This window comes from Cohnella zeiphila, assembly GCF_014212055.1.
GTDB classification, from domain to species: domain Bacteria; phylum Bacillota; class Bacilli; order Paenibacillales; family Paenibacillaceae; genus Cohnella; species Cohnella zeiphila.
The window spans coordinates 1-57,671 of record NZ_JACJVO010000036.1 but is presented as its reverse complement, the minus strand read 5'-3'; the positions used below and the strand labels follow the sequence as shown (position 1 = coordinate 57,671).

The following is a 57,671-nucleotide window of genomic DNA, read 5'->3' as shown; positions in this document are numbered from 1 at the left end:
TGATCATGACGATGCCTTCGTAATCTCCGCCGGAAGAATAGAACTTTCTCGCGAAGCTGACAACGGACTCCTCCCCCGTGTACGAGACGGTTCGGTGCTCGCCGATCCATGCGAAATCCGATTGATCGATCTGCGGATACCAGGGTTCATCTTGAATAGCCTTCAGCTCCATGAATCGCACAGGGTCGTTGATGCCGCTGAGGGGGGCATGGTTCACGAAGACATCGATGTTCAGGATCGCGGGTGTGCTGAAGGTCAGCGTCTGCAGCGAAGACACGACATTCTGCACCGCGACCAGGTTCTCGTAGGGCTCCCTCGGCGTACTGAACAGATTCATCAGCTCATTGTTGCGAACGGCGGAGAGCGAGACGGATTCGATCAGGGAGAGCCTTGCACGCAATTTCTCGTTTAACTGGGCGAGAATCCGCTCCTGATGGGAGGAAGTCGTTCGTATGATTCCCTGAACGGAGAAGTAGTAGCTCGTCCAGATCGCAACAGCAAACAGAAGCACGACGAAAATCGTCATGCTCCAGAAGTAAAGATGGCGGATATGAAATTTTTTGAACAAATTGTCGATCATAGCGAGTCATCCCTTGAGGCCGGTAGTCGCAATCCCTTCGACCAGATATCTTTGGGTGAAAAAGAAAAGCACGGCGCCCGGAACGATCGACAGCAGCGACATGGCGAACAATTGGCCCCAGGGCGCGGCGGACTGGGAATCGACGAACATCTTCAGCGCCAATCCGACCGTAAACTTCCCGATCGATTGAATATAGATCATCTGTCCGAAGAAATCGTCCCAATTCCACAGGAAACAGAAAATGGAAACCGTCACGATCGCGGGCACGAGCAGCGGGACAATGATCCGGCTATAGATCTTGAACGAACCGCATCCGTCCATCTTCGCCGCTTCGTCCAACTCCTTCGGAATGCTCCGGATGAACTGTACGAACAAGAAGATGAAGAACGATCCGCCGATCCCGCCGGCAAGCGCGTGCGGAATAATGAACGGCAAATACGTGTCGATCCAGCCGAACGAGTCGAACAGAATGTATTGCGGAACGATCGTCACCTGGTTCGGAAGCATTAACGTCAGCAAGACGATCGAGAACCAGAAATTTTTGAGCGGAAAATTCATCCTCGCAAAGCCGAATGCGACCAGACTGCAGGACACGACGGCAACCGCCACGACCGAAACCGCCAGCCCGATCGTATTCCCGAAAAAGATGCTGAAAGAATAATGCGTAATCGCGTTCCAGCCTTCGGAGAAGTTCTTGAGCGTCGGGTGATGGGGAATCAGGCTTGCGGAGGACAGCTCGTCCGACGGCTTGAATACCGCTCCGAACCACCACAGCACAGGATACATCATTACCGCACTGATGACAATCAGCAACAGATGCGAGGCGAAGCTCCGTTTCATGTTCTTCATGCGGTCAACTTCCTTCCGTCTCATAATGGACCCATGCTCTGGATGTCGCGAAGATGAGCGCGGTTACGGCAGCGATGATCACAAGCAAGATCCAGGCCAAAGCCGAGGCGTATCCCATCTGGAAATGAGCGAACGCCTTGTCGAACAACAGGAGCGCATACATATACGTGCTTTCGACCGGACCGCCCTTCGTGACGATGAACGCTTGCGTGAACATTTGAAAGGAACCGATCGTCTGGAGCACGAGATTAAACAAAAGGATCGGGGACAGGAGCGGAAGCGTAACCTGGAAGAACGTTCGCAACTTGCCGGCGCCGTCCACGGCCGCAGCCTCGTAATATTCTCCGGGAATTTGTTTGAGCCCTGCCAGGAAGATCACCATCGACGAGCCGAATTGCCATACCGCCAGAACGATCAAGGTTCCGAGCGCCGTCTCCGGCATGCCGATCCAGTTCTTGCCTTCGATGTGGAAGACGGATAGCAGCTGGTTGACCAGCCCTTGGACGCCGAATACATTGTTCCACAGAATCGCCACCGCCACGCTCGCTCCGATCAAAGAAGGGAAGTAAATGACGGTGCGGTAAAAGTGCATCCCCTTCAGCTTCCGATTCATCATGATGGCGATCAGAAGCGCTGCGGCCAGCTTGAGCGGCACGGACAGAAAGACGAACAGGACGGTCGCTTTCAACGAATGAACGAACGAGGTGTCATCGGTAAAAATATTCCGGTAATTGCTCATTCCGACCCACCGAGCCGGCTCCAGCAGCGAGTAGTCCGTGAAGGAAAAGTAAATCGATTGAATCATCGGCCATACGGTCAGGATGAGAAAACCTGCCAGCCACGGAGCGATATACAAATATCCCGTCATCGAAAGGTCGCGGTTCCTCCTTCGTTTCACGGATGTCCCTCCTTTCGCATTAAGTGATCGTTCTGGACTGAATCAACGGCGCCGGACACTCGGGTTCCCACGGCGTTTCATAGGAAGGCCGGTTGACGTAGCGTTCCATCGTCAATACCAGCTTCGCTCCGGCCTCCCGGCCGAGCTGAATCTGCAGCCATTTGCCTCTCACCGGTACGGATTGAACCGTCTCTCCCCGCTCGTCACGCACCTCGGCGCTCGTGAAGCGATGTTCTCCGAAGCCGCCGGCTTGGATCACGACTTCTTTCTCTTCGGTCTCGTCCAGGTTCACCAGGGTTAACGTGACGGAATCGTCCTCGATCCGCTCCACCAGCGCGCTGACCCGGGGAGGCAGACCCGGTCTGCGGGCCGCCGCATCGTAATATCGGACTCTCGCGTGCTGGAGTCCTCCGTGGGAAATGTGCATCGGCGCCCCCAACGTCAGCTGCAGCAAGCCTTCCGGATAGACCGGACACATCTCCTGCCACTTGTGAATGCTGGACAAGTCCTTCAGATTATAGCCGTCTGTGATCCAGCCGGCGGGCTCGCCCTCCGGAGACCTCATCTTGTCCAGCTGTCTCTCGACAAGAGTCAGGTTGGCCTTCAGAATTTTCTCCGGGTAGGAAGGATCGTTGCCGCGAATGTATTCGAACCACGGAACGGTATTCGCGATATAGTGCTTCGTCTCTTTGCCCGTATGGGGATTGCGGCCGGATACGATCGGGATCTCGACCTCTTTGTAGAATTCGGCGATGTCCAGCCGTTCGTACCGCCGAATATCCTGCGGATCCATGGATATGGTCCAAAGATAAATCGGATACGCGGGATTCGCCGGTTTATAGTCCGTCCAGCCGCTATCCAGATGCTTGTGCGGAACGAGCCATTTGCCGTCCAGCTGCCGGCGCAATTCCCAATTCAAGTCCAGTTGACGCCTGACGACATCCAGCCAATTCCGGTCGCCGGTCAGCAGGACGGCGTTCATGGCCGCGTTGGTCAGCGGTTCGACGATCGTAAACAAGCCGTGCGACCAGCGCCAGCCGTAATAGCCGCCCCACCATTTGCCCTCGTTGTATTCGCCGATGACGCCCGACAGTCCGACATTGTCCGGCATGATGCCGCCGTTGGCTTCCGCCCGTTCTCTCCACGCGCCCACATATTCGATCACCCACTGCCGCAGCTTCTCTTCTCCGCTGTGCATAAAAGCGTGAGCGATCAGGCTGGTGGCGTTGAGATTCAGGGGAACGTCCCCTTTCGCCATTCGCTCATTCATCTTTTGGATAATTTCTTTATATACGCGATCGTCCGACCACGGGCACTTGCCGCTCTTGATATCGACGCCTGTCAAATCTTCGAAGGGAGCCAGATAGTCGTCCAGAATGCCCCGATGCGTCATCCAGTCCTCTTCCGTCATGACGAAGCGCGGACCGCGGCTGCCGTTGATCGGCGAACGGATCAGCTTTCGCTCGGAGTCGTAATTGGGAGCTTCCGGATCTTCCCCCGTATACATTTGCGCGAAGCGTCGCGCCCTTTGCCGGTCTTTCAGGCTGTCCGGATCGGCCAAGCCGAGGAAATAGAAAAACAAGCTGCCTTCCCCGTGATGCATCCAATCGTAATAGCCGTCGAATTCGCGATGGATTTGCCCGTACTCCGTCCATTGCCAGGTAATTCCGTCGAACACCTTGCGGGCATGCTCGTACAGGGAACGATGGCCGCCCAATACGTACAGCAGCGCCAGGTTCATAAAGCCCTCATAAGGATCGTCGGATCCGTCCATGCCCGGCCAGACGCTCCTCCAGAGCAACGTTCCGTCGGGTTGGACGTATTTCCCGACGAATTCTTCCGCCGCGCGATTGAGCTTATCCATTAACTGCTGCTGCAGCGCCGCCCACTCCGGCGGTCGGAACGGACGATCGATCCGAAGCTTGACAGCCGTTTCCTTATACGCTTGCACGGGATCCCTCCTCCGCATGGCCGGCGCAATCCAGCAGGATCTTCATGACGCCCGCTCCGGACTCCATCTGCCGGAAGCCGTCTTGCAGACGCTCCAACGGATAAACATCGCTGATCAAGCCCTCGAGCGGCAAATCTCCGGAGGCCGCCAGGACAATCGCCCGTTCGAAATCTTCCTTCTCGTACACGCGCGCGCCCAGAAGCTTCAATTCCCGCCAGAAGAAACGATGAAGGTCCACCGGGGGCGGATCGCTGAAAATACCGACGACGACGATTCTTCCTCTCGTCCGGGGAAGCTGCGTCATCAGCCGCGCCCCGGCGGAAGAGGAAGTCACCTCGAATACGACATCGCAGCCCGCTCCGCCGGTGAGCTCCTCCACATATTCGGCGACGTCCCGTTCTTTCGGATTCACCGTGGCGATGCCGAGCTTCGAGAGCAGTTCGATGCGGTAAGGATTGATCTCGGAGACGAGCACGTTCGCTCCGTTCGCCTTGGCGACCAAGGCGATCAGCGTGCCGATCGGGCCTCCGCCCAGAATAACCGCGTTCTCGCCCTTCTTGACGTCTCCGATCCGAACGTCGTGACAAGCGACCGCGAGCGGCTCGATAAGCGCGCCGAGCTTCAGCGACAGCGAATCGGGGATTTTCAGCACGGTCTTGGCGGGGACGGTCCAGCAAGACTGGAAGGCGCCCGGCGTCTCGATGCCGATGAATTTCAGGCGTTGGCAAATATGCTCATGCCCCGCCCGGCATGCCGGACATTCGCCGCACGAGATCAGGGGCATGACGACCACCCGATCCCCCGCGGCCACATGGCTCACTTCCGCCCCTGCCGCCCGGACGATCCCCGACATCTCGTGGCCCATCACATGCGGGAACGTGACCCGATGATCCATGCGACCGTGATACAAGTGCAGGTCCGTTCCGCAAATGCCCGCGTAGGAGACGGCTATTTGCACTTCATCCTTCGCCGGTTGCACGCAGGTGCCTTCCGTAATCCGGATGACATGGTTTCCTTCGTAAATCGCTGCTTTCATCAGGACTTTCACTCCTTCAAAGCTTGATAAATCAAGTGTAGAGAATCGAGGCGGAAATACGTAGTAGAGAGATCAATAAATCGTTTCAATTTTTAAGAAAGTGAAAGGAACGACCCCTATAGGTCGTTCCAGCGAATCGGTAGATAATCAATTGATCGGAACCAATTGCCATTTTTGATTGGTTCCGCCGTTGTTCGTCCACTGAATAACGGATGCATTATCGGAGACGGAGGCGTTGTTGACGTCCAACAGCTTGCCGCTGTTGCGATTCTCAAGCTGGTAGTAGCCTCCGCCCGCATCGACCGGCTTCCATTGTTGATTGGCTCCTCCGTTATCGGTCCATTGGACGACATTGGATCCGTCCGCGGCGGAAGCTTGATAGACATCGAGGTTTTTCCCGCTATGAACATTGACAATTTTGTAATACCCGCCGTCCGTCGCCGACAATGTCCATTTCTGGTTGTCTCCCCCGTTGTCCGTCCATTGAATGACGGAAGCGCCGTCTTGCGTGGACGCCCCGCTGACATCCAGATTTTTTCCGCTGTTCGCATTCACGATTTTGTACACCGCGTTCGGAGAGATCGATGACGCGAACGCGTAGAAATCCCGCACGTCCCACCAGGCATTCTTCGCCTGAGTAATGACAATCTTGAGGTACCGTCCGATTTTGGCGGGAAACGACGTATCGATGGTGACATTGCTGTTCCCGGTAACCGACGCAACCGCCGTTCCCCAATTGACGCCGTCGGCAGAAACGAAGATGTCGCAAGCGACCGGGTAGTCGCCATTGGTATTCTGATCGCCGGCGAACTGCACCCTGCTCACCGCAGTCGACTGCCCCATATCCACTTGATACCAGTCGCCTACAGCTTGATTCTTGCCGGAGACCCAGCGTGAATTCGGATCGCCGTCAATGCCGTTCATGGCGCCGAAACCGGAATTGGTGCTGGAGGCGGTCGCCGTCCACCCGCTTCTGTCGATCGTGCCGGAATCGGCATTGGAAGACGAACTCTTGATATCCGCATACGCCGACTCGATGCCGGAACCGTTGATGATAGACGAATCCGTCCCGTCATTGTTATATTGCGTGTTATAGCTTTGCGTCCCGTTGAAGGCTAGACCGGGCGCGTTCACATGCACATTGTCGTGAATCGCGTAGCCGCTGCTCCCTTCATCGAAATACAGGCCCAATACCCAATAATCGGCCCATGAAGAAGTGCTGATGTCATGCAAATAGTTGTAGGCAACCGTGGAGTCGGGCTGTTTGGACAGTGTATAGACCGCCCCGCCGTCGGCCATCAGCTGAACGACATGGTGAATATGGTTATATTCGATATGATTGTTGCTCATGGCATTATCGCTCAAGGTCCATCCGTACCCTACCGAAATAGCCGTATACGGCATATTGAACAATTCATTGTGAGAAATGGTAAGACCTTTGGGATAGCCGGCCCCGATCCCCACAGCCCCCTGAAATTCAGTTCCGATATCGTGAATGTAGTTGTCCGTAATCGTGTCGTTCGTGCAAATTTCCCGCGAATCCGAAGGGTTGTAGGGAACATGATATTCCGTATTCTCGTCCTGGGTAAATTTCCCGATCGAAATCCCGTTGCCCGCGATGTCGCTGAATACATTCCCGATGATCATATCGTCATGAGTGCCATACTCAAAATCGAGGCCGGTTGCCCCCATCTGCGTAAAGGTGTTTCTCTCGAACCTTATATGGTGGGCGGCCGCAACCGATACGCCCGCAGGCGGTCTGCCGACATACTGCTTGTTGTCGGTAGTCGCGGACAGATTGTATTGGAACGCCTGCGCATCCACAAAGCCATATTGAGAAGGTCTCATGAACGTGGAATGCTGGAACGTGATGCCTGAAAACCAGATGTTGTGCGCCGGAGCGTCCAGAGTCCCCCCCACATGGACCACCGTCTGGATATTCGGCGCAACGAATTGCGCCGAAGCCATATTTTCGCCGGACCGCGGTTTGTAGTACAAGGTATGGGTGGAGTTGTTCAAATACCATTCGCCGCCCGTATCGATAAATTCATAGGCGTTCTCGAAATAATAGATGTGATCCCCTCTGCTGACTTGAACGCCGATCGTGGGGAAAGGACGGGGAAAGACGATGTTGCTCTCCGGCGTCTGGAATTTTAGAATGGCTTGGGAACCCGATACCGTATAGGAGGACAAGCGCAAGGTCGCATCGCCCCATCCCAGCATGGTATGCATCTCGACTTTGTTGAAATTTCCCCAATTGGATATTTCCGAGCTGTTGATCGTTACCGTTTGATTTGTTTTGTCGGCGGAGATCATCCGGTTGTAGCTGCCGGCGTTGGGGGTTCGAGCGCGAATCGCCTTCTGACCGTTTACGTACAATTGCCTGAAGTCGGAATTCACTCCGCCGAGCGCATAAATATTTTTGGAGGCATCGGATAAGGTCCAACTCCCGCTTAACGTTTGTCCTCCGTCTATAACCGGCTTCTCGCCGGGATAAGACAACCACTTCACGTTATAGCCGTTCGTGCCCGAATCGGAAGCCCCGAAATTGATCGTGTCGCTTGCGGCGTACGTCCCTCCGCGAAGATAAACGACAATATCTCCCGACATGCTGCCGTTTATCGCTCTGACTGCGCTTTGCGCTTTTCCGATCGTTCTGAACGGCGTCTGCGGAGACGTTCCGTTGTTGTTGTCGTTTCCTGTCGGCGATACGTAATAGGTTGCCTGCGTTGCGGCGAAGGCCGGCTGCGCGAAAAATGGGAAGGAACAAAACGAGACCATGAGCAACAGCGCAACGACACTTGCGGCATACCTGCTTATCGCTTTGCTTTTCAAAAATGCTCTCCTCCTTCAAGGCTAAAGTACGAGTCCTGTCTCGGCCCGTCATTTTGGAAAAGCGTGCGGCTTACTTCAAAATAGCGCCAGCCGTAAGCGCATCTTCGATCTTTTCATTCCCAACCATATATACGATAATCGTGGGAAGACTCGAGAGGAGCATGGATGCTCCGATAAGTCCCCAGTCCGAAACGCCGACACTTACAAAAAAGTTCAACAAGCCGACGGTCAATGGACGAAAATGATCTCTGGAAGCAATGATAAAAGCAAGCGGAAATTCGTTCCAGATGCGCATAAAGAGCAAGACGCATTGCGTCACCAGCGCCGGCATAATAATCGGGAAAATAATTCGGAAGAACGTCTGGTAGACGTTCGCTCCATCCATGCAAGCAGCCTCTTCCAGCTCTTTGGGCAGCGAACGAAGAAAGGCATACAGCATGAGTACGCAGGAGGCAATGGAGAATCCCGAGTACGGCAAGATGAGTCCCAGATAGCTATCCTTGAGATGCAACAGCTTCAGCAATTGAAAGAGTGGAATGAGAACGACCTCAATGGGTACGATCAATCCCAGGGACACGTAAAATAACGCCAGTGCGCTGAATTTCCATTGCATTCGGCTCAGACAGTAGGCGAGCATGCTGCCGGCCATCAACGTAATGACGATCGTACCGGCGGTATAAATGGTGCTGTTCTCCAAATAGACAAAGAAATGATATTGCGACAGCGCATTCTTGAAATTCGGCCAATCCCAGGAGCGTGGAATGCCGAACGGATTATTGTAAGCTTCATCTTTGGATTTTAAAGAAATCGAGATCATCCAGTACAGGGGAAACAGAAAGGTGCCGCTTACGAGCAGCCAAAAGCTGCGACTTAATATTCTCAAAACTCTGCCCCCTTAGAACTCTAGTTTTTCCCGTGCAACGAATCGCTGAATGAGAAAGGAGATCAAGAGGCATTCGAGGATGAAAATAACCGCAATCGCCGTTCCTTTTCCGAATTCAGACGTTTCAAAAGCGGTGTAATACATCTGGTATACGACGGTTCTGGATACGTCGCCGGGACCGCCGGATGTCATGACGCGGACTTGCGAATAGAACGCCATGGATCCCAGAGTGGACAGGATGAGGACGTATTTGATAATGTCCTGGAGCAACGGAATCGTGATTTTAACAGAGACTTTAAAGAAGTTGGCGCCGTCGATCAGCGCCGCTTCAAAGTAATTTTTAGGAATGGTCTTGATTCCCGCATAGAAGAGCATGGCATTCAGTCCGATATACTGCCAGAGAAAGGACAACCCGATGCTGGGCATCACCGTTCTCCGTTCTGTCAGCCAGGAATGGGTCCAGGACCCCAGACCGATGGATTTCAACAAGGAATTGAACAGCCCCCAATTCGGGTCGTAGAAGGACACCCACATCTCCGAGACGACCGTCACCGACAAAATGGCGGGGAACATGGCCGATGTCTTGAAGATTCGCCGAAACCACGGGGTCTGAGCATCCATAAATAGAGCAAGCATCATGGAAAGCGGCAACCCGATCAGAACCGAGATCCCGACGATAAGATAAGTATTTCGATGAGCAAGCCAGAAAGAGGAAGACGAGAACGCATCCTTGAAATTGTCCAGCCCGACGAATCCCAAATTCCGAAATCCGTCATTCCGGTGCAGGCTCATCCATATTTCCGGCAATAGCGGATAAACGCAGAAAACGGTAAACAGCAGCAATGCTGGCACTGCAAACACCAATAAGGACCACTTGGTGCTGTAATACTTGTTCATGGCTCTCCCACCGTTGTTTTATTTTTAAGCCGCCCCTCCCGGAATCAAGCTCCGAGAGGGAGTCGGAATTTCATCTATCGATCGATTTCAGTTCCTTATTGCTTAAACCACGTATTTTCGCTCCATGTCTTTTGCATGTCGGCATTGAATTGATCGGCAGAGTATTCGCCGGTCAACAGGTTCGCTCCGTTGGATCCCAGCTCCGCCGAAGTTTTCGAATCCAACGCGTTCAGCGCAAGAGAAGGGATTTTCGTAGGAATCGGATTGTACCAATCGATGAACTTCTTCATCAGCGGGCCTGGTTCCGGCGCTGTATCCCCCGTCTTCAACGACACCTGTCCGCCTGTGGATTCAAAATATTTGGCATCCATCATAGCCAGAAACTCAGCCAGCTTGACGGCCTCGTCTGGATGCTTGGTCTTCGTGCTGACCGCGTATCCGTTCAGAGGAGAACCCCAGTACTGCACGAATTTGCTGGAATCATATTTGTCGCTTGCGCCTGGGAAAGGGAAGAAATCGACGGTGTCGTCCTTCGCCAGATTCGGCAGCTCCCAGGTAAACATCAGCAGCATGGCCGCTTTCTTCGAGGTGAACATCTCCATGGCCGGCCCGTAGTCAAGATTGGCGATGCCATCCGGGAAGAAGCCCGCTTTAACCAACTGCGCAATGCGCGCAGCTCCTTCCTTGACTGCCGGATTGTTAAAGTCCGTCTTGTTGGCTACAAGGTCCTGCATCGCTTGAGGGTCCCCGATCTGGATCATCTGCTGAAGCAGATAAAGCTGCGGCCCCCACCCTCCCTTGCCTTGAGTCGTCGCCGGTACCATGCCCTTGCTTTTGAGCTGATCCGCCGCTTTCAGCAATTCGTCGAACGTCTTCGGAACCTGCACGCCCGCTTGCTCGAACATATCCTTATGATAGAAGATAACCGGAGTAAAATACGTGTCGGAACCCGAAGACAGGCTGTAGATCTTTCCGTCCACATGCTTCAACGCGTCAGGCACGTCGTATTTGTCCAGAAATCCATCCTTGGTAATGTAAGGCGTCAAATCCATGATGCTGTCCGCGCTTTTCAAGGGAGTGAAGTAGCCTGCATCATCCCAGAAAACATCGGGCATATCCCCTGAAGAGTTGAAGGTTTTCATCTTGTTCGCCATATCGTCGCCGCCGCCGCCGGGCTCGAATTCGACGTCCACATTCGGAAACTCCTTGGTAACGTTCGGTTTGATATACTGTTCCATAATGTGATTGCGGTTCTCGTCTGTCGTAATCGTGACGACTCTAAGCTTGATCTTCTCGCCGCTCCCGGAGCTGTTCGAGCTCTGCTCCGACGCGCTTGCGGAATTGCCGGGCGATGACGGATTGTTGTCGTTCTTCGACCCGCAAGCCGATAAACTCATAACCGTAAGCGCTGCCAAAATCGCCATGCCGACTGCCTTTTCTTTTTTTCTCATCGTGATTCCCTTTCCCTTCTCCTCGCTCAAGGCACGAAACGCAATGACTTCTGCCGGCCTTTCGCTTTTGATTTGATCTTGTTCAAGCTCGGTCCGATAACCGGAAGCTTCGTTCTTGCTTAGGGGAACACTCATCCCTCCCTGCTTGCGTCGACTTGCAATTTCAGACTTGACCTCCTTGATCATGCAGCCGTGACACCGGTTGATTCGGATGTTGTAAGCGAAACCAACCTGGGATTTATTTTATTGGCTTTCTTCATCCGATTACAGAGAATATTCTCGGTGCGTAAGGAAATTTATCGGGGAAAAAAAGAAGACGCAAGAGACAGAAGGCTGAAAGGTCTCATGGCGCCCGGTATCGGAATCGTGCTATTGGATATTATGGATATACTTGCTCGGAGAGATCCCCAAATACTTTCGAAAGCACTTGCTGAAATAATTCGAATCTGCGTAACCGACCTGACTCGCGACATATTGAACGACTTGGATGCCTTGGTCGAATAAGTCTTTCGCTTTTTTGATGCGCAGTTCGGTCAAGTAGTCGTTAATCGTGACGGAAGTCTCCTTCTTGAACACATAACAAAGATGATTGTAATTCATGTTCACATACTTGGCGATATCTTCGATTCGCAGGTCCTCGTTACGGTAATGATCTTGGATATACGCCTTAACCTCTTCCACCACTTTGACCGTTCTGCTTTGCTTCCTGTCCTGAACATGCTTCATCACCTTCAGAATGAAGGTGCGAGTCCAGCTTTCCAGTCGGCCGATAGAGTCCAGACTCCCGATTTGTTGGAAAAGATCCCGATGGCCCATTTCCGGAAAAATCCGCTCAAAGCTTTGCGACGTTTCATCCAGAAATTCCAGACAGGTGGATACAATTTCAAGACCGGACAGCAGAAACATTTCCATACTGGCATTCCTGTCGAGCGCATCCCGGAAAAACGCCGTGATCCAAGCCTCCGTCTCGGACAGATCTCCGATGCGCAAGCACATCAATAAATTGCTTCTCCTCTCCAAAGTAAATAAGCTGGCTTTCATTCCCGACTCTGAAATCATCGAATGAAGAATGACCTGATTGCCTCCAAGCACAAACCGATGTTTAAGGGCATACAACGCTTCTTGGTAGGAGACGCTGATCGACTCCAGACCGCGATGTCCATTGCCGACACCGATGGTTACCGTGCAAGGCAGGCGCGCCTGGACGGATTGTCGAATCATCTCGCAGAGCGACTCCATTCTGTCGCCGGAGTCCTCTTCCATGCCGATAATGATGACAAACCGATCATTCATATCGTAACAGGTCGTATTCACACAATTCTCCGGTATCCGTTCTTGCGCGATATCCTGAACAGCCAGCTTGTAAATTTGCTTGTTTTCTTCGGAAACGATATTTTCATTCGAATCGATCTCAAGTACGATTACTGCATAGCAAGGGGCATCCAGATTAATACCTAAATATTTCAACCGCTCTATGTTTTTAGAGGGATTCATTATATCCTGACCTTGCAGCCACTTGTTTAGAAACCGTTCCTTCAAGACGGGCAAATTCTCTTTTGCTTGTTTTTTCAATTCCTCCAGTTCAAGGCCTGCAGATCTTTCCTTCTGAATGAGGTTCTTCAAGTCAAGCAAGGAGTCTCGGAGTTCCTCCTCGTTAATCGGCTTCAGCACATAATTAAAAACGCCAAGCTGTACTGCTTGTTTGGCATATGCAAATTCATTGTGACCGGTCAGCACAATAAATTTCGGGTCCCGTTCGCTCCCTCTGACATTCTGTATAAAATCGATACCGTCCATGATGGGCATATTGATATCGACCAGCACAATATCCGGCTCCCATTCAGCCATTCGAGCAAGCGCCTCTTCCCCGTTTTTTGCCTCGCCTGCAATCCGAAAGCCCAGTTCCTCCCATGGAAGCGTAACTTTCAGCGCTTGCCTGAAGTAATATTCATCGTCGACAATCAATACTTTGTACATGTCATTCCTCCTGCGATGGTATGAACGGCAGACGGATCTTGACTTCGGTATAAGAGCCTGGCATGCTTGCGATCTCCAAACCGTATTTGTCGCCGTAGAGCATTCGAATTCGATTATGAACGCTTCTGACTCCAAAGCTTGCGCTATCCCCCGAGCTTCCGGATTCCTCCAATATTCTCCTGACTTGCGAGTTTTCCATCCCCGCCCCGTTATCGAAGATCGCAACGATCACGTCATTCCCGCAGCGGCTTCCGGCAATGCGCAGTAAACCCTTTTCCGTTTTTTGCTTCAATCCATGGTAAATCGCGTTTTCTACGATCGGTTGAAGCGTCAGTTTGGGAATGGAGCCTCCCAATATCTCCTCATCGATCGACATCGTATATTCCATGTACTCCACATAGCGCAATCGTTGAATCTCCAAATAGCTTTCCGTTAACTGAATCTCTTTGCTGATGGGAATGATATCGTTGCCCTTGCTCAGCGATATCTTGTAGAAATCGGCCATATATTTCGCCGCGGCAATCGCTTCCGTACTCATATTCAACTTGATCAGCGATATGATCGTTTCAACCGTATTATACAAAAAATGGGGTTTGACCTGGGATTGCAGCAGCTTGAACTCGATCTCCGATTTTGTCCTTTGCTCCTCGACGTTCTCCGCCATAAGCGCCTGGATTCGGTCCATTAAATTATTGAACCCGTCGCTTAAATATCCGACCTCGTCTTTTGACGGGGAAGAGCTTCTGACGTCCAGCATGCCGCTCCGAACGAATCTCATGGTCTTGGAAAGCCGGAAGATGGGCCTCGTGATCGAGCGTGACAGCAGATAAGAGATAACAAGCGCGAACAGTAAGCATACAAAGCCGGTAAGCATGATAATTTTATTGATTTCCTTGCGCTCCACCGTAATTTCATCCAGCGGCACCACATTGACGATCGACCACTGCAACGGCTCGAAATGATCAATGGACACCAGCATTTTTCGGTTTCCGACTTCTCTTATGTAACTGGCATCGCCGCTTTGCGAATCCGGAATCGAGATAGAGGCGGCTTGATTGAATTTCCGATACAAATTGGCTTTGTTTTGACTGGAGATGATGTTCCCGTTGCGATCGAGTATGTAATACTCTCCCCCGTTGTTATTCGGTTTCTTCTCGTAGATCGAGGATATCGCCGATTCACTTACATATAAAACAACCATGCCAATGACTTTGCCGGTATCCTTATGGACCACCGTCTTGGTCACTGCAAAAACATTATCATCCCCTTCGTAGCGGAATTTAAATTTGATCAAACCCGTCCAGAACGGCCTATTGGAATGCTCGTTGCTGGTGGGGCTGTTCCCAAAAATTTGAGATGCGAAAGCATTATCGGCGTAACCTACATCGACCCATTGATGATTGGCGGCAAGCACGCTGGCCGCTTTGATCATCGTATTGGGCTCCACGATGTTGCTGGTCACTTCGGAGATCGTCTTCTTCATGGATAGGTTGTCAAGTCCTGCAACGGACTCTTCTGTCGAGGGGGTTGGGTGTGCCAAAAGATCGTTGTAAATCTCGCTCTGCAGTCTGTAATCGGTCGCTAAAATTTTGGAATAGTCCTCAGCCGTCGAAATGACCGTTTGCAGATTATTATCAATCAGAACAAGTTCTCTTGACGAATCGTTCATCGCTTTCTTGATTATGACATTCTGAGAAACGATATTGGCAAAAAAAGCAAGCGTGGAGACGCAAATCAGAATGATCAAAATATTGGTGGTGAAGATTTTATTTTTGATCGAGATCCCGCTGTAAATAAGTGAAAGCCTTTTCAAATATGATCCCGCCTGTCCGTTTTCTATCTATCAATTGGCAAATACAAGGGTCCTTCGAGTTGAAAGGATCAGAGCTATTATAGCACAAAGACATCAGGAATATTGCAATGCCAACCATAAATGGAAATAAGCCGGTTTCATAAGCAAAAAGAACGACCGAGTAGAAAGCTTCTACTGCAGGCCGTTCCCCTTTTTTCATTTATGTTCCGATACGGGCCGATCCTTTATTCATTTTCCGTCACAACGCCCTTTTTCAGGATTACGTTCGCAAAACGCGCTCTTTCCCCGGTAGCCGCCACCGCGTACGCCTTACTTGCCCTGTCGTAGAACGAAAACCGTTCCATATATTCAAATCCGCTGAAATGGTCATTATACTTTTTTATGCATGAGAAATATTCATCCCATATATGCGGCTGATAGGGATTTCCGGGCGTCACCGCCATCAGCGCCACCGGTTGCCGTACCGCGTAATCGAGCGGAAAGAACTGCAGCACCGCGTCGAGCAGCGCCATCGCGCCGTGACCGTCGCAGCGCACGAGCCTTGCGGCGGTGCTTGCCGCCGGGAAGTTCCCGTCGGCAAGGACAATCTCATCCCCATGCCCCATTTCCATCAAAACCTTCATTAGCTCGGGAGAGAGTATCGAGGGAATCCCCTTCAGCATAAGAAAACTTCCCTTCCGTTTTTATATTTCTTCCAGCCGGTTGGCAGAGGCGTCCGGGACGTCGAGGGGGCCTTTGGGTTCTACCACTCCGCGGGGACCCCGTCGCCAAGCCTCCAGACCGGATTTCTCCAATGGTGGCCGACCGCCGCCATTTCCCTCACTTTATCCTCGTTGACTTCGATGCCAAGACCCGGCTTGTCCAGCCTGCCGATATGCCCATCCTTATACTCAAAAACGGTAGGATCCTTCAGATAGTCAAGCAGGTCCGAACCCTGGTTATAGTGGATGCCAAGGCTCTGCTCCTGTATAAAGGCATTGGGTGTGCAAAAATCCAGCTGAACGCAGGCTGCGAGCGCAATCGGCCCAAGCGGGCAGTGCGGGGCGATGGCAACATCGTAGGCCTCTGCCATGGCGGCAATCTTTTTGGCTTCCAGAATGCCCCCGGTATGGCTTAGATCCGGCTGCAGGATATCCACGCCGCCGTTATGAAGCATGTTTTTATATCCCCAGCGGGTATAATTGCGCTCACCCGTCGCAATCGGCGTGGAGGTGTGCCGCCGAAGCTCCGCGAAAGCCTCCTCGTTCTCCGTCAAAACCGGCTCTTCGATAAACATCAGTTTAAACGGCTCCAGTTCTTTCATCAGGACCCTTGCCATGGCTTTATGCACTCTTCCGTGAAAATCCAGGGCGATATCCATTTTATACCCCAGAGCATCCCTTACGGACTGCACCCGGTCCAGGACATCCTGAACGACTCTGAAATTATCGATCCAGCCGATCTCCGGCGTGGCGTTCATCTTGACGGCAGTATAGCCCTGCTTGAATTTTTCAAGCGCCGCGGTCGCCACATGGTCCGGCCGGTCGCCTCCGATCCAGCAATAGACCTTCAGCTTCTCCCTGACGGCCCCGCCCAGCAATTCGTAAACCGGTGCGTTCAAGGCCTTTCCCTTTATATCCCACAGCGCCTGCTCGATGCCCGAGATGGCGCTCATCAGGATCGGCCCGCCGCGGTAAAAAGCGCAGCGGTACAGAACCTGCCAAATATCCTCAATTTCATTGGCGTTTCTTCCAATCACATAATCCTTCATTTCTTCGACGGCGGCAGCCACCGTGTCGGCCTTGCCCTCGACGACCGGCTCGCCCCAGCCTACGAGCCCGGATTCGGTCGTAATCTTGAGAAAAAGCCAGCGGGGCGGCACCTTGAACAATTCCATGCTTTTGACTTTCACGACCCCGTACCTCCCATTAGTAAATTCGGCTGTTATTCCTGTTCTCGTAGTAGTCCGGGTTGGTTCCAAGCTTAGCCAGCACCGGCTCGCTGAGCTTATTGAGCCTCTCGATGACATCGCGCGGCAGCGGCTCCGAGGCGGCCTTTACATTTATCATCAACTGCGCGACATTGCGCGAGCCGACCAGCGTGCTGGTGATCCCTTCCCCGGCCATGGCCCACGCAAGAGACAGAGTCGGAATGTCGGTATGGATCTCCGCGGCGATTTCCTTCATCCCGCGAAGCAAATCAAAGATTTCCTCCTCGGCCCCTTCCTCCCCGTGACGGGACATGTCGCCGCCTCTGGTATAATGGAAGTGCCTTGAGTGAGCCCGGGGAGCCGAGAGAGAATCTGCGGTGGAGTGCGCCCCCGTGAGAATGCCCTGCTGCATGGCCATGTAGCCGAGAACTCCGATTTGATTGTCGACGCAATACGGCATAATCCCGTCCTCGATGGCCCTGGATATGAGATTGTACGGCAGCTCGTTGACCGCGATATCGGCGCCTGTCTGCCTTGCCTCTTCCATCTGCCGCAGGCCGTGATTGCTGATGCCGACCGCACGGATCTTGCCTTCCCTGCGCAGCTGCATCAGGGTGTCGAAAGCCTCCTGAACCGTGGGCGGCGAGGAGATGAGGCTCTGATCGGCGGTAAAATGCTCGATGGCCTTCTGGTTAATCGGCCAGTGCAGCATATAGATATCGATGTAATCCGTGCCAAGCCGGCGAAGGCTTTCCTCGCAGTGCTTTCGCAGAGCGGCAGATTTGGTGTTGGAGGTGCTGACCTTTGTGCCGATGACGGCCTGCGTCCTCCTGCCCTTGAGCGCAAGTCCCAGCGACCGCTCGCTCTCTCCGTCGTTATATACCTCAGCGGTGTCGAAATAATTGATTCCCTGGTCGAGCGCGGCGTGCACGACGTCGTTCACGTCCTTCTGACTCTGCTCGCCCCAGTACGCTCCTCCGCCGTATGCCCAGCATCCCATGCCCAGCACCGAGAGCGAAATATATGTCTTCCCCAACCTTTTTCTTTTCATGCGATTAGCCCTTTCTATATTCAATTTTGCAGTGGCGTTACGTAGTAGACCTCATTTGCCTTTGCCGTAAATTCCACACAAAAATCGTTGAGCCTTGTCACATCCGCGGCCCTGTCGGCCGCCGCGACGGCAATGGGAGTCTTCGCCCGCACTCTGCATCTGCCGTCAAGTTTCGGTTTCAATGCGGCAACCGCCAGGTTTCCGTCCTTCCACCGGATATCTACCTCGCATCCGCCCCTGGCCCGCAGTCCCGCAACGGACCCGGCTGTCCATACCTTGGGCAGAGCCGGCAGCAGTTTTATCTCGTTTTCATGGCTCTGCAGAAGCATCTCGGCGATCCCGGCGCAGACGCCCTGTATTCCCTGATTGCCTTCAAACGAAGGAGTTACCGTGCTGTCTTCCTCGCGGGGATGAATGCTGACGTCGCACAGCATGCGGTAAAGATAACTATGCGCCTTGTCCCCTTCTCCCAGCCTTGCGTAAAGGTTGATTTTCCAGGCGCCCGACCAGCCGAGCTTATCTTCTCCCCTTCTGTCCAGAACCGCTTTGACCGCTTGTGTCAGCTCCGGGCTCTTCTGGGGCGTAATATCGTCATCCGGGTAAAAGGCAAACAGGTGCGAGAGGTGACGGTGCCCTACCTCATACTCTTCAAAGTCGTAATACCATTCCTGCAATTGCCCGTGTTTACCTATCTTGTGCGGCGGAAGCCTGCGCAGAGCTTGCTCCATTCTGCCGCTCAGTTGCGCGTCCGTTCCGAGACTCGCGCATGCTTCGATACAATTCCTCAGCAGGCAGCGGATCATCTGCGTGTCTATGGAAGACCCCATGGAAAGCCCCGTGGGAGTGCCGTCCGCCGGATTGATAAACTCGTTCTCCGGCGAAGCCGACGGGCATGCGACAAGATGGCCCGTTTCGGGGTCCTCGACCAGCAATTCCATACAGAACAGGGCTGCGTCCCTTAGAATAGGATATATCTTTTGCAGGTACTCCCTATCGGGCATATACCTGTAATGCTCGTACAGCTGCTGGCACAGCCATGCCCCGGCCGTGGGAAAAAAGCCGAAATGCGGCGAAGGGCTCGTAAACGCCGTATTCATCCAGATATCGACTCCATGGTGCGCACACCAGCCGTCAAACCCGTATACCTCTCCGGCGGTCCTTTTTCCCGCCTCGTACAGCTGTTGTACGAAAAATAAAAGAGAGTCGTTGATTTCAGGCAAGTTGGTGCTTTCAACCGGCCAATAGCACTCCTGAATATTGATGTTTAAGGTCCAGCGCCCTTCCCATCTGCCCATAAGGTCGTTCAGCCAGATATTGTGATTGTTAAAGGCAAAGGTGCCTTCCCTTGCGGCGGCAAGCAGCAGATATCTCGCATACTGGAAGTACGTGGCGGCGAAATGAGCGTCGTCTCTGCCGTTCCTGAGGTCCTCGAGTTTTTCCGTCGTATCCTCTTCGGGGTGCATGTCGGTGCCGAGGAAAAGCCTGCAGCTGCCGAAACGCGGCTGATAATCCTGCAGATGCCTCTCCAATAGAGTCTCGTAATGCAAATCGCCGGCTTCCAGATACTTCATGCAGGCTTCCTGCTCGTCTGCGGAGATGTCATCCCACTTTACGAAGTTGGTCGCGCCCGCCAGGATCAAAGTGGCCTCGTCCGCGCCGCTAATCCGAATGCCCGCCACCGGTTGCCGACCTTCGCCGGCATCAACGGATACGGCCGACTGCACGCCTCCTCGCGAAGCCACTCTCAGACCCGCCTGCCACTTCATTTGACTTCTGATGAGCGGATCATATGGGGTTTGCGTGTCCGTCATAAGCTGATCCTGCACCCGGCCATTCATGACGAGAGTTCCATTCGCATCCACCGCGCTCGTTGCGTCTGTGTGAAGGGTATCGAACCAGGCGGTAAAGCTGATTTTTCCGGGCTTGTCCGCGCTCAGCCTCAGAACCACCACCTGATCCGGAAAGCTGGCGAATACCTCTCTTTTGTAGGTTACGTCGTCGCTGCGATAGGAAACCGATGCGACAGCGTTATCCATATCCAGTTGCCTTCGATAATCCGAATAATCGGTATGATCGTCGAATCTCACATTCAGAACGCCCATGGCCTGATAGCATTGAGTGTACATGGGGCGGCTGCCAAGCTTCATGATTTCCTTGTCCGCCTGCGTGTAGTCCTTCTCCATGATCAGTTCTCGGACCTTTTTCAAAATCTCGGGGCCTTGCGCATTGTTGGGATTATAAGGGCTGCCAGTCCATAACGTCTCGTCGTTGAATGTTATTTTTTCCTGGAAGGGATTGCCGTAGACCATTGCGGCGAACCGTCCGGTCCCAAGCGGCAGCCCTTCCCAAAACTTGGTTGGAGGGGTTTTATACCACCACAACGAGCCCGGGTATGCGAAGCCTTTTTCCACGTCTTCAAGTTTCATTTTCTTTTCTCCTCCCTCGTAAAAACTGGTCATCCGTCAGGGGACAAAGCCTGCGGCCTATCAGCCTTTAAGGCCCGTTGTCGCGATGCCCTCCACAAAATACTTCTGCGCAAAAAAGAACAGCAGTACACACGGAACAATGGTCATAAAGGACATAGCCATGACCTGGTTCCAGGGCGTGACGCCCGATTCGTTGTCAAGCGACATGCGCAGCCCCAGGGTTACCGTATATTTGCTCACGCTGTTTATATAAATCAGCGAATTGAAAAAGTCGTTCCAGGTCCAAATGAATTGGAACAGGAATGCGGAAATAATGGCGGGCTTGCAGAGCGGGGCGAGTATCTTGACCAGGATTTCAAAGGAATTGCAGCCGTCGATATAGGCCGATTCATCCAGTTCCTTGGGCAAGCCCCTGAAAAACTGAACCATCATGAATATAAAGAACGAATTGCAGGCAAGAAGAGCCGGTACGATGAACGGCAAATACGAATCTACCCAGTGTAGATTATTGAATATCATGTACCGCGGGATGATGACGACCGCGTTGGGCAGCATCAGCGTTGCGATCATAAGCATGAAAGCGGCATTTTTAAAATGGAACTTTAATCGCGCAAACGCATAGCTCACGACCACGCTGGACAAAACCGTAAACAGGGTGGTCGGGATCACTAGCCAAAAGGAATTACTAAAGAAATTGGTGTACGTATACTGGCCGCTGCCCTCCCAGCCCTTCGCAAAAGGAGCAAACGATATCTTGGACGGCAGCAGGTTCAGCGACCCGAAAATCTCGTCATTGCTTTTGAAGCTTGCCAGGCACATCCACACAAAGGGGTAGATCATGATCATGCCGACCGCGATCAGCAGAATGTATTTGATGGAATCTCTGGATACTCTCGCCATTACATGTTCCCCCCGTCTTCGTAATAGACCCAGTTGTTGGACGTTTTGAAGATGACGATCGTCAGGATAAAGATGATGATGAACAAGACCCACGACAAGGCGCTCGCATAGCCCATGTTGAAGTGGCTGAAGCCCTCCGAGTACAGCTTCATACCGTATAGATAGGTTGATTTCATCGGGCCGCCGTTCGTGACGACGAACGCCGAGGTAAACTCCTGAAACGCGCTGATCATCTGCATGATCAGATTAAAGAACAATATCGGCGTCAGCATGGGCAGCGTGATGAAGAAGAACATCCTTGGTCTGGATGCGCCGTCAACCAGGGCGGCTTCATAAAACGAACTGGGAATCTGCTTCAGTCCCGCCAGGAACAACACCATGGGGGAACCGAACTGCCAGACGATAATCAAGCCCAGTGTGTAAATGGCGATATTCGGGCTGCCCAGCCAGTCTACGGCGGGTATATGCAGATAAGCAATGGCCCTGTTTACGATGCCGTCCTTGGCAAACAAAATCCTCCAGAGGATGGACACGGCAACGCTTCCCCCCAGTATGGAAGGAATATAATAAATGGTTCTGAAAAAGTTTACACCTCTTATTTTCATATTCAGCAGCACCGCGACGAAAAGCGCAAAAATCAGCTTGAAAGGTACGGAAAACAGGACATACACGGCAGTGACCTTCAAAGACTGATAAAAGTCGGGGTCTCTTGTAAACATCGTGATATAGTTTTTGAAACCGATAAATCGTGTGGTGCCCATCAAATTCAGATTGGTGAACGAATAACCGAGCGATGCGATCAGGGGGTAGAACTGAAAGACAAGAAATCCGAGAACCCAGGGACTTAAATAAAGCAGAGCCCTCAGATCATCCTTCATCGTAATCCCGCTTTTGCCGCTTCCTTTCCGTTTCCTTTTTATGGTTACCATAGAAGCCCAACCAACTTTCTGAGTTTTTATCTAAATATCGAATGCTGCCTTGTGAGCAGCATTCGATATTTAACCGGTCTTGGATCCTTACTGCTGGTTATCTTTCAGCTCCCGCAGGATATCCTTCCATTGGCTGAGCAATTGGTCGGCAGCCTGATCGGGCGTTGTTTTGCCGAATTGGATCTCCTGAATGATGCTGACGGCCGCATCGTTGAGCTGCTGGTTGGTCGACAGATTGTTGTCGGCGAGACCTTGCTTCGGAAGCGCCTGATTTACGATCGCGACGGAAAGCGGATCAATCAGCTTGGCTTCCTCCAGCGCCGTTCTGGCCGTCTGCGTAGGCGGAACGGATCTTGTGTCCTTCAGCGCCAGCTGGGAATTCTTATCGTTGAGAAGAAAATTGATAAATTTCGCGCTTTCCTCTTTTTCCGGCGACTTATTGTTGATGACGATGAACGATTGGGGTCTGACAATGATGGATGTGTTCTTTGCGCCTTGTACCACCGGGATATTGGCTGTGGCCGGCGCGGCGCCCAAACCCGATTTGAACAGAGTCAGGTTGGAACCGTAATTCAGCGCGCCGCCGAACTGCTGGGCAACCCACTTGGGGTTTTGCTGAATCTGCTTGTCGTAGACGGTAGCCTCCTCGGCGGGCTGGACGATGTTCTCGTCATAGAACCGCTTGATGAGCGCAAAGCCCTGACTGGCCTGCTGCTTGTTGAAGCCGATTACATAATCGTCGCTCACCAGTTTTTCCCCGGTAAGCTGCCTGACGTAGTTTGACCACACATTCTCAAACAGGCCCTGGGAATTGATGTTGAGGAAATATTCGCTGCTGTTCGCCTGATGCACTTTTTTGCCTTCGGTGATGAACGTGTCCCAATCCCAATTGTCGGTGATGTTCACGCCGGCGCTCTTGAGCAGTTCGGAATTGTACATGAAGGTTACCGCGTTGATGCCCAGCGGCAGGCCGAGAAGCTTATTGTCGAACATGCTGAACTGGTTGATGAAATTCTGATCAAAGCTGCTGGTATCGATGATGTCCTTATATTTTGTCATATCGGCGAAGATATCGCCTTTTTGCGCATACCCCGGCAGCCAGGTGACGTCGACCTGAATAAGGTCCGGAGCCGATCCGCTGGCAATTTGCGTCGCAAGTTTGTCTCGGTAGCCCCCCATGTCTCCCGTGTATTCGCCTGAAATGCTTACGTTTGGATATTTATCCGTATACTTTTTTATCGCGTCGAGGGTGGCCTGGTTTCGGTCGTCGCCGCCCCACCACGAAAATCTTAGGTTGACTTTTCGATTGCTGGAACTTGCATCGCCGCTGCTCGAAGATGAGTTTTTCTGATTCGAAGAACAGGACGAGAGAACCCCGGCCAGAAGTAGAGCGCTGCAAAGATAAATGATAGCCCTTACAATTTTTCTTTTTCTCATTTCATCGTATCCTCCCTTTATTAATCTTTCTGTATGCTAAGGTACCTAGCGTGTTTCATTATGCGTATTTGAGAAGCGGATTGAAACCTATTCCATTTTACTTCTGCTATCCCAATTTAACTGTTTTGCAAAAGAGGTCTCTTGTTTTGACTTTTCGTATCCGTATTTAACTTTCGTGCGGAAAAGCGACCAATCCGGGTTCTTATCCGCAAGTAAAGTTGGCCCGGTCAATTGAATATTTTATAATCTGCTAATATAATGGTTTTCAGAATAATTCAGAATAATAGAATATCGAGGGCATGCCATGTACAAACTGTTAATCGCTGATGACGAAGTAAAAATCAGAGACGGTCTTGTCAATTACATCCCTTGGGATACTTTGGGCTTCGAAGTGGTTGCAGAGAGCGAGAACGGGAAGCAGGCTCTCGATTACCTTTCCCTCCATCCTGTCGATGTCATCCTGTGCGACATCAAAATGCCCATTTTCACCGGCATTGAGCTTGCCAAAGAGGTGTACGAAAACAGACGAAATACAAAAATCGTATTCATTAGCGCCTATAAGGATTTTGATTACGCTCAAAAGGCGATCGTATACGGGGTTTGCAATTATATCGTAAAGCCTACAAAGTTCAAGGAGCTTTCTCAGGTATTCAACAAGATAAAGGACGAACTTGACGCTGAGCGCCGTCGCCTTGAACGGACGAACCCGGAGCCCCTGCATGAAGAAAAATCGCTGGGATACTACGATAAGATTATCGAAACCATCAAAAACTATGTTAAGGAAAACTACCGGGAGGCCAATCTGAAACAGGCGGCCGAGCTGATTCATATGAATATTTATTATTTCAGCAGATTCTTCAAGCAAAAAACGGGACAAAACTTTTCGGATTACACCATTTCGGTCAAATTGGAGAAGGCGGCCGAGATGCTGAGGAATACACAATTCAAGACTTACGAAGTGGCTATTTTCACCGGTTATGAAAACGCTCACAATTTCTCCAGAGCCTTTAAGAACTACTTTGGAATGACCCCGACGGATTACAGGAATAAATCCCTTTAAGGGGAGGAGCGGCGAACGAATTGAGGAAATACTTCTTCTTCAGGAATTTCATGCTGTTCATCATGCCGTTTCTGATTGTCCTGCTTCTGTTTGTAACCATTTCCATCATCGCGATCCAGAAATTCGTTGTCGCCGATATCAATAAGAACAATATGAACCTTCTCCAGCAGGTTCAGCAAAACGTCGAGCTGAGCATGCACGACATGGCACAACAATCGATTTTTTTTGATAACAACAACAAAGCCATTCTGACCATCAAGTCGCTTCTCGGTGAGAACTCAATGAACTTAGACAAGCTCAATGCCTACGAGCTGATTACCGGCTTTATCAGTGCCCCGGCCAATTCCAAACCCTATATCGATTCGGTCTACATCTATATAGACAATCCCAACGGCCAGTTCTTTTCCTCCAACGTGGGACTTGTCTCTTTTGATTCCGTGGTGGACAAATCCTGGTTCGGCAGCTACAAATCCAAGGACAAGAGCGTCAGAAGCTGGACTGAGCTGAGAAACGTAAAAAAAAGCAGCTTTGATAAAACCGGGACCAAAATCCTGTCCATTTATCAAAAACTTGACAATGCGAACGGTGTGATCGTTCTCAATATTCTCGCCGATTATTTCAACAATACGCTCGTCTCCCTTTCATCTCTATCCAAGCAGGGAATTTTTATTGTGAATGAGCAGGGAGACATCATATTCAGCAACAAGTCCGATTCAAACCTTTTCACAGATAACCAATCGCAAATAAACACACATGCAAGCCCCATTTTTACCATCGACACCAAATCCGGCAAGTACATCGGATGCCAGCTTATATCGGATGAATATAAATGGAAATACATCTCTCTGATTCCTCAAAGCACCCTTTACGCAATGCCATCGAAATTGACCAAGTTCGCTCTGACCGCAATGATCATCTCTTTTATTTTCGGCTTTATACTGATCTATTATTTGACGCGCCGAAACTACACCCAGGTCGCAAACATCATCTCCATTTTGTCTTCCGCCGAAAAAGGTCTGTCACTGCCGCTTCCGCCCGACAAAATCAAAGACGAATACGGATATATCATACACAATATTCTCAAGACGTTCATAGAGCAGAGCTATTTGAAAATTCAGCTGTCCGAAAGAAAGTACAAACTGGAGGCCATGGAGCTTCTGGCTCTGCAGTCGCAGATCAATCCTCATTTCTTGTTCAATACGCTCGAAACCGTCAGCTGGGAATGCATGAAATTAATGAAGAGGCCTTTTCCGGAAGAAATATGGCCTGCCAAAATATTAGAAGTTCACCATACAATTGAAAATTTATCTGATATTTTAAAGTATTCACTCAGTAATCCGAATGAAAATGTGACTCTGGAAACCGAAATAAATAACACAAAAAGTTATGTGGAAATCCAAAAGTACAGGTACGAAGATAAGTTTGACGTAATATGGGACTGCGATTTGGCAGCAATGAATTGTACGGTTATGAAGCTGTTTTTGCAGCCCCTGATTGAAAACTCCATCTATCATGGAATAAAAGAAAAAGGAGAAGCGGGCATCATAAAAATCAAAATCAAAAGATCCAATCAGAATTTAAAAATTACAATCATCGATAACGGTGTTGGAATACGCCGCCGGAATTTGATGGACATCAGAGAAAATATGAAAGCGGAAAACGAACCTCATCAGCATATCGGCCTGTATAATACCAATAAAAGAATTAAACTTAAATATGGTGAAAACTATCAAATTAAAATCAATAGCAAATACAACTTTGGCAGCGCGGTATATATTCGAATTCCTATTCATTTATTGAACGGATGAAAAGGAGCTCCGCCTTTTTTTCATTCCTATCTGCGGTCTTTAATCCCCATGCAAGAGCCCCGGCCGATTCATTGGATTCGTCACCTGTTCACCTTGAAGTAAATCTGGTACGGTTCATACCCGATGTCCCGGATTCGTCTCAGCTCGATCGCCGGGTCCTGATGAACACATAGATCCCGTCCCCGTCCAGATAGTAGATCCCTCGGTTCCAGGCCGCGTTCGCCTGAACGATCGTTCCGTGGCAGCAGAAGAAGCTGTCCGTCTCCGAGCTCCAGTCCTTGCGCAAGCCGGCCTTCATCGACAGGAAGTACGTGAGCAGTCCGGTTTTCGGATCGTCGCGCTTGCTGCCGGTCAAAGGATATTCTTGATAATAGGCCTGCGCCATGATGCCGTTGTACAGATTGTATTCGATATATATCCAACAATCATGCGAATTAATATTCTATTAATATGCATCCTAATACGTTGAAGAAAACGAAAAAACCAGTTGGATACCATGGCATTCCCCCGGTCTTGTGCGTATCTTCCATATTATTAATTGCAATTTCAGCTCTCATGATTAATTGAGTCACATTATATTATTTAACATAAATTTAGGCTGAATTCCAATGATGGTCGCTAGGAGGCCAATTTATGAATTTCGTTTTGCAATAGTCTTGAAGAACTTGGAATAAAAAAGTTAAAAGCGCCGTGGCCCAAAACTGAATTCACGACGCTTGTTTTTTGTCGTTGGAGCTCGACTTCTAGCATTGGAAAAACCTGTACCTGCCCGGTTATTGCCAAAGAACGATCGATCGAATCGTTTCCAGCGACAGCTTTCTTCGTTCACGGCTCCGAAATATCTCTAGCCCTCCCATTCACTCGTTGGAAAGAGATGCCTCCGAACTCCGTTACAAGAACCGGTTCGCCGTCATAATCGTAGCCGCCGACCTGCATCTCCCTTTTTGAGGCGCTTCGTTCCCTTCGAAAATGGAGTACCGTTGTCGAAGATACTAGACGATATCGTGGAATTCCGTCTCTCCGATCCCGCTCAGCTTGCTTTGGTAACAGAACGGGAAAATGATTTTCTCGTAAAACGGATGCCCTCTGTACCATCCTTCTTTCCACCCGATATTATTATCGTCGAATTCGAAATCCCATTCCCCGTTTAAACTCAGCCAATCCGTTGAATGAATTGGGGTCTCGGGTATTCCCTCCCTGATGACCGATTATTCCAACTTCTTTTGCTCCACTCTTAATTCAACGATACATCATCGATCCTGGTCCATTGGTTCCCAACCGTAGATTTAACATGGAAGGCTACTCGTACTTTGCCTGTCGTCACGTTAAACGCCCCGCTGCTGATCTGCTGATAGCTGGTCGTTCCTGTTGGAATGGACACATTAACGGAGCTTCCGTAGCTGCTTACTTCCATCTGGTTAATCGCCAGACCGTCCGTAGATTCCGTCCATGCGGTGATCGTATGCGTTCCGTTCGGCACATGATCGAAGTCCTTGTAGATCCAAGTTTCAAAGGGCGATGCGCTCCACATCGCGTCGTGATAGGAGCCGCTATGGCTGCCTCCGTACGATTCCGGGAAATTAAAATCGGGATTCGAACCGGCCACGTACCAGCCGCTGGCGTCGTTCGATTCAAAGCCTTGGTTTTTCTGAAGGCTCACGTCGTCGACTCGAATCCACTGATTGCCCGTGGTCGATTTGGCGTGAAAGCATATATTCACGGTTCCGGTCGTCACGTTTATATTTCCCGAGTCGATCTGCTGGTAATTTGAAGTGCCGGTTGGTATGGGGACGTTGACGGAGCTGCCATAATTGCTTATCTCCATCTGGGCAACGGCCAGTCCGCCGGTGGATTCCGTCCAAGCGCCGACGTTGTAACTGCCGTTCGATAAATGATCGACGGTTTGGCATATTGACGTTTCATAGGGCGATGAGCTCCACATGGCGTCATGATAGGCGCCGTTTTGGCTTCCGCCCGGCACGCCGGAAGTCTCGACGAAGTTAGCGGAAGGATTGGGACCGGAAACATTCCAACCGTTTGGCGTTTGACCGGTGTTTTCTTCGAATCCGGCGTTTTTCACGTACCCTTTATTGACGAATGTACCGAATTTCAACTGAACGTTGCTTCGATAGTTTCCCTGGTCCACGCTCGTCATTGCGGCGATCTCGTTAGGGCCTGTCATGTAAAGGCTGCTCCAGGCCTTGCCGAATGGGACCCAAGGCGCCGCTCCGTTCAAATACCACGAAGTGCCGTAGTCGTCGCTGAAGGAAAGGTTTCCGCTGTTGGAGGTAACGGCAAGTTGTCCGTCGGGTAACGAGAGCAAGAAAGGAGCCGAGTATTGACCTGGAATCGTCCTGCCGATTCCGCTTGACCAGGTCGTTCCATCCATGGAGGTTTTGTAATGAATGTTGCAGTTGTCTGTCCCGCATACTTCAAATACGACCATAAACTGTCCATTATTCATTTTGGTCCATACGGGCATGCCGGGTCGCGAGGCGGAATTGCTCGGGTCCCAGGCGACCCAAATCTCGTTGCCCCACGTGGCGCCGTTATCCGTGGATACTCTCTGGGATATGATCTGACTATAGGAAGGGCTTTCGGTTACATGCTTCTCGTTCGCGTACATGACCGCAAGATTTCCGTTATCCAGGAAATAAAAATGGGGTTCATACATCCCCTTGTCCGGATTGCTCAAGCTGCCGGGAGTTCCGTTGTTCTGATCGATCGTGCTTAAATAGCTCCAGGTCACGCCCAAATCCGTGCTTTTATAAACTTTAAGCTGGTAGGATGTGCCCCATATCACCGATCGCGAACCGACAAGCACATCGCCATTCGGCAATTGAATAAGCATTCCGTTGTCTACATCCCGGCCCGGATCCGCGATGCTTCCGATCGGCGTCCACGTACGGCCGTTATCCGTGCTTCTGGCAATTTCAAGTTGGACGTTGGTTAAATAGACGGAATAAACCGACAGCCAATCGCCGTTGGCCAACTTCAACATCCTGCCGTATTCCACATTATGCGCAGCATCGTTCTTCACGACGGTAGCGGAACTCCAGGTTCCTACCAGGTTATAGGCGTAAGCCGGCAGTGCGAAAGCAACGAGAGAAACGATCAAAAGGAAAGCAGAGGCCATTTGAATTTTTGATTTCATCACATAAATTCCTCCATCTTTGTAATGGACTACAAATTTATGCGGATTCAAAGTTGATATACAGGCTCCGGTTTCCACCTCCGATTTGAACCCGTATTGGCTCATAGCTGCAGTCTATGATGCTCTCATTATAGGTCCCTATACAGCGCTTACATAACCCGAACCTTATTGGAATGGTGGACTCTGATTGGGTTTGCAACGGGGGCATGGTCGCTTCGTACCTTCGCACCTTTGTTCAAAAACAAGGCTGCTTCGATTTGACTTCAAAGCAGCCTTGTTCAAAATTTTTTTTACTTGTCCTTGTACGCAAGCATTCTCAGCAGGACCGTAACCGCCTCCGCTCTTGTCGTTTTATCGCCAGGAGCAAATCGGTTCGCGCCTTTGCCTTCGATAATGCCCAGCTTTTTCATAGCCGCCACTACTGTCATTTCCAATTTATAATCTGAAAAGAGATATTGCAAACGGAACGTTGTTCCGTATATAATTGGAACAACGTTCCGTTTATGCTTGATTTTCATGCAACAAAGCGACGAACACACTGCAATAAAAAAAGGAGATGTTCATTTTATGGGAATCAAGGTTAGTGCGCCAACTCCAGTCGTCTCGGTGAAGCCGGTAGTACTGCCTGCCCCAGGCCGTGAAGAGGATCTGCAGGTGCGTGTGTCTGCGCCCGCGTCTGGGAGCGAATTGCCTATTATTGTTTTCTCGCACGGCTTTGGCTTGTCGATGGGGAGCTATGACCCGTTGGTCGACTTCTGGGCTTCTCACGGCTTCGCAGTCATTCAACCCACCCATCTTGACTCGAAGACGCTGAACCTTCCTCCGGACGATCCACGTACACCGCTGATCTGGCGTATCCGAGTCGAGGACATGAAACGCATCCTCGACCGGCTTGATCTCATTGAAGCTTCCGTTCCCGGCCTCAGCGGGCGCCTCGATCGAGGTCGCATCGCCGTAGCCGGACATTCCTGGGGCGGCCAGACGGCGAGCATGCTGCTCGGCGCGCGAGTCCTCGATCCCGAGGGAGAACCGGGAGAGGACATGTCCGACTCGCGGATCAAGGCGGGCGTGTTGCTTGCCACGCCTGGCAAGGGTGGAGCTGACTTGAGTCCATTCGCGGCCGAGTACTTCCCCTTCATGCACCCTAGCTTCGCGAAAATGAGCACGCCGACCCTTGTGGTAGCGGGGGACCATGACCAGTCACCGCTGTCCACTCGGGGGCCGGACTGGTTCACTGACCCGTACTTCCTGAGCCCGGGCAGCAAGAGCCTGCTCACACTCTTCGGAGCCGAGCACTCGCTTGGCGGAATCCACGAGTACAACGCCAAGGAAACGACGGACGAGAACCCCGAACGTGTAGCTGCGCTGCGGGCGCTCGCCTGGGCCTATCTCCGCACCGCGCTCTACCCCGAAGACCACGCCTGGCCTGCGGCGTGTGAAGAGTTGATGAGCACGTCCAATCCGCTGGGTCGTGTCGAATGCAAATAAAGCTCTAAGAAGCTCCCTGCGCGCTATGTCTGATGATTGCCGCCGCTCAGAACTTGCCTTTCCGAGCGGCGGCATTGTTGTCTCCAGCGCGACTGCCCTTTCTCATCCAACGGGAGCTGGAGTCCGGCGCGATGACGGGGCAGATTCCATTGGAGCGACAAGCGCTAGGAGAGCTTGCTTGCTGACGAGCTTGCACGGTAGCGCAACCCATCTACGAGCAGAGCAACCATTTGCCGTGTATACTTAGAATCGTCGTTGTGTACCCCCGTACAGAGGCTCGCGGCAGCCCGCAGCAAATCATAGGGCTCGACGTCGGCACGCACTTCACCGGCAGCCGCCGCGTTATCAAGCAAGCTTCTCAGCACGGGAGTTAGTCGCTTTTCGAAGTAAGCAGGCAAGGTCCCGTATTCCGGGTTGCCTGAACCTAGAGCCGCCGCGAGTCCGCGTTTATTCGCAATGAAGTCCACGTATCGCTGCATCCATCGTGCCAGTGCCTCAGCAGGTTCATACTTGGCGCACAAATCCGCCGCTGCATCTGCGCAAGCATCGACTTCGTTACGAAAGACGGCCACGATAAGATCCGAGCGCTGCGGAAAATGGCGGTAAACAGTGCCGACGCCTACGCCGGCCTTCTCGGCAATCTCCCGCACCGGGGCGTCCACGCCTGAGGTCGCGAACACCTTCATCGCGGACTGGAGCAAAGCATCGATGCTGCGCTGTGCGTCGGCGCGAACACGTCGATTCGTGTGTTCGAGAGGCTCCAAGTCCTTACTGGGGTTTTCCCTTTTATCGTTCATCAAGTAGTCCCCCAAAAGTTTAATCTTGAATTTATTCTTACGGAACTCATCCTTTAGGCTTTTCACCATTAAATCCCCATATCCAAGTAATTGTACTATTAACATTAACATGGCTCAATCATTTATTCCGATTTATATGAAGTGGATTGGTTTCAACGTGGCTCTTTCTGCTGATAACATGGCGAAAGGGGCTTTTCCTTTGTCCGGAAAAGCCCCAAAATTCAGTTGTGCCTACATTCCGATCAGGTGGGGCGAGCTCGTTAAGAATTCTCGCACCGAGATGGCCGGTCGTCCAATTAAATTCGCAAGCGCTGGATCGGCTGGGGCAAATTCGCCCGCTCGGCTGGCCAGGAAGAACGTCAAAAACATATCGGCCACATGGTCTTGCAAGCCTTGGGATCTTAATTGGGCGCGAAACTCATCATCGGACACGACGACACGCCGAATGGACCGGCCGGTCAACTCCGTGAGGATAGCGGCAATCTCATTCAGGTCTAAAGCTTCCGAAGCCGTGAGACTTGGCGTTAACCCGCTCAGATTTTGCTCGTTCAAGACCGTTGCTGTCGCTTCGGCCAGATCAGCGTGGGTAGTCCAAGCAACCGGCCCGTCCTCTGGCGCAACCAACTCCCCTGTCTTAAGGGCGTCGCGGAGGAACCAGGGCAAGGACGCGGTATAGTACGCGTTTCTCAGGGACGTGAACGGAACCCCCGAAGCTTTCAACGCTTCCTCGGTGGCGGCGTGGTCAACCGCGGGAGGAAAATGCGATGTTTGCGACGAGCTCATATGGCTTGTGTAGAGGATTCGGCCGGCTCCTGCCTCTTTAGCCATGTCGATTGCGGTGCGGTGCTGACGAACGGCCTCATCTCCCAAGACATTGCTGGACACGATGAGAACCTGCGACGCCCCCTCAAAAGCGTGAAGAAGACTACTGGGATCCGTATAATCTCCCCGCCTAACGCGAACCCCTCGTTTTTGAAGTTCCTTCGCTCGCTCGGGATCACGGACGCTTACGCCTAAATGGTCTGCGGGAACCCGTTGAAGCAATTTCTCAACGACTGCTTGCCCGAGTTGTCCGGTAGCTCCCGTTATAATAATTATCAGAAACACCTCCAAATGAATGAGTCGATCCAAACGACAGCGTTGTTTTAGCTACAGGTATACTGTAAGCTATTCAGATAACCGTCGCAATCGACAAACCCTTGTCACCGTAGGATAGACAACATTCTTGTCCAATTGTAGGCTTTCAGTCGATTAGGCGAATGATTCGAATGTGGAGAGGAGAAGGAAGGATGCCAGTGAACGCAAACGATCCGCGAGTAAAGCGTACACGCGATTTGTTAATCCGTTCTTTTCAAGAACTTCTCGAAGAAACGAACAATGTTTACTCCATCTCCGTGCAGGATATCACGAAGCGGGCGTCTGTCAATCGCGCCACTTTCTATGACCACTTCGATGACAAATACGCATTCCTTGAACAATGGATGAGAATCAAGTTTAAGCAGATGCTCGAGTCCAAACTAAAGGACGCTTCGATTTTGGATATGAATGGTTTGCACGCCGTCATTCTGGCAGTGTATCAATTTCTCGATCGATTCCGCAGAAACTTTGCGCCTGCCGACGGTCGATTCGAACCCCTATTTGAAGCGGCGATGCAGAAGGAACTGTTTCATCTTCTCATACAGTGGTTAAGCGAAGTGTCAGGCTCGGAAGTCGCAAGCGAAGTTCGGAATGCTACGGCTGTCTGCGTAAGTTGGAGTATTTTCGGGTCAGCCCTGCAATGGTCTCGTCAACCCGAGCGTTGCGATATGGAGTCAAGCGTAAGAAACGTCATGGTCGTGATAGCGGCAAGTTTAGCTCCTGTTATCGGCTAGGTTGCAGCATTCCCGGTCGACTTGGCAGATTTCATAAGCTCCTGAAACGTCACAAGGACGAATTCCTGAAGTCGGCGTGTCTGGCCCGAGACGCACTAAATAACCGGGCGGTGCTATAGCTGCCTTAACCTGACAACAGCTCCCCCTACAGCGGGAGGCGCACTGTAAACGTAGTGCCCTTGCCGACGACGCTTTCCGCATGAATCGTGCCACGGCCGGCGTTCACAATATTTTGAGCGATCGCGAGTCCCAGGCCGTGTCCACCGGTTTGCCGCGTCCTCGACTGATCCTGTCGGTAGAAGCGATCGAAGATGCGTGGAAGCGCTTCGGGTGCGATGCCGATCCCGCTGTCCCTGACCTCAACGGTCATCATCCGTTCCCCTTTTACTGTCATATCGGCGAGCTTGACTTGTACGGCCCCGTTTTCCGGTGAATATTTCACGGCGTTATCGACAAGCAGAATGAGCAACTGCGCGAATTTCTCTTCGTCCCACTCCACAATGAGGTCAGTCGGAGCGTCCAGCTCGATGGCGATGTGCTTATTGTCTCCCAACGGCCGGAGGCGATCGACGACCTTCTCTGCCGCCAAGCCGGCATGAAACGGCGATCGGTTAAGATCAAGCTCTCCGGAATCGGAACGGGCAAGCTGCAGTAAATCTCCGGCTAGATTCGTAATCGATCCGACTTCCTGTTTCATTCCTGATAGGATGTTATGGGCGAGAGGGATGTCTGCGGCGCTTTCTTCCAGCTCTAGTTGGAGCGCTTCAATCGAGGTTAGAAGCACACTAAGCGGCGTTCTTAGCTCATGTGAAGCATCCGCTGCAAATTCTTTCTGTCTCGTGTAGGAACGAGCGATCGGGACCATCGCTTTGCGAGACATCCAAAAACTGAACCATAAAGCCAATAAAAAGAAGAGAAGCGCCATTCCGACCAGCAGAATGAGCAGCCAGCGGAACAAATTGTGTTGGAACGTAACTTCTTTCCCGATATATAACATGCTGCTCCGGTCCCCATTGAACACCAATTCACGGGCGGTAACCAAAAATTGCGCATCGTGGGCCGACACACCGCTGAATGTCTGCATCGATATTTGGGTGTAATCGTCCCGCTCGAATAGTCCTTGCGAGATCGCATGCATCACTTGCTCACGCAATTGAGACTGAATTTCGTCACCCAGCTGGACATGATCGTCATCGCCGATCAAATAATAGAACGACTGATCGTTGCTGATCGAGAAAGCATCCTCTACATCGCGAGAGGGCGGACGGCTCGAATCGCCGCCATGCTCGCTCCATTGCTTCAGCACTTGAAATTCTCTATCGGCGATTGTGCCTAGAGTAGATCGCTGCTCACTCCAAATAACCCCGTACAGCAGGATATACACAGCGATAATGAACAGGCTCAGAAATAAAATAAGCATGCCGCTGTATTGAAGCGTCAGCTTATTACGCGTCATGGCGAACAGATCGCCGTCCGCTGTCCGCCTCTTGATTCTCCATTTAAGCTTCAACTCGATACCCAACGCCTCTCACGCTCATAATGAGCTCCTGCGAAGAAGATGACACGAGCTTCTTGCGAATTAATTTGACGGTCGCATCGATCGTCTTCAAATTCACATCGACGTCGAGCCCCCATACTTTGTCCAATATAACTTCCCGCGCCAACGTAAGCCCCTTATTCTGTACGAGCAAGTCCAATATTTGAAACTCGCGGGGCGACAATTTCATTTCTTTGCCGCCGCTCTTGACGATCTGGTTGTTTCTGTGCAGCTCCAGATCGCCGATCCGGATAACCTCCTCTTGAAGCGGAACGAACGTTCTGCGCGTCAATGCCCGCAAACGGGCGAGCAGCTCCTCAATCTCGAACGGCTTCACTAAGTAATCGTCAGCCCCCGCATCGAGACCTTCAACGCGATCCTGCAACGTATCTTTTGCTGTCAGCATCAGAATCGCCCCGGCATACCCGTTCTTGCGCAGCTTTGCGCAGATGTCGCGGCCATTCCCATCCGGCATCATCCAATCGAGGACGACCACATCGTAGCTGGAAGCGATCGCATAGTCGTAAGCGTCGTGGCCCGTCGTCACCCAGTCAACCGTGCAGCCGGCTTTCTTCTTGATCATGTGCGCGGTCAACTCGCCTAACCGGACATCGTCTTCCGCCAGCAATATTTTCAAGGCGGTTCCCCCATTTCCAAATCACTCTTCTAAAAAAGTATATTCGATAGGGCTCACGCTTTCACTATATTTTCACCAAATCCAGGTAGCATCGGGAGCAAGCAGAACAACTCCACTATGGAAAGGAAGAGAATGAACATGAAGAAGACGGCAAAATGGATGGCAACTCTATTGGCGGTAGCGGTAATCCTCGGCGGGGGGACTGTGCTTGATCGTTCCAATCACACGATGGCAGCTCCATCTGGACATAACGATTGCGTTGCAGGGGACAAGGGCAAAGCAATACAGCCGCCGAGCAAAAACGACGGGCAGAGCAATCAAGGACAAGGGCAACCGCGCCCACCTAAACAATCCGGACCCGCAAATGGAGGCCAAGCTACCTCACCGGCTAATGCCCCTTCGTCCAGCAGCTTGACCACGGTCACTACATCAGAGGATGGCACCGTTTCCGTTACCGTCTCAGGAGGTTACGAGACCGACCCGCAAGATCATGGCCGACCAGTCGTTCTCATTGCCGCCGCCCTCGGAGTTCCGACTGAAGTGTTCCGCGAAGCATTCAGCGGCGTAACGCCAGCCGAGCTGAGCAGCGGCGGTCCGACCGCCCTAGAAGCGCAGAGCAACAAAGCAGCGCTGTTGAAAGTGCTGGCTCCTTACGGCATTACCAACGACCGATTGGACGAAGTATCCAACTACTATCGGTACAATGGACAGCAATCGCAAACATGGAAGATCGTCCCGGCAGTCGCCACCGCGATCGTGAAAAACGGCGTCGTAACGGGAATCGCCATCACGAACCCCGGCTCCGGATATTCTTCTGCACCAACGATAACGATTAAAAGTCCGAATGGCACGACGACAGCAAAGGCAACGGTTTCCTACTCCAAAGACTTTGCGTTAAACGGAAGCATCTCCTCCATCACGCTCAAATAGTCTATCGGAATTAGAAGGTAAATCGTGTTTACGATCTGACGCAGAGATCATGTACAGGTGGTACCCATTCGAGCAATGGTCGCCCCTCTCTCCTACGCAGGTAGGAGGAAGGCGAGTTTGGTGGTATGAGGAAATCCTTGTCCCACAAGCCTCGGCGAATGCCGAGAGGTTATAGAGCGATGTGGAGGTCATTTGCAATGGAAAAAAAGTTTTTAGGGAAAGCGCTAATCGGAAAACAAGTAGCACAGGACATTATGGACAAAAAGGGAGTGCTTCTGATGAGATCGGGAACGGTGTTGACGGAGGCGAAAGTGGCATTGCTTCAAAAATATCAAGTCGTTCAAGTGTTCGTTAAAGAGTGATTCGATTGCTTAGGGAGCAACACTCGATGAATGCCGAGAGGCTATTCGGCTAAGAGGATGTATAGCTCGAGTAAGCGGGGGCAGCTAGCCCCCATCCTCTCGCCTGCTGCAGATTCACGATATCGTAGATCATCGACATCTATTAGCTAAGAGAGTCCAACAGCGTTCAGCAAGTGCTGTATTGTTGATGGGCTCATTATTGCCCATACAGTCAATGACGTGTACAACTATAAGCTTAGCAGGATATTCGGAAATCCCCTGCTCTTTTGACGCTTGCAGCTTAAATCAAGAAGAATTGCAGCGATGTTACTTGGCGATTTTTGCGAAATATTCTAATGTTCTAACCAGTTGCGCGGTGTAAGACATTTCATTATCGTACCAGGCTACAGTTTTCACCAGTTGCTGGTCGCCAACCGTTAGAACTTTTGTTTGAGTGGCATCAAAAAGAGACCCCCATGTCATTCCTCTAACATCGGAAGATACGATCTCGTCCTCCGTGTATCCGTATGTTTCCGGATCTGATGCTTTTCTCATAGCGGCGTTAACTTCCTCAACCGTTACCTTAGTGTTCAAAACGGCTACGAGTTCTGTTACGGAGCCTGTCGGTACAGGTACACGCTGAGATGCACCATCAAGTTTGCCCTTCAGTTCAGGAAGAACGAGGCCAATGGCTTTAGCAGCACCGGTGGAGTAAGGAACAATGTTCTCTGCTGCAGCCCGTGCTGCACGGAAGTTTCCTTTTGAATCTGGGGCATCAAGGGTATTCTGGTTGCCTGTATAGGCGTGAACGGTTGTCATCAACCCGGACTGAATTCCAAATTTATCGTTCAGAGCTTTAGCCATGGGAGCCAGACAGTTCGTTGTGCAAGAAGCACCGGAAACGACGGTTTCCGTTCCGTCCAGTGTTTCATGGTTTACGTTATACACGATGGTCTTCATGTCGCCTGTTGCCGGAGCGGAAATAACGACCTTCTTTGCTCCGCCTTTCAGGTGAAGCTCGGCCTTTTCTTTGGTGGTGAAGAAACCTGTACATTCGAGTACGATATCTACGCCAAGCTCGCCCCAAGGAATTTCTTCAGGGTTGCGGTTAGCCAGCACTTTAATTTCTTGACAGTTAACAGTAAAGGCTCCATCATGAACTTCGATGTCACCATGGAAAGTGCCTTGTGTAGTATCATATTTGAGCAGATGCGCCAGCATTTTTGCGTCAGTTAAATCGTTTATCGCTACAACCTCGATATTTTCCACCTCTTGAATTCGACGGAAAGCGAGTCTTCCGATTCGCCCAAAACCATTAATGCCTACTTTTACACTCATTGAATAGTCCTCCTGTTTCGTTCGAAATCCATTCCACATAAGCTTGTCCAATAGAACTTAAAGGAAAGCACTGAGCCGAAGCCAAACAAGTTTGCCTTTGGAATGGGCTTATTTCAAAAAAAAAGATACCGATCGGTATCTTTTATTATATCAGGGTTTAAGACGTTTGCAAGGTTTCGGCCGTAAAATTTGATTTAACATGACCATTCCGTGTCACTGGCATGTTAATGATCCTTGTTTCCTCTGAATACGATCCCGTTTCGATTACCCTTCCTTGCTCCATAACAACGATTCTGTCCATTCCTTCCAAACCGTTGATTTTCCCCCTTGCGTACCCCGTTTCGCTCATGATGACACCCGCTTTCTGCTGCAGGCGGGCGCTACAAGACTTCTTGCATACCGTCTCCTTCCCATCTACATAGCGAACAATGTCACGGGAATGAGCTCAAGTTCTTGACATCGCCCATGAAAAGAACTTGATCTCAAGTTAAAAAAGCCGCGATAATCGCGGCTTTCAATGGGACAATGTTTTTGTCTTCAGACATTAGGAGCAAAACGACCCAAATAGCGAAGCACCGTCACTCCTAATTCAGTCAGTGAGTATGCCTCTGACGTCTGTCCTCTTGCCGGTACAACCTTGCGTCCGTCGACATATGTTGTTAGCGAGCCGTTAATCTTCTTCAAGGAGAGGGTGCAGCTTGTTCCTAAGCCCGCTAACACTTTGGATGGAAGTCGCCTTTTGGGTAGTTCTTGGTGCAATGGCGGTCAATTTCTTGGCTGAATTGTTCAAATCGTTAACGAGAGGTAGGTTGTCGTACGAACCGGTACTTGGCTACTTGAGGGACATTATCCATTACATCGTTCCTCTGTTGGTCCTCGCCGTGCTCACCACAATCGATAATACGGGCTGGATTGTTCTGGTCGGCTATTACATTGGCGCGGTCGCCGTATTGTTCAAATATCTGCGGGATATTCGATCGAAATTTTAACGAATCGGAGATAACGGCTCATCCCTAAGGGCCTGGAGGCATCTTGTCGAAGGTCCTCCCGGCCCTTCGTTTGTCTGCACGGAGACTGGCAAGGCTCGATCTCCCGGGGCGAGCCAATCGCAGGCAAGCTTACCTTACCGGATCGAATCGGTCCGAAGATGCGCTCCGGGACTTCCAGCGGCAGATGCCTCCGCATCTTCCTCTGCTTACTCCTCCTCGGGCAGATGCTCCTTGCAGAAAGTTGCCAACGCCTCTTCCTCTTCCGGCTCAAGGTCAAGATCCAGCGGATTGCCCGTCGACCGTTCAATCAGATCGTATCTGATGATGCCGGCTTGGTTTCCATCCACCTTGAAGATCGCCCGGATGGCAACGCCATTCTCGGAGTAGAGCTCGTCGTCTTCCTCTATGTCCAGATCGAGGAAGAATTCATATCGCTTTCCGGTCAGAATCCCAAATGGATCCTTCGCCAGCTCTGCGGTGTATTCCGTAATGTTCAGCATGCGTACACCCTTTCGATTCATTACCCTGCTATTTCAGTACCAAGAGCATCTCTCCCACCTCGAAAGTAAGATTGATGCCCTCGCTAAAGAAGTTGAGGAATTTATGATTATTTTTAAACTAAATATAAACTCTTAATCTTCGATGCCTACCAGTTCTCCTTTGACAATATGATACTTGCTTAATACAACTTTTTTCCCATCGGCATCTTCCACAGCAATAAGATTTGCTGCGATACCTGAAAGGTTCCATTCAAGCGAACCCTCAATTCGAATATTTTTGAGCAGTTCACCGTTTGTTAATGTAATATGGTAGATATGAACCTTCTTATCATTCTTCTTATTCAAAATGTATGCTCCTCCTCTTGCAAAACAAATGATCTGATGTTTATTTCTTCGTTCATGCCACGAATCCCTTCAATTTTTGCAGTGATTGTGCCCTTCGGCATCGCTACAAAGTCGATCTTTCCGTTAATAGTTATTAATACGCTGAGTGTTTGCATAATAGGTGTGGGTCGCGAAAGCGCGCCCAATGATCAGTTTGGCCATTGAAGGGAGTCGGGCTACCATCAGTAAGATTACTCAGATAGACATCCAAATAATTCAATTCACCAGCATCGTAGTGACAGTTTGACTAACAATCATAAGCCCTAGGCAGCGCATCAGAACTCATAAGAAAATTGATCTACATCTATATGACCCTGTTCACTTTCTTGGTTAAAGGAGTATATCCCGATCCGATCTCCTCTGTAGTTCCCCCATCCCAAAGAATAGGCCTCTCCAAAACCAGTAAAGTGCATTCCATCGATGCTATACTCAAATCGGTTGATTCCGTTCAAGTTCCAGATCGACCTAAGCCAGAGGGTAGGAACCGTTATTTGCGGTCCCCATTCAATCGTACCGGTATGGTTATACTTCAGGACCCTAATCCCCTCTTTTTGGTGAACGCCCATCATGCAATAGGTTTGCACAAAGTGACATAGCCCCGCCTCTTGATCGTCAGCCATACCGCTAATATCTATTTTTACCGTTACCGCATTGTGAACGGTCCTGAATGGCCTTTGTGTAATCGTATTGCATATTTTGAAAAAGTTATCCTTTTCGACAGGTCGGCATGCGTAGAGACGTAAATAGCCGGGCCGTTCCGTTAACGACCATTTGCCGGCTTTCGGCTGATGATTCCACTCCCACTGCGGTCCAAGCGCCGCATCCTCAAAATCGTCGTTTGTCGCAAGGACCGTTGCGGGGTATCCGTCTATCGGCTTTTTGCCTCCCCATACCATCTCGCCGATTCCGTCACCGTCCGTATCGTTGCCGATGATCGGCCATTCGTCAACCCAAGTGACCGGAAGCAAATGAAGCGTTCTTCCCTCGTAATGCCCGCCTGTTCCTTGGTGGCTAACGAAATACCACTCTCCTGAAACGGTCTGGACAAGTCCTCCTTGATTCGGTTCTCGGTCTGCATCCATGCCGTGCGTATGGATAAGCTCCTTTTCCTCATAGGGCCCATAAAGATGTTTTGACCTCAACATCATCACGACTCTAACATCCATGCCTCCCTCATTACGAACCTCGCTGTGAAAAAAATAATAAAACCCATTTATATTATAGAGCTTATTAGCCTCGCTCCCCTTGTATTGATGGATAACTTTTGCACTATCATGCGAAAGCTGCTTGCCATCCTCACTTGACTTAAACAGATGGATCTGATAGTTGTCTGCAAAGTGGGTAGCAACCAAATAACCTTGTCCATCGTCGTCCCAAAATGGACAGCAGTCATCCCAGCCGGCAACATTCCAAACATGATGCAGCGGCTCCCAAGGTCCAGCCGGATCGGAAGCCGTGCTCATAAACAGTCCTTCTCGGGCGTGAAAAAATACACCCAGAATCGATCCTTATGGAACCGGATAGCCCCCGCCCAGACTCCTCTGCCATACCGATTCATTCGATCGTAATCATATTCGGGGCCGATATTCTTCAAATGGATTCATATAGGTGCCATCCCTTTGATCGCCCCAAAATCCCTTCTTCGATAAAGCTTTGTCCCTATCCATCCTTTTGAATCAAGCCCCTTCGCATCCTATTTCCCGCCGGCGTTCAAATAAGCTTGTACCTGCTTTATAACTTCTTGCCGGATCGTATCTAAACCCAAGGCACGCCATTTCAAGTTCTGTTCTTGCGCATATTCCTTCCAATTATCGATCATGCCGGTCATCAGCAAATCGGATGCTTGCAGCATCACGGGTTTTACCTTTGCAATCTCCGTTGCAACAGGTGCCGGATTAAAGACAAAGCCTGACAACGGGAGCTGGTAATAGCTGCTTTTGTCCCTTGCCCACTTCGTGTAAGCTAATGTCATCGGGTCGTTGTCCGCCAAGATGCGAGACAAGATCGGATTATTCGTTAGCTCGTAACCCGGAAATCGGTAATTGTAGGATTCGGCCGTCAACTTGTAGCCGCCGGCTCCGTCCTTAACCCAATGCTCCCCCTCGATTCCAAGCTCGAACAAATCATGATGATCCTGACTGCTAAATAGCCAGTCCAAAAACTTCATCGTTCGGTTCGTATTCTTGGAGGTAACCGGGATGACGAGACTGTTATTGGCCCGGAACGTCGTACCGATGGACGCCGGCAACATCTCGCGCTGAGATTGGCTCCCCAGAAGGAAAGGTTCATAATCCGCTTCAGGATCAACACGCTGCAAATCTTGCCTCAATCGAGCAATTCCGGATATGGTAGTGTCTGCTTTCGAAGCTTCCCGTTTTATATCCATGGCATTTTCTTCTTCGCTCGACAGCGGATTGGGGTTGTTGTATTTTCGAAATTGGACCCTGGATTCAAAATGTCCGTATATGGCGTCATGCGAGTTGAAGGGGACCGGAAAGTCGGCAAACTCCGAATCGGGATCGCCGATGGTAGCCGCGCCGATCACTTTTTTCCCATCCTTGGACAGAGCCACGTTAAAAGGAATGCCGCCCGTAAACGAGTCGGACATAATCGGGGCGAGACGAATGTCGTGATGCCCTTTCTCCTCCGGTAATCCCAGCATGAAGATTCCTCTGCTTCCGATCGCCGCCGGAATATCCTCGGGGTACCGCTCAAGGACTCGATCATAGTAAGCTGTCAGATCCTCCATTGTCTTTAGCGGCGCCATTCCCAGCGACTCCCGGATATCCTTCCGAATCGCGATGACCGGAGGATCGTAATAGGAATCGAACAAGGGAATGGTATAGATATGGCCGTTAATTCGGTTGGCATCCATGATTTCCTTTGGAAATGCCTTCTTCAAGCCTGGATAATGATCATTGTTAAAGTATTCGTCCAACTGCTGGTAATAGCCCATGCTCAAATTGTTGAATAAATTTTTGGTCCAGGGAGCATCGAACATCAGATCGACGGACTCCCCGGTAGACATTCGCAATAACATTTTCTTTTCATATTCCAGGTACGGACTAAATTCAAATTCAAGCGAGGTGTTTAGCGTATTTTTCGTTTCTTGTTCAAACCTCTGAATAATTTTGTCCATATCATGGGGCCTATCGCCGAAAAGCATCAGCTTTAGAACGACCGGTTCCGTCGGGTCTGCAGCTTTCGTTGGCGTTCCTATGAGTCCGGCATTTGGTTGCGGACGTTCCTCGTTCTTATGGCGACTGAAGCTTGAGCAAGCGGACAGGAACAAGGTCAAACTGATAATCCAAAAGGACCACCGAGCGGGTTTGAAGCCATTGGATTTCATTGAACTCCCCCCTTTGTATTTCTGAATCCCCGTCATGCGATTACTCCTTCGCCAGGTTGTCCAGCTTATGCTCCCTACGGTAGTGATCGGGCGTCATGCCCACATGCTTTTTGAATAACACATAAAAGTAGTTCGTGTTCTCAAACCCGACGTTTGCGCCGATCTTTCTTGCAGGCTCGTCTGTCTTTACCAAAAGTTCCTTGGCTTTTTCCATTCGGAATGCCGTGAGGTATTCGGAAACGGATACATTCATTTCATCTTTAAATAGCCGCCGCATGTAATTGGTGGAGAGACCGACGTATTGAGACATTTGATCGACGGAGAGGTTGCTATCCAAGTAGTGTTCGTTCATATACTCGACAATTGCGGCAACGGTCTTGCTATTTTTCGATTTAGACTCCTGATCGCGATGCTTGACGATCTGAAGGCATAAATCCAGGTACCAGGCTTCCATTTGATCTAACGTATCGTGATGCAGCAATTCTTTCTGCCTAGTATGAATTTCCAGGTTAACGGCTGCCTGTTCGAAGCTTGCCATGCCTTTGGCTGTACGAATGGTCATGAATAGCAATTGGACAAGCGAATGAATAATCTCATCGTATTTAAATCCCATCATGGCGCCATAAAACTCGGACGTGTACTCTTTAAGCGCCTCTATATCGCCGGATTTAAGGCTAGTCATGATCTGTTTTTCCAATGCATCCGGATATTCGTACTCTCTGAACTCCGCCGTAATCCGTTCATCGTACGATAGAACGCTGTCCGTCCCGAATATTAAACGGTAAAGCATGGCCTGGTAAGCACTATCCCTGGAATCGCGCAGTTGTTCCGCTTGGCATACTACGGGTCCAATCCCCGCCGTGACTGTCATTTTCAAAAATCTTCGAATGTTTGTCTGAATGTCGGCCAATAGGCTCCTTATCGCGCTTGCAGGCTCATCATCGGCCGCATCGATATGGAAGACCAAATCCAATGAATCGTAACCATTTTCAATCACATCCAGTTTAAAGGCATCGCCGACAATCTCCTGGCTGATATTCTGAATGGCAAATTTGAATAACGACAAATCTACCGTATCGTATTTCTGAGTGATCTCATGAAATCCGTCAATTTTGAGCACGCAAACCAGATATCGATCCGATGTCGATCCGATTTGCAGATACTCCATCGCTTTCGAGACTTCCAGATGGTGGCTGATAGTCCCGTTCAATAGAGATCGAAGCAAATTTTTTCTGTGGACGGGTACGGATTGATTGAAGTCTTTTTGCAGCGTCTGAACTTTGACTTCCAATAAGGAGAAGGATTTATTTATCAAATCATATTCGTTCAGGACGGCTTTATCTTTTGTCTCCGTCGTTGTCCTTATCCTATGGAGAAGGTTAGAGACGGGAACGTATATACTTCTTGTAAAGAGCGCCGAAGTTAGCGTAACCCCCGCAAGGCAAATCAATGTCAGCACGAGAATGAAATTTTGCAAAGTACGCACGTTCCCCAACAATTGGCTTCTTTCGGTAAAGATAATGAAATTCCAGCCTAGATTATCCGACTTCACGTAAGATATGCGATACGACTTGCCTTGAATCGCTTGATCGATCTCTCCCTGCTTATCGGTAGAACGAACAATCTCTGATAGAATCTGCTTCGTTGAAGCGTTATCGGAAGACCACGCGTCGGGCTTGGCAATGATAAGACCCTGATCGTTGATGATCATCATCTTGTGCGGCCCTTCGTCGTTGCCTTTCAGGATAAGGGATTGAAGAACCTTCTGATCCAGGTTCAACACCATACTGTTTTGTTTGTCGCTTGAACCGAACCTTGTGTAGATGATCGAAATATAGTTCTGCTCGGTCTTTTTTTGCGAATCCGTTGTATACGACAAAACGGCGGTACGCGGGATAAACAATCGGTTCCTCGATACGTCCCCATGCTTGAGATAATCCGTCATGCCCGGATCAAAAAAATGATTGACCGTGTTGAATGCCTTTACTGAATTGAAAACAATGCCCGACTTGTAATTGTAAATATAAATGGAGGCCACGAGCGGACTTGTATTTTTAAAGCCTTCCAGTTGGCTATTGATCTCATAGATGTCTTGCTTGCTGAACGATGCGCCGTTCAATGCCGTGGAGATATACTCATCTTTTAAATAAAGCTGTGAATAGTAATTGTATGTAAAGGTAAGCAGAATGTCCGCCGTATTATAGGTTTGATTCATCATCCTCGTCGAGGCCTCGACAATTTCCTGGGTCATGTCGGAGGATACCTTTTTGAGAACCAGATAGGAGAAACCGCTAATAAACAGCAGGCCAATCAAGGCATAGGAAATAATGATTTTAAATAACATATTTTTTTTACGAAAAACGACAATGACCTGTTTCATCCTTATGCCACCTAGCATTTGAAATGGAGTGTAATCGAATTATACACGCAAACGGCATCACGGGTGGGAAATTGCATTGTTTGAATATCAACAAAGTGTTTGAAATCACGTTGACGAACCAAATAATGCCCGTACGGATCGAATGATCCGCACGGGCATCCCGGCATCGCCAACTGCCCCCCTATTCCCTTCATTCTCATTCATTTAAAAACAGAATGTCGGATACAAACTCATTCATCTCAAAATTCCCCTGCTCCTGACTCAAAATCAACTCGCCATTGATCCGTAGATTGGTAAAGGTGACCCCTTCCACATTCCGTTCACGGTCAAACCCGTATATCCGGTTTTTGTTCTCACTTTTCCCGTTATAGGTAACATTTCGAAAATGAACGTTCTCAATGCGTTTGCCGGCTACAGGATTATATTTCGCGTTCCACACCACGCGGATGTCCACCAGTTGGCCCAGTTCAAAGTCCTCAACTCGAATGTTATCAAAGATGACGTTCCGCACCGTGTTATTATCGCCGACATTAATATTCATGGCTCCCCAATAACCGGGCTGGGGCTCGTGATGCTCCAAAATATCAATATTGCTGAACTGGATATCCTCGATCAAATCGCCACCCCGAAGGTAATCCCCATGCCCGCCGATATTCATCGCATGAGCGACGTCTGCCCACAGAATGGAGTCTTTGACTTTGACGCAGCGCGAATCCCCTTTATAATCCCATCGGCTTCCGTATACGGCAATACAATCGTCGGACGTCCGCAGGAATACATCCTCGATCTCGATATGCGTGCTGGCCATCATGTCGATGCCGTCGCACCACCCCCGCGTACTGAACGATTTGAAGTTGCGGATCCGGATATGCTCGGACTTGCCGATGTAAATACTGTAATGCGGCGGGTCCAGCAGCACGATCCCTTCCACCGTTATATGGCGCGAATAAATGATCCGGACGCCCCGGAAAGCGGAAAACCGGTGAAAGTCGGACAAATACAAGATCCCTCTGCCGCGGATGGCGACATCCTGCACATGAGGGAACCGACAACGATGGCGCCTCCGGCCAGATAGACGGTCTTCCTGGACGGAATGCGGAAGATCGTCTCCTCCAGATAGTGCATCCCCGGACCGAAATAGATCACCTCCGGCGCCGCTCCCCCGGGCTCCCGCGGGCTGTTGACCAACTGATAAATATCCTCCATCCGGTGGATGGCAGGCTTCAGATACAAGACGTTCGGGGCGTCCGGTGCCGGCGGATTCTCCTCCCGGGCATTCGCGAACAGATGCAGATTGCCGAAGCGGTCCCCGTTCACTTCGATGGACAGCTTGCAAGGTTCGTTCAAACGAAAAGTAACGGTCGCTCCATCTACGTCGAACGGAATTTGCTTCGATAGCGGACGGATGACGATTTGATGAACGGGGCCCTTTCGACTCTCTACCCGGACCTCAACCGTTCCTTCCATGTCAAAATAGGCCATAGAGGCTTGTCTCACATGGTGCATGTCCACCTTCGCTTCATAGACGAAGAGCGGCTCCCAGTTCTCCCCCGGATTGCGGACGCATACCTCAAAGTCGTCCCGACCAACTGCGCCTTCGGGCGCCTTCCAAACCTTTAAAAAGCTCATCATGTTGTCCTCCCTATTCGTTCGGCGGCATTAGCCGGACTGCTGTATGGCAAGGAGAAGCCGTTCGACAGTCAACTTCCGTGACGGTTCGAACGGCCCCTTCGGATGGATGCTACGGCTTTACGGTAACCGTTATCGTCTCGCCGGACGTCTCGCCGGACGCATTGACCAGCACCGCCCGGTACTCGTAATCGCCCGGCGCCCGGTCCGCGATCGAAGTCGCCGCGCTCTGGGCGTTCGGAGTCGATTCGTTCAACGGCTGCGTATCGATCAGCTCGCCGTTCTCATACAGGCGGTACTCCGAGCCGTTCGTCCCCCACCACAGGTTCATCGTCACGTCATAGCTGCCGTCCTTTAATCCCGTATCGTTGCCGTTGTCGTCGGAGAGGACCGGCTTGCCCGGCGCGTCTCCCGCCAGCGGAGTCGCGTCGCTCAGCCACTGCGCCCAGCGTACCAGCGCCTCCGCCTGCTCCGCGCTCAGCTTTTTGCCGCTCTGCGCGTTCACTTGATTGTCGTAGGCATTCAGCAGCTCGCGCGCTTCCGCGCCCTGATGCGCATCGGCCTTCGCCTTCGCTTCGGAGAGCTTCGCCTGCAGGGCCGTCGCTACGCCTTCCCAGCCCGAAGCGCCGGTCGCCTCCAGGAAGCTGCCCGTCAATGCCGACAAGCTGTCGAAACTAGCGAACACGCTGTATGTCAGCTCCGACGAGCCGCTATTGCCTGCCGCGTCCGTCGCCTGCGCCTGTACCGTATGCGGTCCCGGCTCCAGCGTATAGGCGGGCTCGTCGGCCAGCGGCGCGTCGCAGGACGAGCTTGCCACGCCGGACCCGCCATCCGTCGCCTGGCAGGCAATCTCAACCTGACGGTCGATCGTGTAGGCGGTATCGCCTGTCACGGCGATCTGCGGCGCGGTCGCGTCGATCTGCACGCTCAGCGACTGCGCGTTGTCCGGGGACGCTTCGTCAGCCGCGCGGTACAATAGCTCGTTCGTTCCTTCCTGGCTCAGAACGAAAGGTTGATCGTAGACGTTCCAGCTGCTTCCGCCATCCAGACTGTATTGCAGGCCTCCTCCTCCCGATAACGTGACGGTCACGGGAGTCGTGTACCAGCCATTCTGGCCGTTCGGCTCCGCCGGATCAAGGGAAGCTTCCGTGCTCATCGCGACCAATCCGTCTATTGCCTGCTTCAGGCGGTCCGCCGCCTCGTCGATCTCGCTCTGGGTCGCGGACGGATTCGCATCAACCGTTTGGGCATCGCCGACCGCAGCTTCCAAAGCCGCGTAGCTGTCCGTCGTATAAGGATCGGATTCGATGGCCGCCGCTTGCTCGACAAGAAGCTTAAGCAGCGTACGATCCGCCGATTTCTCGTAAAATTCCACTTCCGCTACGTTCGCGTAGCCTTTAGGCGAATAATAACGCAAATACCGGTACGGCGTGCCGTTATCGATATTCAGCGTATACCAGCGAACGGTGTCTACTCCGCTAATCTCAGCGAGAGTATCATAGTGGACATCGTCATTTGAACCCTGAATCATGGCGCCGTTCGTGCGGGTGGAATTGACCGTTCTCGGCATGACCCGGACAACTCCCACGGCTTTCGCATTCCCTTCGCCCAGATCGACGCGCGCCCAGCCGGTTGCGGACTTCGTGTCGGGCGAAGTACTTGGATCTCCATCGAAGGCGAACCACCCGTTTGTCGCCGCATCGTACTGGTCATTCCAGGATACCGAGGATGCCAGGGCCATCGAAGAGTCGATCGGGATCTTCGGATACAGCTCCAGTATCGGCACCAACACCTGATCCGCCTTCAAGAAGGCATTCAGCAGCCCTGTTTTGTCGGCTCCCGGTTGGCTCAGGGCCGCCTCGATCCGATCGACCTCCTGTTGGTACAGATAATAGCTTCCTTTCGTATACCCATCGGACGTCACTGTCCTGTCCTGCAAATAATCCGCGCCGTAATCCACATCTCCGTACAGCTCGACTTCCGCCATGTTCCCGCTCCAGGCGGATTCGTTATAGAGCCGAATATAACGGTAATGCTGATGATCCAACAGTTGGTCGGCTCCCATGTCGTACCATGTCGCTTCCTGCGATCCCGCAACCGGCCGAGTCAGCGCGGTCCAAGAGCTATTATCGTTGGAGCCTTGAACGATCAGCCCGTTCATTCTCTGAGGGAAGCCGGGTCTCGGCATCAGCACGATTTCGTTTAAGGCCACGGTGGCATCCTCGCCGAAGTCGATCGTGTAGGAGGAGCCCGCAGAGGTGTTCAAATCGCCGTATGTGGCCGTATCGCCGTCAAACAACAAGTAGCCGACTTGATCCTTGGACAATCCGTTGCCCGGCCACTGCTTATCCGATGCCGTCACGGTCGCCAGCTTCGGAACTTGAATGAACTGGGTCGGGTCGCCGGCGATGAACAGATGAGTCCCGTCGGTTGAAGCATACGCCGTGTCTCCGGCGGTCCCGTCGCTCTTCCGATAATCGACGGAGAATCGGACATCGCCCTTCTGCACATTGGGATTCATGACCGCTTCGGCCGTCCAATGAATCTGGTCGGTCGTGCTTACGGTCGCTTCGACGCCTTGAATGGCAACCTTCACTTGTTGAATCGGCGATTTGGCCGTAATGCTTACTTTAACCGTGTCGCCCAGCGTAATTTTGCCGCTGACCTCCTGATCGGATCCGATGGATACGGACGCAAGCTCGTTGCCGATCTCGTAACGCGTTCCATAGACGTCAAAATCCGTCAATTCCAGGAGATTTACCACCTCGCCATACAGTACGGCGGGCAGCGGTTTGATCATTTCCAATTTGATATAACGGTATTTCTCATTTTGGTAGGCAGGATCTACGTCAAGGGTTTGATAAGCTTGCGTATACTGGGTGACCCCCGGCGTCAGACGCGTCCAGTTCACCTTATCATTCGATCCATATACCGTAGAGTTGGCGAGACGATCGACGAAGATATCGCTCAAGAATCCGAACTTGGTAACGGAAACCTTATAATCGGGACCGAAATCCAGCAAATGGTACAAATGCGGCGCTGACCCCAGCGCAAGGCCATACCCGGTGCCGGTTAAATTCGTACCATCGTCCATATTCGAGGCTAACGAACCCCAGGAGGACCAGGCGACTACCTTGGACCAGCGCATGCCGAAATCCGTTAATGGCGTCACTAATTCCAGGCCATCGGTTGCAGCCCTTAGCGCTTGCAATTGCGAATCGAACTCCGCTTCGGACGCCGTGTCAATCTGACTTAACGTGTCGTTATAAACCGTTTGGAAATGGTTAAGTGTTGCCGCCACGTAAACCTGGTTTTGATCATAGGAAGCAATGATCGCCTGTACGGCGGAAGCACGGTCGCTGCTTACGATAATGTTTACATTTCTGACCGAAACGGTCGTGCCGTCCGTAGCCGCAAGAACAACGGAATCGTTTCCGGCCTCTGCAGGCTGCCAGGAAAATACGCCTGTATTCGCATCGAGCGGTAGCCCTTTGGCATTGTTCTGCAGCTCATACGTAATCGTATCCGTGCTGCTTGCATCCGTCGCGGACAAATCTACGTTCACGGACGCGCCTACATAGGTATAGATCTTCAAATCCGTGCTTCCGTCTTTGAATACCGGCGGCGTCAGATCCGTACCTGCCGCCGCATCGACGGAGTCGAGATCGACCGTAACGCCGGGCGCTCCTCTTACCGTCATATAGACAATATCGCCAAAGGACCCGGCAAGGGACACATATTTCCACTCCCCCTTCGTATCCGGAAGGGTGAAGGTCGATCCGAACGCATCAAATGTGGATATGCCATTGGTTCGAATCTTGAAGCCGAAGGGGCCCGAACCGGCAGCATGCGCAAAACTGAGAGCCGCTATTTTGCTTCCTTCTTCCGTTGCATGAAAACGAATGAAGCGGATATCTCCCTCTTGCATAAGCTCTGTATTGCTGTCAAGCGCCGTGTATCGGTCTTCGAGCTGCAGGATGCTGCCGCTCGTTTGATCCTGCGGAACGAATTTTGCCGCATCGGCCTCGGCCTCAGGCGGCAAATAAAGCCAGTAGTCATTGCCTGCATCCTTATTGCTCCAGGCACCGGGAGCTGCGGGTTGTTTCTTGGTGAAGGCTTCCTCATAATACGGCGCAATCCGGGATACGTCTTCGTGCTTTTCATACGTATAGTAGGAATAAAAATCCCAGAAATTAGCGGTGTCGAATCTTCCCCTGTAACTCGGCGAAATAAAATTATACGTGTCTCTGATCGTTCCGCCCATACCGACGTTATCGGGGTCTCCGCCGGTAATGGCGTATGCCTGCGGTGTCCATGGCGTGTCATAACCGAGCATGAACTGCCAGAAAAAGTTGGCTGCTCCCAAAATTCGATTATTCAGGAACTCCATGATATCGACGGCATTGTCGGCAGTTGACGGGGTACCGTCCACCGGGTCTATACGGGTCCCCTGGGCGTGGATCAACCGGGTAATGATGGCCGCGTTGGTTAAGTCGCCGCCGCCGTGGGCTTGGTCTCTGCCCATCTCCATTTGCTGGACGTGGGGTTCTACCGGCGTTCCTTCTCCGACCTTCTCTCCCGGTTTCTCTTCCTCCGTAACCCACCGGAACAAAGCCTTAACCGATCCGTTGAAGCCTTGGTCCTTCGCCGTACGGTTCACGGTAAACCATTCCACGGCCTCGTTGTATCTCTCGCGATTGCCGGTAAAGATATACCCTGCCATGGCTCCCAGGATCGGATACGTATGCTGGTTCATAAAATGGTTTTGATCATGCAACAACGTTTCCGTTACCGGAATAATAAGATTGTCCGTCAATTTCGTCGTATCTTGATCCGTCCAAGCCAATGCTTCTGTTTGCGTGCTGGTATACCGTAAAATTTCCGCCGCCATAACCATTCGGTTAAGCGGTACGCCGGCATGAATATGCGCATCTGTATAGTACGCGTATTTCGCAGGATCCATCTGTTCCCAGATGCGGATTATCATCAGCGCATTGGCACGGTAAACCTCGTCGCCGGTCACATAATACATCAACGCCTGTGTATATGCCTTTATGCCGTCTGCAATAAACCTTCCTTCAATGCCTTGACTGTTAAAATAATCGGCGCTAGGCGTCTTGCCGTCGCTGCTGTTGCTTGACGTAACTGTCTTGGACGCTTCGGGAGCCGGGAGAAGCATATTATTGAAATAGTACGTCCAGGGTTGTGCGCCGGCCCTTACCTTCGACCTGACGTTCTCAAGAAGCTCTTTGGTCAGTCCGACGCCGGGATGGATAAACCCGGCTTCATCGGTGACTTCCGTAATCTGCGGCAGATAATCGGTGAAGACTGAGGGTGTATCCGCGTTCGCAACAGCCGGCTTCATGAATATAAGCATCTGCGCGATCATGACGATTGCCGTTACGAGGGATAATGCTCTGCTTGCCTTTCGTTTCATCCGTACTCATCCTCTCATTTAACTGGATTATTAAAGCGTTTCCATCAACCCGGGAAAGGAACATCTATAGATAGATTCACCTATAGATGTTCCCGATTCGCATCCGATCCTACTTTTGAGCAAGGAAGGCGTTGATTTGATTTTTCAATTCTGCCTTGATTTTTTCAACGCCCGAATCCTTCAAATCCTTGTTCATTTTCGACAAGTTATCATTAACGTCGCCAAAACCGGACAGCAGCATCGGCAGATATTTCGCGGTAACGGTGTTGCATTTGGCAATTTCATTTTTTACGGGCTCTTGATCGAACGTGAAGCCTGCCAATACGTTTTTCTTGTACGAAGCCGGGTTGAATTCATATTCGTAATCCTTTTGGAGCTGCTCCGGCAATCCATCGGGGATTCGGTTTAAGGTCGGGTTCCAGGTCAGCTGGTAGCCCGGGAACAGGTAATTTTTCGCCGGATCGACTCCGTCCGGAATTTTCCACCCCTTCTCTCCTACAGGCTGCCAGTTCGTCCCCTCGATTCCGTACGTAAACAAGTCGTTGTTTTCTTGGCTGGAGAAGATCCAATCGAGGAATTTCATCGTTCGGTCGATTTTTTTGGAAGTCGCGGGGATAGCCAGGAAGTTCCACGCTTTCCCGTCCGTCGATTGGGTTCCGGGCGCCAACTCTTGATTGTTTTTGAAGATCGGCCAGAAGCCAATTTCTGCATTGGGTACTTCTGCCTTGATTTTGGCTTCGCTTGACTTGAAATTACTCAATGTAACGAATCCGGCAGCGTTTTGTTTTCCCGTTCCGGTCGTGTTCGTCAGCGTATCGGCCGGAATAAACTTATTGAACCGCTTCGCTTGATTAAACTCGTTCATCAGATAGTCCAGACCGTATTTGGGGTTAATGTTCGCCCATTCCGATGCCGGATCTCCATAAGCCGCCACGCCTGCAACGGATTTTCCATCCTCCGAGATTTGCACGTCAATGTAATTCGCTTTCGGGTTGCCGCCGCCGGTAAACGGGAATACCTTGCCGTCGAGCTGCTGGGCGTTGATATCGGTAAACAATTTAAAGAAAGCCGTATTTCCGTAGTTCGCGAAGGGGACCAAGTCTTTTTCGTTTTCGCTTACCTTTTCGAGGTAGTTGTACAAATCGTCATAACTGGCGATATCGTTCATCCCATACTTGGTCAACAAATCCTTCCGATACCAGACGCCCTCCATATCCATAAGCGCGTTGGTAATCGGAATGACATACGTTTTGCCGAAGAGCTTGTTGTCATTGATATAATCCTCCGAGAACGCCTTCTGAAGTCCGGGATATTCCGGGTTGTTAAAGTATTTGCTCAAATCAGCCAAAGCACCGTCTTTAGCGTTTTTAGCCATATCCCACGGAACAAAGAGGTCGAAGTCTTCTCCCGATGTCAACCACAGCTGCTGCTTCGTGCCATAGTCGGCAGGCGGCGTCCAGGTCACGTTTAATTTCGTGTTAAGAGTATCCTTCGTCCGTTTCTCGAACTCCTGAATGACGGGATCGACATTGCGATAGTGCGCGTTTTCCGAGCCGAATAGATAGACATTCAGCGTGACCGGATCCATCGGAGCCGCCGCCGTACTTTCCGCCGGGCTGGAAGATTGGCTAGCAGCCGGCGTCTTCCCGGCGCTTTCCTTCGAGTCGTTCCCTTGACATCCGGCCAAGGAAGCCGCCAACACGGCGGCGACAATCGGCAAGGCAGCGAGCTTCTTCTTTCTGTTCATTCTGAACCCTCCAAATGATCATTTATACTAAACCGACGTAGCGGTATTAGCCCTTAACGGCGCCTACGACCAAGCCCTTGACAAAGTACTTCTGGGTAAACGGATAGACAAAGATAATCGGACCTACCGTGACAACGGCCGTAGCCATCTTGGCCGTATTCGTCGGAACGACATAATTGGCCGCGAGCCCCTGGATTTGGTTCATTTGATTCATGAAATCGACTTCTCTCAAAACCTTTATAATCAAATATTGCAAGGAATATAAATCTTTGTTGTTGATATACAGCGTGCATGTAAACCATTCGTTCCAGAATCCAAGCGCATAAAACAAGCCGATGGCCGCAAGAGCGGGTTTGGCTAATGGAAGGATGATTTTAAACAAAATGTAGATATCGTTTGCGCCGTCCATCTTGGCCGACTCCGCAAGCGCGTCAGGGATTTGCTTGAAGAAATTCCGCAATAGAAACATATTGAAGGGATTAATTAAAACGGGCAAAATATAAACCAGGATGTTATCGGTAAGGTGCAAATATTTTGCCGTAAGGAGATAGGTAGGGACCAGGCCGCCGTTAAACAGCATGGTGAAATAGACGAAGAAGGCAATCTTGTTCCGATGCGTGAACGTCTTGACGGAAATCGCGTACGCCATCGCGCTGGTCAGCAGCATGCAAAGAAGGGTACCCAGAACGGTGAACAGGATCGTTACCTGGTAGGCGTTGAAGATGGCATTGTCCTGAAAAATGATTTTGTAGGCAAACCAGGATATCTGTTTAGGAATAAGCGTAAAGCCGGTCATGCGCAATGTCTTCTCGTCCGATATCGAGCTTGATACGATCAGAACAAAGGGAATTAGACAAAAAATAGAAAAGACGAGCATGAAGAGATACGAAAAAATATCGATGCCTTTGTTATCCGCGCTTTTATTCATTTGATTTCTCCGCCCTCTAGAAGATAGATGAATCCGGATCCGTTTTCTTCGCGATATGATTGGTGACTAATACGATGCCGAAGCCGACGAGCGATTGATAAAGGCCGATGGCCGTTGACATGCTGATATCGTTCATCTGCCGCAGCATCCGGAACACATAAGTGTCAATAACATCGGTCGTGTCATACAAATAGGGGTTGTCTCCGACAATGGCGTAAATCATTCCCAGATCCCCGTGAAAAATGCCTCCGATGCCGAATATGGTCAGCAGAACGGCCGTCGTTCGGAGCTGCGGCAAGGTGATCCTTGTGATGCATTGCAAACGGCTGGCGCCATCGATTCTAGCGGCTTCATAGATTTCCTGGTCGATCCCCGCGATCGCCGCCAGATAGATAATGGAGCCGAATCCCGCCCCCTTCCATATTTTCAGAACGACGAGAATTCCGATCCATAGCTTGGGATTGGCATAGAAGTTAATCTCCTGCCCTTCCTTGATGAAGCCGAGCGATTTCAATGCGGTATTGATAAACCCTACATCCGTGGACAGCAGCGCAAATACGAACATCGCAACCAGGGTCCAGGAAATAAAGTTAGGCAAAATGACGATAGACTGGGTGATTTTCTTGAAAGACCTGGACCTGATCTCCGTTAACACAAGGGCGATGAGGATCGAAAAGAATAAACCGGAAAAAATGAACAGGATATTTAAGTACACGGTGTTCCAGGTGACATTCATCCAATCCTTTGACGTGAAGAAGTACTCAAAATTTTTAAAGCCGACGAATTTGCTCTTGAACAGCCCTTTCGTCGTATTGAAGTTTTCGAAAGCGACGATGACTCCAACCATCGGCAGGTACTTAAAAATGAGGAAATACAAAATGCCTGGAAACACCAACACGTACAGATAAAAGTTCTGTTTTATTTCCGATCGCAAGGTCTTTCTTTTCCTTACATTTCTGTTTAAGTTAGCCTCGTTGTTACTCAAAGCAACGTTCAAGCCGATCTGCCTCCTTCATAACATCATGTTGACTCCCCTGAACACGACGAACGTAGTGCGGAGCGGGCCCGTAGTCCGAGGAATTCTGAATGCTGCACTCGTTACGGGGGCCATCCTCGAGCCGATAGAGCCACTATCGCAAAGTTCCGGTATCCTGAATAGTTTAAGAAGCTTCAAAATCAATGAATTCAAGCAATCCGGGCTCTTTAAAAAGCTTCAAAATCACTAATTTGGAGCGTTCTTTACTTCTATACTCTTCCAAGAAGAAGGGGCCGTTCATAAGTCATCGTTAATGACTTATTGAACAGCCCCTTCGAATTGACTCTATGGCTTTTTGGTAACCGTAATCGTCTCGCCAGCCAAAAAGGGAGTCCTGCCTAGCACCCGTGCGTGCGGCAGGACTCCCTTGCTATCCATTATGGTTTTGGTCGATGAGCCAATCGATACTCATTAAGCAAGCCCTCGGTAACTAAACATGCCAGTCGAAGTAGACCGCTGACAGAGCATGGTGTTTCTAGCTCCTCAGCTGAATCTCATAATCTGTAACA

44 protein-coding genes (1 of these 44 running past the window's edge) are annotated in these 57,671 nt (G+C 50.8%); 7 read left to right on the top strand and 37 right to left on the bottom strand.

The annotated features are described in order from the left end of the window. From H7C18_RS27750 to H7C18_RS27665, 18 genes are all read right to left on the bottom strand, one after another. Nucleotides 1–580, bottom strand: the 5' portion of a protein-coding gene (locus tag H7C18_RS27750) for a cache domain-containing sensor histidine kinase (protein WP_185132384.1). The gene continues 1,172 nt to the left of window position 1, outside the view; 580 of the gene's 1,752 nt are visible here — the first part of the coding sequence; the start codon lies at nt 578–580; its stop codon lies beyond the left edge, outside the window. A 6-nt stretch (nt 581–586) separates the two neighbouring features. After that, nucleotides 587–1,429: a carbohydrate ABC transporter permease gene (locus tag H7C18_RS27745; protein WP_185132383.1), complete on the bottom strand. Its 843-nt coding sequence runs from the start codon at nt 1,427–1,429 to the stop codon at nt 587–589. 4 nt (nt 1,430–1,433) lie between these two features. Then, nucleotides 1,434–2,297, bottom strand: coding sequence for a carbohydrate ABC transporter permease (locus H7C18_RS27740; RefSeq protein ID WP_185132464.1), 864 nt, complete (start codon nt 2,295–2,297; stop codon nt 1,434–1,436). Nucleotides 2,298–2,346: 49 nt separating this feature from the next. After that, on the bottom strand, nt 2,347–4,278 hold the full coding sequence (locus tag H7C18_RS27735) for a DUF8034 domain-containing protein (protein ID WP_185132382.1): 1,932 nt from the start codon (nt 4,276–4,278) through the stop codon (nt 2,347–2,349). Beyond that, nucleotides 4,265–5,314, bottom strand: coding sequence for a zinc-dependent alcohol dehydrogenase (locus H7C18_RS27730; protein ID WP_185132381.1), 1,050 nt, complete (start codon nt 5,312–5,314; stop codon nt 4,265–4,267). The genes H7C18_RS27735 and H7C18_RS27730 overlap by 14 nt, the downstream gene beginning before the upstream one ends. A 147-nt stretch (nt 5,315–5,461) precedes the next feature. After that, nucleotides 5,462–8,149, bottom strand: coding sequence for an RICIN domain-containing protein (locus tag H7C18_RS27725; protein WP_185132380.1), 2,688 nt, complete (start codon nt 8,147–8,149; stop codon nt 5,462–5,464). 70 nt (nt 8,150–8,219) lie between these two features. Further along, nucleotides 8,220–9,032, bottom strand: coding sequence for a carbohydrate ABC transporter permease (locus H7C18_RS27720; RefSeq protein WP_238358013.1), 813 nt, complete (start codon nt 9,030–9,032; stop codon nt 8,220–8,222). Between the two features lie 12 nt (nt 9,033–9,044). Continuing rightward, a complete protein-coding gene (locus H7C18_RS27715; RefSeq protein WP_185132379.1) occupies nt 9,045–9,929 on the bottom strand; it encodes a carbohydrate ABC transporter permease in 885 nt (294 codons plus the stop codon). Between the two features lie 95 nt (nt 9,930–10,024). After that, complete coding sequence (locus H7C18_RS27710; RefSeq protein ID WP_185132378.1) at nt 10,025–11,380, bottom strand: ABC transporter substrate-binding protein; 1,356 nt, start codon at nt 11,378–11,380, stop codon at nt 10,025–10,027. 369 nt (nt 11,381–11,749) lie between these two features. Beyond that, the gene (locus tag H7C18_RS27705) at nt 11,750–13,357 is read right to left on the bottom strand and encodes a response regulator transcription factor (RefSeq protein ID WP_185132377.1); all 1,608 of its coding nucleotides are present in this window, start codon (nt 13,355–13,357) and stop codon (nt 11,750–11,752) included. 1 nt (nt 13,358) lies between these two features. After that, complete coding sequence (locus H7C18_RS27700; RefSeq protein ID WP_185132376.1) at nt 13,359–15,170, bottom strand: sensor histidine kinase; 1,812 nt, start codon at nt 15,168–15,170, stop codon at nt 13,359–13,361. Nucleotides 15,171–15,394: 224 nt separating this feature from the next. Continuing rightward, complete coding sequence (locus H7C18_RS27695; protein ID WP_185132375.1) at nt 15,395–15,832, bottom strand: RbsD/FucU family protein; 438 nt, start codon at nt 15,830–15,832, stop codon at nt 15,395–15,397. A gap of 80 nt (nt 15,833–15,912) precedes the next feature. Further along, nucleotides 15,913–17,061: a galactonate dehydratase gene (dgoD, locus tag H7C18_RS27690; RefSeq protein WP_185132374.1), complete on the bottom strand. Its 1,149-nt coding sequence runs from the start codon at nt 17,059–17,061 to the stop codon at nt 15,913–15,915. A gap of 16 nt (nt 17,062–17,077) precedes the next feature. Beyond that, the gene (locus H7C18_RS27685; protein ID WP_185132373.1) at nt 17,078–18,130 is read right to left on the bottom strand and encodes an aldo/keto reductase; all 1,053 of its coding nucleotides are present in this window, start codon (nt 18,128–18,130) and stop codon (nt 17,078–17,080) included. A 20-nt stretch (nt 18,131–18,150) separates the two neighbouring features. After that, nucleotides 18,151–20,556 carry a glycoside hydrolase family 95 protein gene (locus tag H7C18_RS27680; RefSeq protein WP_185132372.1) on the bottom strand — a complete coding sequence of 802 codons (2,406 nt, stop codon included), beginning with the start codon at nt 20,554–20,556 and terminating at the stop codon, nt 18,151–18,153. A 60-nt stretch (nt 20,557–20,616) separates the two neighbouring features. Continuing rightward, nucleotides 20,617–21,456: a carbohydrate ABC transporter permease gene (locus H7C18_RS27675; RefSeq protein WP_185132371.1), complete on the bottom strand. Its 840-nt coding sequence runs from the start codon at nt 21,454–21,456 to the stop codon at nt 20,617–20,619. Next, on the bottom strand, nt 21,456–22,334 hold the full coding sequence (locus H7C18_RS27670; RefSeq protein WP_238358012.1) for a carbohydrate ABC transporter permease: 879 nt from the start codon (nt 22,332–22,334) through the stop codon (nt 21,456–21,458). The genes H7C18_RS27675 and H7C18_RS27670 overlap by 1 nt, the downstream gene beginning before the upstream one ends. Before the next feature lie 138 nt (nt 22,335–22,472). Beyond that, nucleotides 22,473–23,822 carry an ABC transporter substrate-binding protein gene (locus H7C18_RS27665; protein WP_185132369.1) on the bottom strand — a complete coding sequence of 450 codons (1,350 nt, stop codon included), beginning with the start codon at nt 23,820–23,822 and terminating at the stop codon, nt 22,473–22,475. Between the two features lie 304 nt (nt 23,823–24,126). Here H7C18_RS27665 and H7C18_RS27660 point away from each other — a divergent pair, with 304 nt between their 5' ends. After that, complete coding sequence (locus H7C18_RS27660; protein WP_185132368.1) at nt 24,127–24,882, top strand: response regulator transcription factor; 756 nt, start codon at nt 24,127–24,129, stop codon at nt 24,880–24,882. Between the two features lie 50 nt (nt 24,883–24,932). Further along, the gene (locus H7C18_RS27655) at nt 24,933–26,690 is read left to right on the top strand and encodes a sensor histidine kinase (protein ID WP_185132367.1); all 1,758 of its coding nucleotides are present in this window, start codon (nt 24,933–24,935) and stop codon (nt 26,688–26,690) included. A gap of 139 nt (nt 26,691–26,829) precedes the next feature. Here the strand turns inward: H7C18_RS27655 and H7C18_RS27650 are convergent, their stop codons facing one another. From H7C18_RS27650 to H7C18_RS27640, 3 genes are all read right to left on the bottom strand, one after another. Next, the gene (locus H7C18_RS27650; protein ID WP_273388202.1) at nt 26,830–27,090 is read right to left on the bottom strand and encodes a beta-L-arabinofuranosidase domain-containing protein; all 261 of its coding nucleotides are present in this window, start codon (nt 27,088–27,090) and stop codon (nt 26,830–26,832) included. Nucleotides 27,091–27,924: 834 nt separating this feature from the next. Beyond that, on the bottom strand, nt 27,925–29,922 hold the full coding sequence (locus H7C18_RS27645) for a sialidase family protein (RefSeq protein ID WP_337913914.1): 1,998 nt from the start codon (nt 29,920–29,922) through the stop codon (nt 27,925–27,927). A gap of 212 nt (nt 29,923–30,134) precedes the next feature. Further along, nucleotides 30,135–30,272, bottom strand: coding sequence for an S-layer homology domain-containing protein (locus H7C18_RS27640; protein WP_273388201.1), 138 nt, complete (start codon nt 30,270–30,272; stop codon nt 30,135–30,137). 139 nt (nt 30,273–30,411) lie between these two features. Between H7C18_RS27640 and H7C18_RS27635 the strand changes: the two genes are divergently transcribed. Further along, nucleotides 30,412–31,332 carry an alpha/beta hydrolase family protein gene (locus tag H7C18_RS27635; protein WP_185132365.1) on the top strand — a complete coding sequence of 307 codons (921 nt, stop codon included), beginning with the start codon at nt 30,412–30,414 and terminating at the stop codon, nt 31,330–31,332. 164 nt (nt 31,333–31,496) lie between these two features. On the opposite strand, the gene H7C18_RS27630 is transcribed toward H7C18_RS27635, so the two are convergent. Together H7C18_RS27630 and H7C18_RS27625 are read right to left on the bottom strand one after the other, a co-directional pair. Next, nucleotides 31,497–32,198 carry a TetR/AcrR family transcriptional regulator gene (locus H7C18_RS27630; RefSeq protein WP_238358010.1) on the bottom strand — a complete coding sequence of 234 codons (702 nt, stop codon included), beginning with the start codon at nt 32,196–32,198 and terminating at the stop codon, nt 31,497–31,499. 162 nt (nt 32,199–32,360) lie between these two features. Next, the gene (locus tag H7C18_RS27625) at nt 32,361–33,236 is read right to left on the bottom strand and encodes an SDR family oxidoreductase (protein ID WP_337913918.1); all 876 of its coding nucleotides are present in this window, start codon (nt 33,234–33,236) and stop codon (nt 32,361–32,363) included. A gap of 182 nt (nt 33,237–33,418) precedes the next feature. Here H7C18_RS27625 and H7C18_RS27620 point away from each other — a divergent pair, with 182 nt between their 5' ends. After that, entirely contained in the window at nt 33,419–34,000 is a 582-nt protein-coding gene (locus H7C18_RS27620; RefSeq protein WP_185132364.1) for a TetR/AcrR family transcriptional regulator, read from the top strand. Between the two features lie 145 nt (nt 34,001–34,145). Here the strand turns inward: H7C18_RS27620 and H7C18_RS27615 are convergent, their stop codons facing one another. Both H7C18_RS27615 and H7C18_RS27610 read right to left on the bottom strand, forming a co-directional pair. Next, nucleotides 34,146–35,522, bottom strand: a complete 1,377-nt coding sequence (locus tag H7C18_RS27615) for a sensor histidine kinase (protein WP_185132363.1) — start codon at nt 35,520–35,522, stop codon at nt 34,146–34,148. Further along, nucleotides 35,500–36,174 (bottom strand): response regulator transcription factor, encoded by a 675-nt coding sequence (locus tag H7C18_RS27610; protein ID WP_185132362.1) that lies wholly within the window; start codon nt 36,172–36,174, stop codon nt 35,500–35,502. The genes H7C18_RS27615 and H7C18_RS27610 overlap by 23 nt, the downstream gene beginning before the upstream one ends. 138 nt (nt 36,175–36,312) lie before the next feature. Here H7C18_RS27610 and H7C18_RS27605 point away from each other — a divergent pair, with 138 nt between their 5' ends. Then, a complete protein-coding gene (locus H7C18_RS27605; protein WP_185132361.1) occupies nt 36,313–37,104 on the top strand; it encodes a hypothetical protein in 792 nt (263 codons plus the stop codon). Between the two features lie 197 nt (nt 37,105–37,301). Beyond that, entirely contained in the window at nt 37,302–37,466 is a 165-nt protein-coding gene (locus tag H7C18_RS27600; RefSeq protein ID WP_185132360.1) for a hypothetical protein, read from the top strand. A 306-nt stretch (nt 37,467–37,772) separates the two neighbouring features. Here H7C18_RS27600 and gap read toward each other — a convergent pair whose 3' ends face one another. Further along, complete coding sequence (gene gap, locus H7C18_RS27595; protein WP_185132359.1) at nt 37,773–38,783, bottom strand: type I glyceraldehyde-3-phosphate dehydrogenase; 1,011 nt, start codon at nt 38,781–38,783, stop codon at nt 37,773–37,775. An 809-nt stretch (nt 38,784–39,592) separates the two neighbouring features. Between gap and H7C18_RS27590 the strand changes: the two genes are divergently transcribed. After that, on the top strand, nt 39,593–39,772 hold the full coding sequence (locus tag H7C18_RS27590) for a hypothetical protein (protein WP_238358009.1): 180 nt from the start codon (nt 39,593–39,595) through the stop codon (nt 39,770–39,772). Between the two features lie 206 nt (nt 39,773–39,978). Here H7C18_RS27590 and H7C18_RS27585 read toward each other — a convergent pair whose 3' ends face one another. From H7C18_RS27585 to H7C18_RS27540, 11 genes are all read right to left on the bottom strand, one after another. Then, on the bottom strand, nt 39,979–40,272 hold the full coding sequence (locus H7C18_RS27585) for a DUF6509 family protein (protein WP_185132358.1): 294 nt from the start codon (nt 40,270–40,272) through the stop codon (nt 39,979–39,981). Nucleotides 40,273–40,404: 132 nt separating this feature from the next. After that, complete coding sequence (locus tag H7C18_RS27580; RefSeq protein WP_185132357.1) at nt 40,405–40,617, bottom strand: hypothetical protein; 213 nt, start codon at nt 40,615–40,617, stop codon at nt 40,405–40,407. A 314-nt stretch (nt 40,618–40,931) separates the two neighbouring features. After that, nucleotides 40,932–42,125, bottom strand: a complete 1,194-nt coding sequence (locus tag H7C18_RS27575; RefSeq protein ID WP_273388200.1) for a glycoside hydrolase family 43 protein — start codon at nt 42,123–42,125, stop codon at nt 40,932–40,934. Between the two features lie 224 nt (nt 42,126–42,349). After that, a complete protein-coding gene (locus H7C18_RS27570) occupies nt 42,350–44,041 on the bottom strand; it encodes an extracellular solute-binding protein (RefSeq protein WP_185132355.1) in 1,692 nt (563 codons plus the stop codon). Between the two features lie 4 nt (nt 44,042–44,045). Next, nucleotides 44,046–46,385 carry an AraC family transcriptional regulator gene (locus H7C18_RS27565; RefSeq protein ID WP_185132354.1) on the bottom strand — a complete coding sequence of 780 codons (2,340 nt, stop codon included), beginning with the start codon at nt 46,383–46,385 and terminating at the stop codon, nt 44,046–44,048. Between the two features lie 196 nt (nt 46,386–46,581). Further along, entirely contained in the window at nt 46,582–47,304 is a 723-nt protein-coding gene (locus H7C18_RS35370; protein WP_337913913.1) for a glycosyl hydrolase family 28 protein, read from the bottom strand. A gap of 14 nt (nt 47,305–47,318) precedes the next feature. Beyond that, nucleotides 47,319–48,014 carry a hypothetical protein gene (locus H7C18_RS35365; RefSeq protein WP_238358008.1) on the bottom strand — a complete coding sequence of 232 codons (696 nt, stop codon included), beginning with the start codon at nt 48,012–48,014 and terminating at the stop codon, nt 47,319–47,321. Nucleotides 48,015–48,126: 112 nt separating this feature from the next. Further along, nucleotides 48,127–53,451, bottom strand: coding sequence for a galactose-binding domain-containing protein (locus H7C18_RS27555; protein WP_238358007.1), 5,325 nt, complete (start codon nt 53,449–53,451; stop codon nt 48,127–48,129). A 109-nt stretch (nt 53,452–53,560) separates the two neighbouring features. Continuing rightward, nucleotides 53,561–55,198, bottom strand: a complete 1,638-nt coding sequence (locus H7C18_RS27550; RefSeq protein WP_185132353.1) for an ABC transporter substrate-binding protein — start codon at nt 55,196–55,198, stop codon at nt 53,561–53,563. 46 nt (nt 55,199–55,244) lie between these two features. Continuing rightward, entirely contained in the window at nt 55,245–55,994 is a 750-nt protein-coding gene (locus tag H7C18_RS27545; protein WP_238358006.1) for a carbohydrate ABC transporter permease, read from the bottom strand. 148 nt (nt 55,995–56,142) lie between these two features. Next, the gene (locus H7C18_RS27540; RefSeq protein ID WP_185132351.1) at nt 56,143–57,123 is read right to left on the bottom strand and encodes an ABC transporter permease; all 981 of its coding nucleotides are present in this window, start codon (nt 57,121–57,123) and stop codon (nt 56,143–56,145) included. Nucleotides 57,124–57,671 lie beyond the last annotated feature (548 nt).

Bases quoted from the DNA above. Each gene is read 5' to 3' on its own strand.
- H7C18_RS27555 (WP_238358007.1), bottom strand. From the start codon at position 53,451: ATGAAACGAAAGGCAAGCAGAGCATTATCCCTCGTAACGGCAATCGTC.
- H7C18_RS27585 (WP_185132358.1), bottom strand. From the start codon at position 40,272: ATGCTGAACATTACGGAATACACCGCAGAGCTGGCGAAGGATCCATTT.
- H7C18_RS27565 (WP_185132354.1), bottom strand. From the start codon at position 46,385: ATGAAACAGGTCATTGTCGTTTTTCGTAAAAAAAATATGTTATTTAAA.
- H7C18_RS27695 (WP_185132375.1), bottom strand. From the start codon at position 15,832: ATGCTGAAGGGGATTCCCTCGATACTCTCTCCCGAGCTAATGAAGGTT.
- H7C18_RS27710 (WP_185132378.1), bottom strand. From the start codon at position 11,380: ATGAGAAAAAAAGAAAAGGCAGTCGGCATGGCGATTTTGGCAGCGCTT.
- H7C18_RS27675 (WP_185132371.1), bottom strand. From the start codon at position 21,456: ATGGCGAGAGTATCCAGAGATTCCATCAAATACATTCTGCTGATCGCG.
- H7C18_RS27685 (WP_185132373.1), bottom strand. From the start codon at position 18,130: ATGAAAAGAAAAAGGTTGGGGAAGACATATATTTCGCTCTCGGTGCTG.
- H7C18_RS27620 (WP_185132364.1), top strand. From the start codon at position 33,419: ATGCCAGTGAACGCAAACGATCCGCGAGTAAAGCGTACACGCGATTTG.
- H7C18_RS27550 (WP_185132353.1), bottom strand. From the start codon at position 55,198: ATGAACAGAAAGAAGAAGCTCGCTGCCTTGCCGATTGTCGCCGCCGTG.
- H7C18_RS27665 (WP_185132369.1), bottom strand. From the start codon at position 23,822: ATGAGAAAAAGAAAAATTGTAAGGGCTATCATTTATCTTTGCAGCGCT.
- H7C18_RS27605 (WP_185132361.1), top strand. From the start codon at position 36,313: ATGAAGAAGACGGCAAAATGGATGGCAACTCTATTGGCGGTAGCGGTA.
- H7C18_RS27655 (WP_185132367.1), top strand. From the start codon at position 24,933: ATGCTGTTCATCATGCCGTTTCTGATTGTCCTGCTTCTGTTTGTAACC.
- H7C18_RS27570 (WP_185132355.1), bottom strand. From the start codon at position 44,041: ATGACGGGGATTCAGAAATACAAAGGGGGGAGTTCAATGAAATCCAAT.
- H7C18_RS27680 (WP_185132372.1), bottom strand. From the start codon at position 20,556: ATGAAACTTGAAGACGTGGAAAAAGGCTTCGCATACCCGGGCTCGTTG.
- gap (WP_185132359.1), bottom strand. From the start codon at position 38,783: ATGAGTGTAAAAGTAGGCATTAATGGTTTTGGGCGAATCGGAAGACTC.
- H7C18_RS27670 (WP_238358012.1), bottom strand. From the start codon at position 22,334: ATGAAGGATGATCTGAGGGCTCTGCTTTATTTAAGTCCCTGGGTTCTC.
- H7C18_RS35365 (WP_238358008.1), bottom strand. From the start codon at position 48,014: ATGAGCTTTTTAAAGGTTTGGAAGGCGCCCGAAGGCGCAGTTGGTCGG.
- H7C18_RS27660 (WP_185132368.1), top strand. From the start codon at position 24,127: ATGTACAAACTGTTAATCGCTGATGACGAAGTAAAAATCAGAGACGGT.
- H7C18_RS27635 (WP_185132365.1), top strand. From the start codon at position 30,412: ATGGGAATCAAGGTTAGTGCGCCAACTCCAGTCGTCTCGGTGAAGCCG.
- H7C18_RS27640 (WP_273388201.1), bottom strand. From the start codon at position 30,272: ATGACAGTAGTGGCGGCTATGAAAAAGCTGGGCATTATCGAAGGCAAA.
- H7C18_RS27705 (WP_185132377.1), bottom strand. From the start codon at position 13,357: ATGTACAAAGTATTGATTGTCGACGATGAATATTACTTCAGGCAAGCG.
- H7C18_RS27545 (WP_238358006.1), bottom strand. From the start codon at position 55,994: ATGACCGGCTTTACGCTTATTCCTAAACAGATATCCTGGTTTGCCTAC.
- H7C18_RS27630 (WP_238358010.1), bottom strand. From the start codon at position 32,198: ATGGTGAAAAGCCTAAAGGATGAGTTCCGTAAGAATAAATTCAAGATT.
- H7C18_RS27740 (WP_185132464.1), bottom strand. From the start codon at position 2,297: ATGACGGGATATTTGTATATCGCTCCGTGGCTGGCAGGTTTTCTCATC.
- H7C18_RS27730 (WP_185132381.1), bottom strand. From the start codon at position 5,314: ATGAAAGCAGCGATTTACGAAGGAAACCATGTCATCCGGATTACGGAA.
- H7C18_RS27715 (WP_185132379.1), bottom strand. From the start codon at position 9,929: ATGAACAAGTATTACAGCACCAAGTGGTCCTTATTGGTGTTTGCAGTG.
- H7C18_RS27745 (WP_185132383.1), bottom strand. From the start codon at position 1,429: ATGAAGAACATGAAACGGAGCTTCGCCTCGCATCTGTTGCTGATTGTC.
- H7C18_RS27600 (WP_185132360.1), top strand. From the start codon at position 37,302: ATGGAAAAAAAGTTTTTAGGGAAAGCGCTAATCGGAAAACAAGTAGCA.